The sequence below is a fragment of the Megasphaera stantonii genome (genome assembly GCF_003367905.1).
GTDB classification, from domain to species: domain Bacteria; phylum Bacillota; class Negativicutes; order Veillonellales; family Megasphaeraceae; genus Megasphaera; species Megasphaera stantonii.
In genome coordinates, this window is record NZ_CP029462.1 from 230,686 (window position 1) to 288,356 (window position 57,671).

The 57,671-nt window shown below is 48.4% G+C and carries 55 protein-coding genes and 1 pseudogene (2 of these 56 only partly in view); 30 read left to right on the forward strand and 26 right to left on the reverse strand.

Annotated features, from left to right (window positions below):
- Together DKB62_RS01070 and DKB62_RS01075 are read right to left on the reverse strand one after the other, a co-directional pair.
- A protein-coding gene (locus DKB62_RS01070) for an ATP-binding protein (RefSeq protein ID WP_157949711.1) crosses the window boundary here: on the reverse strand, window positions 1-1,239 show its 5' portion. Its footprint begins 192 nt before the window's first position; only the first 1,239 of its 1,431 coding nucleotides appear in the window; the start codon lies at window positions 1,237-1,239; the stop codon falls past the left edge of the window.
- A gap of 538 nt (window positions 1,240-1,777) precedes the next feature.
- Window positions 1,778-5,494 carry an S-layer family protein gene (locus tag DKB62_RS01075; RefSeq protein WP_162860275.1) on the reverse strand — a complete coding sequence of 1,239 codons (3,717 nt, stop codon included), beginning with the start codon at window positions 5,492-5,494 and terminating at the stop codon, window positions 1,778-1,780.
- A 582-nt stretch (window positions 5,495-6,076) separates the two neighbouring features.
- On the opposite strand from DKB62_RS01075, the gene tet(W) reads away from it, so the two are divergent.
- The 11 genes from tet(W) (at window position 6,077) to DKB62_RS01150 (ending at window position 16,147) form a co-directional block, all read left to right on the forward strand.
- Window positions 6,077-7,996 carry a tetracycline resistance ribosomal protection protein Tet(W) gene (gene tet(W), locus DKB62_RS01085; RefSeq protein WP_002586627.1) on the forward strand — a complete coding sequence of 640 codons (1,920 nt, stop codon included), beginning with the start codon at window positions 6,077-6,079 and terminating at the stop codon, window positions 7,994-7,996.
- 172 nt (window positions 7,997-8,168) lie between these two features.
- Window positions 8,169-8,813 carry a class I SAM-dependent methyltransferase gene (locus tag DKB62_RS01090; protein ID WP_456318597.1) on the forward strand — a complete coding sequence of 215 codons (645 nt, stop codon included), beginning with the start codon at window positions 8,169-8,171 and terminating at the stop codon, window positions 8,811-8,813.
- A gap of 171 nt (window positions 8,814-8,984) precedes the next feature.
- Window positions 8,985-9,407, forward strand: coding sequence for a sigma-70 RNA polymerase sigma factor region 4 domain-containing protein (locus tag DKB62_RS01100; protein WP_002586616.1), 423 nt, complete (start codon window positions 8,985-8,987; stop codon window positions 9,405-9,407).
- Window positions 9,400-9,612: a helix-turn-helix domain-containing protein gene (locus DKB62_RS01105; protein ID WP_002586615.1), complete on the forward strand. Its 213-nt coding sequence runs from the start codon at window positions 9,400-9,402 to the stop codon at window positions 9,610-9,612. The genes DKB62_RS01100 and DKB62_RS01105 overlap by 8 nt, the downstream gene beginning before the upstream one ends.
- 521 nt (window positions 9,613-10,133) lie before the next feature.
- Window positions 10,134-10,532 (forward strand): plasmid mobilization protein, encoded by a 399-nt coding sequence (locus tag DKB62_RS01115; protein WP_107195600.1) that lies wholly within the window; start codon window positions 10,134-10,136, stop codon window positions 10,530-10,532.
- Window positions 10,495-12,129, forward strand: coding sequence for a relaxase/mobilization nuclease domain-containing protein (locus tag DKB62_RS01120; protein WP_476738579.1), 1,635 nt, complete (start codon window positions 10,495-10,497; stop codon window positions 12,127-12,129). Before DKB62_RS01115 ends, DKB62_RS01120 begins: the two co-directional genes overlap by 38 nt.
- Window positions 12,119-12,505 carry a cysteine-rich VLP domain-containing protein gene (locus tag DKB62_RS01125; RefSeq protein ID WP_002592656.1) on the forward strand — a complete coding sequence of 129 codons (387 nt, stop codon included), beginning with the start codon at window positions 12,119-12,121 and terminating at the stop codon, window positions 12,503-12,505. Before DKB62_RS01120 ends, DKB62_RS01125 begins: the two co-directional genes overlap by 11 nt.
- Window positions 12,506-12,617: 112 nt before the next feature.
- Entirely contained in the window at window positions 12,618-13,376 is a 759-nt protein-coding gene (locus tag DKB62_RS01135) for a phage replisome organizer N-terminal domain-containing protein (RefSeq protein ID WP_087284433.1), read from the forward strand.
- Window positions 13,373-14,215, forward strand: coding sequence for an ATP-binding protein (locus tag DKB62_RS01140; RefSeq protein WP_107195598.1), 843 nt, complete (start codon window positions 13,373-13,375; stop codon window positions 14,213-14,215). The genes DKB62_RS01135 and DKB62_RS01140 overlap by 4 nt, the downstream gene beginning before the upstream one ends.
- 15 nt (window positions 14,216-14,230) lie before the next feature.
- Window positions 14,231-14,419 carry a transposon-encoded TnpW family protein gene (locus tag DKB62_RS01145; RefSeq protein WP_002571011.1) on the forward strand — a complete coding sequence of 63 codons (189 nt, stop codon included), beginning with the start codon at window positions 14,231-14,233 and terminating at the stop codon, window positions 14,417-14,419.
- A 111-nt stretch (window positions 14,420-14,530) separates the two neighbouring features.
- A complete protein-coding gene (locus tag DKB62_RS01150) occupies window positions 14,531-16,147 on the forward strand; it encodes a recombinase family protein (RefSeq protein ID WP_107195597.1) in 1,617 nt (538 codons plus the stop codon).
- Window positions 16,148-16,202: 55 nt separating this feature from the next.
- Here DKB62_RS01150 and DKB62_RS01155 read toward each other — a convergent pair whose 3' ends face one another.
- The 11 genes from DKB62_RS01155 to DKB62_RS01200 all read right to left on the reverse strand — a co-directional run bounded on the left by DKB62_RS01155 (window position 16,203) and on the right by DKB62_RS01200 (window position 27,122).
- Window positions 16,203-17,561 carry a filamentous hemagglutinin N-terminal domain-containing protein gene (locus DKB62_RS01155; RefSeq protein ID WP_107195596.1) on the reverse strand — a complete coding sequence of 453 codons (1,359 nt, stop codon included), beginning with the start codon at window positions 17,559-17,561 and terminating at the stop codon, window positions 16,203-16,205.
- Between the two features lie 173 nt (window positions 17,562-17,734).
- Window positions 17,735-19,423 (reverse strand): ShlB/FhaC/HecB family hemolysin secretion/activation protein, encoded by a 1,689-nt coding sequence (locus DKB62_RS01160; RefSeq protein ID WP_107195595.1) that lies wholly within the window; start codon window positions 19,421-19,423, stop codon window positions 17,735-17,737.
- 212 nt (window positions 19,424-19,635) lie between these two features.
- Window positions 19,636-20,493, reverse strand: coding sequence for a helix-turn-helix domain-containing protein (locus DKB62_RS01165; protein WP_107195594.1), 858 nt, complete (start codon window positions 20,491-20,493; stop codon window positions 19,636-19,638).
- 177 nt (window positions 20,494-20,670) lie between these two features.
- Window positions 20,671-20,892, reverse strand: a complete 222-nt coding sequence (locus DKB62_RS12465) for a hypothetical protein (protein ID WP_157949657.1) — start codon at window positions 20,890-20,892, stop codon at window positions 20,671-20,673.
- Window positions 20,893-20,969: 77 nt separating this feature from the next.
- Entirely contained in the window at window positions 20,970-21,215 is a 246-nt protein-coding gene (locus tag DKB62_RS01170) for a hypothetical protein (protein WP_107195592.1), read from the reverse strand.
- Between the two features lie 73 nt (window positions 21,216-21,288).
- On the reverse strand, window positions 21,289-22,203 hold the full coding sequence (locus DKB62_RS01175) for a metallophosphoesterase family protein (protein ID WP_107195591.1): 915 nt from the start codon (window positions 22,201-22,203) through the stop codon (window positions 21,289-21,291).
- Window positions 22,204-22,229: 26 nt separating this feature from the next.
- Entirely contained in the window at window positions 22,230-23,147 is a 918-nt protein-coding gene (locus tag DKB62_RS01180) for a BsuBI/PstI family type II restriction endonuclease (RefSeq protein WP_107195590.1), read from the reverse strand.
- Complete coding sequence (locus tag DKB62_RS01185) at window positions 23,144-24,631, reverse strand: Eco57I restriction-modification methylase domain-containing protein (protein WP_232818751.1); 1,488 nt, start codon at window positions 24,629-24,631, stop codon at window positions 23,144-23,146. Before DKB62_RS01185 ends, DKB62_RS01180 begins: the two co-directional genes overlap by 4 nt.
- 63 nt (window positions 24,632-24,694) lie before the next feature.
- Window positions 24,695-24,916: a helix-turn-helix domain-containing protein gene (locus DKB62_RS01190; RefSeq protein WP_107195589.1), complete on the reverse strand. Its 222-nt coding sequence runs from the start codon at window positions 24,914-24,916 to the stop codon at window positions 24,695-24,697.
- Entirely contained in the window at window positions 24,903-25,127 is a 225-nt protein-coding gene (locus DKB62_RS01195; protein WP_157949656.1) for a hypothetical protein, read from the reverse strand. The genes DKB62_RS01190 and DKB62_RS01195 overlap by 14 nt, the downstream gene beginning before the upstream one ends.
- A gap of 9 nt (window positions 25,128-25,136) precedes the next feature.
- Complete coding sequence (locus tag DKB62_RS01200) at window positions 25,137-27,122, reverse strand: MobA/MobL family protein (protein ID WP_232818750.1); 1,986 nt, start codon at window positions 27,120-27,122, stop codon at window positions 25,137-25,139.
- A 439-nt stretch (window positions 27,123-27,561) separates the two neighbouring features.
- On the opposite strand from DKB62_RS01200, the gene DKB62_RS01205 reads away from it, so the two are divergent.
- From DKB62_RS01205 to DKB62_RS01275, 16 genes and pseudogenes are all read left to right on the forward strand, one after another.
- The gene (locus tag DKB62_RS01205) at window positions 27,562-28,320 is read left to right on the forward strand and encodes a VirB8 family type IV secretion system protein (protein ID WP_232818749.1); all 759 of its coding nucleotides are present in this window, start codon (window positions 27,562-27,564) and stop codon (window positions 28,318-28,320) included.
- Complete coding sequence (locus tag DKB62_RS01210; RefSeq protein WP_107195586.1) at window positions 28,310-29,131, forward strand: TrbG/VirB9 family P-type conjugative transfer protein; 822 nt, start codon at window positions 28,310-28,312, stop codon at window positions 29,129-29,131. Before DKB62_RS01205 ends, DKB62_RS01210 begins: the two co-directional genes overlap by 11 nt.
- Window positions 29,131-30,492 (forward strand): TraB/TrbI/VirB10 family type IV secretion system protein, encoded by a 1,362-nt coding sequence (locus DKB62_RS01215; RefSeq protein WP_107195585.1) that lies wholly within the window; start codon window positions 29,131-29,133, stop codon window positions 30,490-30,492. The genes DKB62_RS01210 and DKB62_RS01215 overlap by 1 nt, the downstream gene beginning before the upstream one ends.
- Window positions 30,485-32,932 (forward strand): type IV secretory system conjugative DNA transfer family protein, encoded by a 2,448-nt coding sequence (locus DKB62_RS01220; protein ID WP_107195584.1) that lies wholly within the window; start codon window positions 30,485-30,487, stop codon window positions 32,930-32,932. The genes DKB62_RS01215 and DKB62_RS01220 overlap by 8 nt, the downstream gene beginning before the upstream one ends.
- Window positions 32,832-33,227 carry a hypothetical protein gene (locus DKB62_RS01225; RefSeq protein WP_157949655.1) on the forward strand — a complete coding sequence of 132 codons (396 nt, stop codon included), beginning with the start codon at window positions 32,832-32,834 and terminating at the stop codon, window positions 33,225-33,227. Before DKB62_RS01220 ends, DKB62_RS01225 begins: the two co-directional genes overlap by 101 nt.
- A 9-nt stretch (window positions 33,228-33,236) precedes the next feature.
- The gene (locus tag DKB62_RS01230) at window positions 33,237-34,235 is read left to right on the forward strand and encodes an ATPase, T2SS/T4P/T4SS family (RefSeq protein WP_107195601.1); all 999 of its coding nucleotides are present in this window, start codon (window positions 33,237-33,239) and stop codon (window positions 34,233-34,235) included.
- A 95-nt stretch (window positions 34,236-34,330) separates the two neighbouring features.
- Window positions 34,331-34,732: a TrbC/VirB2 family protein gene (locus DKB62_RS01235; RefSeq protein WP_107195582.1), complete on the forward strand. Its 402-nt coding sequence runs from the start codon at window positions 34,331-34,333 to the stop codon at window positions 34,730-34,732.
- A gap of 3 nt (window positions 34,733-34,735) precedes the next feature.
- The gene (locus DKB62_RS01240; RefSeq protein WP_107195581.1) at window positions 34,736-35,002 is read left to right on the forward strand and encodes a VirB3 family type IV secretion system protein; all 267 of its coding nucleotides are present in this window, start codon (window positions 34,736-34,738) and stop codon (window positions 35,000-35,002) included.
- 42 nt (window positions 35,003-35,044) lie between these two features.
- On the forward strand, window positions 35,045-37,594 hold the full coding sequence (locus tag DKB62_RS01245; RefSeq protein WP_107195580.1) for a TraG/VirB4 family ATPase: 2,550 nt from the start codon (window positions 35,045-35,047) through the stop codon (window positions 37,592-37,594).
- A 71-nt stretch (window positions 37,595-37,665) separates the two neighbouring features.
- Window positions 37,666-37,794: pseudogene (locus DKB62_RS12935) on the forward strand (ESPR domain-containing protein); the annotation flags it as partial.
- A gap of 270 nt (window positions 37,795-38,064) precedes the next feature.
- On the forward strand, window positions 38,065-42,480 hold the full coding sequence (locus DKB62_RS01250; protein WP_240320124.1) for an S-layer homology domain-containing protein: 4,416 nt from the start codon (window positions 38,065-38,067) through the stop codon (window positions 42,478-42,480).
- Between the two features lie 240 nt (window positions 42,481-42,720).
- A complete protein-coding gene (locus DKB62_RS01255) occupies window positions 42,721-43,521 on the forward strand; it encodes a hypothetical protein (protein ID WP_107195995.1) in 801 nt (266 codons plus the stop codon).
- Window positions 43,522-43,533: 12 nt separating this feature from the next.
- Window positions 43,534-44,679: a P-type conjugative transfer protein TrbL gene (gene trbL, locus DKB62_RS01260; RefSeq protein ID WP_107195994.1), complete on the forward strand. Its 1,146-nt coding sequence runs from the start codon at window positions 43,534-43,536 to the stop codon at window positions 44,677-44,679.
- 109 nt (window positions 44,680-44,788) lie between these two features.
- Window positions 44,789-46,492 (forward strand): transglycosylase SLT domain-containing protein, encoded by a 1,704-nt coding sequence (locus DKB62_RS01265; protein ID WP_107195993.1) that lies wholly within the window; start codon window positions 44,789-44,791, stop codon window positions 46,490-46,492.
- 25 nt (window positions 46,493-46,517) lie between these two features.
- On the forward strand, window positions 46,518-46,988 hold the full coding sequence (locus DKB62_RS01270; protein WP_162860277.1) for a S26 family signal peptidase: 471 nt from the start codon (window positions 46,518-46,520) through the stop codon (window positions 46,986-46,988).
- Between the two features lie 11 nt (window positions 46,989-46,999).
- The gene (locus DKB62_RS01275; protein WP_107195991.1) at window positions 47,000-47,776 is read left to right on the forward strand and encodes a hypothetical protein; all 777 of its coding nucleotides are present in this window, start codon (window positions 47,000-47,002) and stop codon (window positions 47,774-47,776) included.
- Window positions 47,777-47,814: 38 nt separating this feature from the next.
- On the opposite strand, the gene DKB62_RS01280 is transcribed toward DKB62_RS01275, so the two are convergent.
- The 4 genes from DKB62_RS01280 to DKB62_RS01295 are packed head-to-tail and all read right to left on the reverse strand — an operon-like array spanning window position 47,815 to window position 49,637.
- Window positions 47,815-48,285: a hypothetical protein gene (locus DKB62_RS01280; RefSeq protein WP_107195990.1), complete on the reverse strand. Its 471-nt coding sequence runs from the start codon at window positions 48,283-48,285 to the stop codon at window positions 47,815-47,817.
- A gap of 17 nt (window positions 48,286-48,302) precedes the next feature.
- Complete coding sequence (locus tag DKB62_RS01285) at window positions 48,303-48,542, reverse strand: hypothetical protein (protein WP_107195989.1); 240 nt, start codon at window positions 48,540-48,542, stop codon at window positions 48,303-48,305.
- A gap of 1 nt (window position 48,543) precedes the next feature.
- Window positions 48,544-49,248, reverse strand: a complete 705-nt coding sequence (locus DKB62_RS01290) for a division plane positioning ATPase MipZ (protein WP_107195988.1) — start codon at window positions 49,246-49,248, stop codon at window positions 48,544-48,546.
- Between the two features lie 14 nt (window positions 49,249-49,262).
- Complete coding sequence (locus tag DKB62_RS01295) at window positions 49,263-49,637, reverse strand: helix-turn-helix domain-containing protein (RefSeq protein ID WP_107195987.1); 375 nt, start codon at window positions 49,635-49,637, stop codon at window positions 49,263-49,265.
- A gap of 103 nt (window positions 49,638-49,740) precedes the next feature.
- On the opposite strand from DKB62_RS01295, the gene DKB62_RS01300 reads away from it, so the two are divergent.
- From DKB62_RS01300 to DKB62_RS01310, 3 genes are all read left to right on the forward strand, one after another.
- Window positions 49,741-51,885 (forward strand): DNA topoisomerase 3, encoded by a 2,145-nt coding sequence (locus tag DKB62_RS01300; RefSeq protein WP_107195986.1) that lies wholly within the window; start codon window positions 49,741-49,743, stop codon window positions 51,883-51,885.
- Between the two features lie 100 nt (window positions 51,886-51,985).
- On the forward strand, window positions 51,986-52,762 hold the full coding sequence (locus DKB62_RS01305) for a hypothetical protein (RefSeq protein WP_107195985.1): 777 nt from the start codon (window positions 51,986-51,988) through the stop codon (window positions 52,760-52,762).
- A gap of 13 nt (window positions 52,763-52,775) precedes the next feature.
- A complete protein-coding gene (locus DKB62_RS01310; protein WP_107195984.1) occupies window positions 52,776-52,994 on the forward strand; it encodes a hypothetical protein in 219 nt (72 codons plus the stop codon).
- Window positions 52,995-53,076: 82 nt separating this feature from the next.
- Here the strand turns inward: DKB62_RS01310 and DKB62_RS01315 are convergent, their stop codons facing one another.
- The 9 genes from DKB62_RS01315 to DKB62_RS01355 form a co-directional block, all read right to left on the reverse strand.
- Entirely contained in the window at window positions 53,077-53,964 is an 888-nt protein-coding gene (locus tag DKB62_RS01315) for an Rpn family recombination-promoting nuclease/putative transposase (RefSeq protein ID WP_107195983.1), read from the reverse strand.
- Window positions 53,965-54,016: 52 nt separating this feature from the next.
- Window positions 54,017-54,394, reverse strand: a complete 378-nt coding sequence (locus DKB62_RS01320; protein WP_107195982.1) for a DUF3846 domain-containing protein — start codon at window positions 54,392-54,394, stop codon at window positions 54,017-54,019.
- Window positions 54,395-54,411: 17 nt separating this feature from the next.
- Entirely contained in the window at window positions 54,412-54,654 is a 243-nt protein-coding gene (locus DKB62_RS01325) for a hypothetical protein (RefSeq protein WP_107195981.1), read from the reverse strand.
- Window positions 54,655-54,880: 226 nt separating this feature from the next.
- Window positions 54,881-55,159 carry a type II toxin-antitoxin system YafQ family toxin gene (locus DKB62_RS01330; protein WP_107195980.1) on the reverse strand — a complete coding sequence of 93 codons (279 nt, stop codon included), beginning with the start codon at window positions 55,157-55,159 and terminating at the stop codon, window positions 54,881-54,883.
- Window positions 55,152-55,430, reverse strand: a complete 279-nt coding sequence (locus tag DKB62_RS01335) for a type II toxin-antitoxin system RelB/DinJ family antitoxin (RefSeq protein WP_107195979.1) — start codon at window positions 55,428-55,430, stop codon at window positions 55,152-55,154. Before DKB62_RS01335 ends, DKB62_RS01330 begins: the two co-directional genes overlap by 8 nt.
- A gap of 88 nt (window positions 55,431-55,518) precedes the next feature.
- A complete protein-coding gene (gene radC / locus DKB62_RS01340) occupies window positions 55,519-56,163 on the reverse strand; it encodes a RadC family protein (protein ID WP_107195978.1) in 645 nt (214 codons plus the stop codon).
- Window positions 56,164-56,399: 236 nt separating this feature from the next.
- Complete coding sequence (locus DKB62_RS01345; protein WP_107195977.1) at window positions 56,400-56,912, reverse strand: hypothetical protein; 513 nt, start codon at window positions 56,910-56,912, stop codon at window positions 56,400-56,402.
- Complete coding sequence (locus DKB62_RS01350) at window positions 56,909-57,238, reverse strand: single-stranded DNA-binding protein (protein WP_107195976.1); 330 nt, start codon at window positions 57,236-57,238, stop codon at window positions 56,909-56,911. The genes DKB62_RS01345 and DKB62_RS01350 overlap by 4 nt, the downstream gene beginning before the upstream one ends.
- Before the next feature lie 226 nt (window positions 57,239-57,464).
- Window positions 57,465-57,671 carry the 3' portion of a Txe/YoeB family addiction module toxin gene (locus tag DKB62_RS01355; RefSeq protein ID WP_107195975.1) on the reverse strand. The gene runs 60 nt beyond the window's last position, so only the last 207 of its 267 coding nucleotides appear in the window; its start codon lies beyond the right edge, outside the window; it ends in the stop codon at window positions 57,465-57,467.

A 57,671-nucleotide genomic window follows, 5' to 3' on the forward strand; every position in this document is an offset into this window, starting at 1 on the left:
AAATACAAATCCACCTTTATTTTGACGAAACTTTACAGGAGCAAAGGCTTCTATTCTATCTTTAGACCCAATTAAATTATCAATAGAAACACTTTTTGCTGCCAGTGAATAAACACGTTCACTGTCATTACGTCCTTTCCAACGATTAGTATAATCAGTGAACATTTTTAATCCCTGGCGCATTCTATCTTTTACCGCAGCGTAGATATTGGAAGACGTATCAATACCACGTTTAGTAGTCGTCATTGGAAGTTTTTTCGGATTATTACTTTCAAAAATCACAATTCCACGAATTCCGATGAACTGAGTATGATATTGCGGAACTCCAGCTTCACCCCAACCAGTGAGATGGCTTTTATCGTTATATAAAACAACGCGATCATTACAAACAATCGTCCAACCTGCATCAGAAGACGAACGCTTTAGATTGTTTTCATCGTCGATATCTTCAGGAGAAGGTGGCGGAGCATAAAAACCAATGGCAAGGCTAACATGAACATCGTCAAACGTTTGTTGATACAAAAAAGGATTGATTGAAGTTGCATTATTGGCATCTAAAAGCAACTTAATAGGCAAAGGTGCTATGTGTTGACCATTAATTTCAATTTCAAAGCCTTTTTGTATAATAAAACTATAGCTTTGCTGAATGGATTTGATGAGACTATTTACAAAAACATCTAATTTATCTTTCGTTCCCCATGTTTCTACTATTCCCGGATTGATATTTGATATATAGATTTTTGTTCCACCATCTACAAGCAAGTCGGTATTCTCAAGATTTTCCATAGGGAAATCCCATTCATTTTCATCATTTGCCCAATTTTCAGGGATAGTAACTTTATATAAGGATTTATCATTTCGAGTAAACACAACCGCAGATTTTCCAATTTTAAAAATCGCTCGTTTCATTCCTATGCCATAAATACCGACCGTAGGCAGTTCTTCAGCCTCTTTTGCAGAAGATCGTCCCATTCTAAATGCATATTTTTCTGCTACATCTTTTGGGATTCCCCCGCAATTATCTTCAATAATGAAAGAGTCTTTGCTGATGGAAATGTGGGAAAAAAAACCTGCATAATAATTTGAGGTTGTTGTTTTATCAATGCCTTTCTTTTGTCGCACTACACCGTCAAGGCAATTGTCTAACAAGTCTAGAATGGCATCGCTCAGCTCAATATCTCTTGTAAGCATTCCAACAAAAAATTCTTTTGTTGGTGCACCTTGTGCTTTAGCAGCCATAAATATCACACCTTTCAAATTGCATAGGGTCATAGGGTTCATTTTGATTTTAGATACATTTATTATACTTCTCACTAAAGTATTCATCAAGAGCGACTGCCTTTTTCCAACGATAAAATAAAATGTGAGTGCCACCATTGGACAACAACACTCAATGATGGCGCTCACATTTGTCTAAAGGCGAAGTTCCGGCTTTTTTTCTATGCCTCAAATCTACAATGCAAGTGCAATACTCAACAAAAAATGACACATATGTTTCTGATATAATAGTGTATACCCAAGTAATCTATATTTTGGCGAAAACCTATGATGCGCTACTATCATACACTATCAGAACAAGAAAAACTACTTCTTTATTCGCGCTAAAGCCTATTCTATCTCGCAAATCCGTTATCGCCTCTTCACAATATGTACACTAATCAAAGAACTGCGCAGAATACGGTAAACGGCAAATAGCTCCCAGTAACCGCACATAAACAGTATTGACATCGTCACAATGCATGCAAACCACACAAGTGCTTAGCGGGCAAAAAGTTATTTATTTACGTCCGTCTATTTCCTTGCGCTGGTCTTCACTGCCGGCAGCGATTGTGATAGTCCCTTCGCTTACCAGCGTCCCGCCGGCATAGGTAACCGTATCGTTCTGGTATTCCTGCTTAAACGAGCTGGAACCGATACCGACATGAATACCGACAAAACCGATGCCGCCCTGTTCCATGGCATGAATCTGGTCGTTCAGCGTCTTGCCGCCTTCATAGGCTTCTAAGGCCTGCAAGGTCTTATTATCCCTTGTCTGAGCCGTGCGAATCGTGCTACGCACGCCTTCCGCAGCTTCAATCACCGGGCTGCTCAGGCTGATGGTAAGCCCCGACATGGATTCTTCATGGGTCTGCCGTTCATGGGCTTCGTTCTTCTTGCCGTCAAGGATAATATCCTGGGCGGCAATATCTATGCCTGTCTTACCGATAATATCCGTCGTCGTCAGGTGCGCCGTATCGCCGGCGGCAATCGTCACGCTGCCTTCGGAAGAGCCAATGGTCGTCCCGATCTGCGTCTTGAACTCCCCTTCATAGTTATCCTTCATCTTCTGCGTACCAATCATGATGCCAAGACCTGCGCCCAATACGCCGGAGGATTTGACCTTCGTATAGGCTGTTGCCTTATCATACTGCATATCTGATGTCGTTGTCACATGGCGCCCTGCCGCAACGGTCACGTCATTCTGCCCGGCAACGGCAGCTGCCGTCATATTCACATCCTGCATCGCGCCCAGCTGTACCTCTTTACCGGTAATCGTCGTGCCAAGGACTGTCTGATGATCGTCATGGGTGCGAATGGTCGTCGTCGAACTAGACAACAGCCCCGATTCCTTATGCTTCAGGCCAAAATCGTCCACGGCAATTTCACGGCCCGTCGTGAGGTTAATATCCCGTCCGGCTGCCATGGCAACCGTGCCGTCATCACTGTTGATATACGCCGCCCGCGCGTTGATATCCTGGCCAGCCTTTATAGCAACGCCGCCTTTGGCGTCAATCGACGTGCCGACTTCCGTCTGCCACTGCGTCCGCAGGTAATTATCGCTGTTAAGGGTCATGTCTTTTTTCGCCGACAAGGTCTGCGTCGTCAGGTTTACGTCATTTCCAGCATGCAAGATCACCGCACCATTATCTCCCAACGCCTGTAAGGTCGCCCCGGCAAGGTTGATATCATGGCCGGCTTCGACGAGCAGCACGCCGTCCTTATCCGTCACGGCAATCCCCGCCGTGCGGTTCAGCACATCCTGATTGGCAAAATGCGTTACCGTAGTATCCATGACGACATCATGCTGTGCCGACAGCTGCACGGAATCGGCCGCCGTCATCAGGCCGCCCTGGTAGATATCCGATTCGCTTTGGATTCCAATGGCGCCGCCCTGTATACGGCCAGTGTTCTGTACCAGCCCTGCCTGAATTTGGACAGCCTTTCCCTGCAGCACGCCGCTGTTTTCCACAGCTTCTTTCGTATCGATCACGAGATTCTTGGCGCTCATCAGGCTGCCGTCGGCAGATAACGTCATATCGCTGTTAGCCCGCAGATAGACACGGGGATAGACGACCTCCTGCGGCTCGCCGTTTACCATGACCGTTTTTGTTTCCAGCCATACCATATCGCTGGTAAGGGCTGCGACTTGTTCCGGCGATAGGGATACGCCCGGCACGAGGCCCGTTTCTTTGGCATAGGCAATCCCTGCATCCATCAGGACCTTATACTCTTCCATATCGCTGCTGTAACCGTCCAGATACCGCTGTCCCGTCTGGTTTAAAATCTGGTCGCGGATGAGCTGTTGTTCGTAAAACCCATCGCCTAAGCGTTTCGGTACCCGTTCCGGGTCCCACTTCATTTGCTCGTACATATAATCCGACGAAAGGAAATTATGTTTGCTCGTAAAAGCCGGATCGGTTTCAATGAGGTATTTTGCCGTCGTATCCGGATTCAGGTTATACAGGGAACTCGTCAGATTCCGTGACGCATCCTGCCACTGACTGGGTGTCACCGTACTGCCCGACGTATCAATAGTAAATGGGTCCAGGAACTTATTGGCGTCATCCCGGGCTGCCTGTGTAATATCCTGCCCGGCAGGGGCATTATCTGAATGGTCTTCAAAGGAAGATACGTTCATCGGCGACGTATTGCCGGCTTCTACTTGCGGCGTCATAAATACTTCGGAGTTATACCCACGCCGCCGCGCTTTATGCGGACGAGGTCTTCTATAGGTATAGCTTCCCTGTGTCGTCCCAAACGTTACGGTCAGCTCCTGATTTTCTTTAGCCACATTCGCGATTTTACCAGTCGCCGTCATCGTATTTCCGGCAGCCATCTGGCTGTTTTCGTTGCGAAGGTCGCCGTTAATCGCCATATCTGCGCCGCTGCGGATGACACCGGCGTTTGTCGACTGGACGACATTTTCCGAAGTCTGAGAATGGGTACGAATGATCGTGTAATCATTAATTTTTTGCCTGTCGGCAATGCCCAACGCCGCATTATGTTTTTCAGCTTCGGCGTTGTGCCTCGTGATTTTAGTTTGTAACTGTTCCAGAAGCGCGTTAAAACGGGTATCCCAGTCCGTCTGAGCCACGCCAGCTTCTTCCGGCCGGGCGGACGTCATCGGCGCCAGCCCGAACGTTTGAAAAATCGGGTCAGCCCAATCGTAGTTTGCAATTTTAGATCCTACCGGATAAGCCGGATCTGCCGTATTGTCCGGTCCCGGTTCTTCAACGATATCATAAGCAGGCTCGTAAATTTCCATCGCCCCCGGATGATGGTACGCGCCGTAGCCGCTGCTTAAATTCGAAAATTCGCTGCGAACAAAGGCCTGTCCCTGTTCCGAATGTCCAGCCTGGTCTATGCGTATCTTTTCCGGATTCTTAATCCAGTCCCCGCCGACGCGCTTTGCGGAAAAGGCGTCGTTTTCATTGGACACCTGGGAAGCCGTCAGGGTAAGGTTGCCCATGCTGTCAATAGTCGCACCACGGTTCGTGATCGTATCGCCTGCCGTAAGCTTCATATCACCGCCGCTGTACAGCAGCGCACCGGAACTGTTGAAGACAGATTTCGCCCCGGTAACCGTAAGATTGTTCCTGGCCGCTATCGTTCCGGATTTATGAGTCGCCATGTCTTTTTGAATGCCCTGCACGACGGCCAGCTGGTCGTCATAGGCTTTAGACGCAGCAGCAATCGCATCTTTATATTGCTGTTCCTGGGACGCATTCGTGTACTTTGTGACGTCGACACGATAGGCGTTGTCCAATGCCTGTTCCTTTTCCGCCAAGACGGCCATCGCCGCAGCTAATTGTTCTTCTAATTCTGTATTTTGCCGGTTTTCTATAGTATCCGCCGTAATGGCAATATCGTCGCCGTACATGCGGCCATTCTCATGGTTCTTTACATGAGATGATGCAATAGAAGTTGTCGCGTTGGCCGAAATAAGGCCTGTATTATCGACGTCGCCCGTCGTAATCACTACGTCATTACCATTCAGCGTCCCTGTCTCTTTATTGGTAACGGCTGCAGCAGCATGGATCGTCAAGGTCTTTCCACTTTCTATATCACGGATATTGATCAGGCTGCCGTTCGTCGTAAGGGTAATACTTCCATCAGCTTTTATGGTTCCAAAGCCATCTGCGCTGGATTCGTTGGTCAAATGCTCATGTACGGTAAGGAAGCAAGCAACCGAAAACAAGAGATAGACCGCCAGCACTACACTATTCCGAACCAAAGACCAAAAGATAAGCATTGTGGGAAAATCTAAACTTTTGGATTTTCCTACAATGCCAACTACGGCGGAATCCCTCCCACTCCTTATATCTTTCTGTATACATTGAATTTGTATTTAGTAAAATGCAGACAACACCACGGATCGGCTTTTGGTTGGACAATTCCAACCAAACACCACAGCAGACAGCAGAAAACATTCTGAACGCTAGGAAGCCGGTATGATTGTTACATATAAGGGGAAGAAAAATTTCTTTTAGGTACTTGCTTTCCTAAAACTGATGTGATACAATGATTTAATCCAGAAAAGGAGTAAAAAATATGCGGCAAGGTATTCTTAAATAAAACTATAATCAAATAGTGGGAACAAAGGATTATGATAGCTCCTTTTGTAGGGGCTTAGTTTTTTGTACCCAATTTAAGAATACTTTTGCCTTATCAATTTTGACATATCCCCAAAAACAGCAATCACAAACAGGTGTATGCTGTATATGTGTATGTCCGCAACTTATAATCCCCAGTGGTAAAAGTATTTTACTGCTGGGGATTTTTATGCCCTTTGGGGCTGTAAAGGGAGGACAATCACATGAAAATAATCAATATTGGAATTCTTGCCCATGTAGACGCTGGAAAGACGACCTTGACGGAGAGCCTGCTATATGCCAGCGGAGCCATTTCAGAACCGGGGAGCGTCGAAAAAGGGACAACGAGGACGGACACCATGTTTTTGGAGCGGCAGCGTGGGATTACCATTCAAGCGGCAGTCACTTCCTTCCAGTGGCACAGATGTAAAGTTAACATTGTGGATACGCCCGGCCACATGGATTTTTTGGCGGAGGTGTACCGCTCTTTGGCTGTTTTAGATGGGGCCATCTTGGTGATCTCCGCTAAAGATGGCGTGCAGGCCCAGACCCGTATTCTGTTCCATGCCCTGCGGAAAATGAACATTCCCACCGTTATCTTTATCAACAAGATCGACCAGGCTGGCGTTGATTTGCAGAGCGTGGTTCAGTCTGTTCGGGATAAGCTCTCCGCCGATATTATCATCAAGCAGACGGTGTCGCTGTCCCCGGAAATAGTCCTGGAGGAAAATACCGACATAGAAGCATGGGATGCGGTCATCGAAAATAACGATGAATTATTGGAAAAGTATATCGCAGGAGAACCAATCAGCCGGGAAAAACTTGCGCGGGAGGAACAGCAGCGGGTTCAAGACGCCTCCCTGTTCCCAGTCTATCATGGCAGCGCCAAAAATGGCCTTGGCATTCAACCGTTGATGGATGCGGTGACAGGGCTGTTCCAACCGATTGGGGAACAGGGGGGCGCCGCCCTATGCGGCAGCGTTTTCAAGGTTGAGTACACCGATTGCGGCCAGCGGCGTGTCTATCTACGGTTATACAGCGGAACGCTGCGCCTGCGGGATACGGTGGCCCTGGCCGGGAGAGAAAAGCTGAAAATCACAGAGATGCGTATTCCATCCAAAGGGGAAATTGTTCGGACAGACACCGCTTATCAGGGTGAAATTGTTATCCTTCCCAGCGACAGCGTGAGGTTAAACGATGTATTAGGGGACCAAACCCGGCTCCCTCGTAAAAGGTGGCGCGAGGACCCCCTCCCCATGCTGCGGACGACGATTGCGCCGAAAACGGCAGCGCAAAGAGAACGGCTGCTGGACGCTCTTACGCAACTTGCGGATACTGACCCGCTTTTGCGTTGCGAAGTGGATTCCATCACCCATGAGATCATTCTTTCTTTTTTGGGCCGGGTGCAGTTGGAGGTTGTTTCCGCTTTGCTGTCGGAAAAATACAAGCTTGAAACAGTGGTAAAGGAACCCTCCGTCATTTATATGGAGCGGCCGCTCAAAGCAGCCAGCCACACCATCCATATCGAGGTGCCGCCCAACCCGTTTTGGGCATCCATAGGACTGTCTGTTACACCACTCTCGCTTGGCTCCGGTGTACAATACGAGAGCCGGGTTTCGCTGGGATACTTGAACCAGAGTTTTCAAAACGCTGTCAGGGATGGTATCCGTTACGGGCTGGAGCAGGGCTTGTTCGGCTGGAACGTAACGGACTGTAAGATTTGCTTTGAATACGGGCTTTATTACAGTCCGGTCAGCACGCCGGCGGACTTCCGCTCATTGGCCCCGATTGTATTGGAACAGGCATTGAAGGAATCGGGGACGCAGCTGCTGGAACCTTATCTCTCCTTCATCCTCTATGCGCCCCAGGAATACCTTTCCAGGGCTTATCATGATGCACCGAAATACTGTGCCACCATCGAAACGGCCCAGGTAAAAAAGGATGAAGTTGTCTTTACTGGCGAGATTCCCGCCCGCTGTATACAGGCATACCGTACTGATCTGGCCTTTTACACCAACGGGCGGAGCGTATGCCTTACAGAGCTGAAAGGATATCAGGCCGCTGTCGGTCAGCCGGTCATCCAGCCCCGCCGTCCAAACAGCCGCCTGGACAAGGTGCGCCATATGTTTCAGAAGGTAATGTAAAGATACATAATCGTCAAGACGGCAACAATCAGAAGTTATGGAGGGTAACAATGGAATATAGTAAGGAAGATTTAATGGAAGCAAAAAAGCAAATTTGGGGAGTGGGAGAGAACATGGGAACAGAGGAAAGTAAAAAATCTGGGAGGAGAACGCACAATTTTGGGATAATGCAATGGGTGACGAATCTAATGAATTTCACAGAGAGGTAGTGCGTCCCAAAGTAACGGAACTTCTATCTCCTAATCCTGCGGATTACATTTTGGATATTGCGTGTGGCAATGGAAATTATTCTTCGTATCTTGCACAAAGAGGCGCTTCGGTTGTCGCTTTTGATTACAGCAAAAAAATGATAGAATTGGCTAAAAGACGGCAATCACAATATGCAAAACAAATTGAATTTTGTGTGGCGGATGCGACCGATAGAAAAAGTATATTAGAATTAAAAAGAAATCGAGCCTTTACGAAAGCAGTTTCTAATATGGCAATTATGGATATTACGGATATTGAACCACTTCTTATGGCTGTTTATGAACTGTTGCAGGAAAGCGGAATTTTTGTCTTTGCAACGCAACACCCTTGTTTTGTCACGTTGACTGAAAAATATATGACACCGCACAGTTACTATGATATAGCGATTGAAGGGCAACCGAAAGAGCAGATTTATTATCATCGTTCCATACAAGATATTTTTAACCTTTGTTTTAGAGCTGGATTTGTCATTGATGGATTTTATGAAGAATGTTTTAAAACCAACAAAGAAATTCCTATGGTAATGATAGTAAGGCTTAAGAAGGTAAAACGTGATAGCTTAAAATAAATTCAAGTTTGTCGGGTAAATAGCAAACCCAGCCGAGCCAGTCAACGGTCAAGATGAACGGCGCATATGCGCAGCCGTTGACAGCCCCGCCCGCCTTTGCTGGTAGGCAATCAAGGGGCGACAGCAAGAAGTGCCACCGCCCCGCACTATTATTCAGAAAGGGGAATTTCCATGACCGACCAGATAGCCTATCAAGAATATATCCAGCGCAGGTACAACGCCTTTTGCAAGACTGTTATCCGCTGTGCCGCCTTGGACAAGATTTTGAAGCTTAAACGGCAATGGGAACGGCAAGTTTCCCTTGACTATCTGATGAACGAGAAGTTTGTCCAGTTTGCCGCGTCGGAGCCGGACGAGGAATACCCATTTACCGTCTGCGGTCAGACCGTCCTGCTCTGCAACGCCGCCCTTGCCGACGCGATCTCTGTTTTGCCGGAGCAGACGCGGGAAGAAATCCTGCGCTATTACTTTCTGCGCCAGCCGCAGCGCGTGATCGGCGCGTGTATTGGCCGGTCACGCAGCACAGCGGGGCGGCATATCCAGCTTGCCTTGCAGCGGCTACGCGAAGAAATGGGGGTGAGCCGGTATGAGTAGACTTCTCCCCTATGAAACAATCCTCAAAGCCCGTGAGGGCGACCCAGAAGCCGTGAACGCTGTCCTGCTCCACTACGCCGGATATATCCGCTATTTCTCAAAAGTGAACGGGCAGGTCAACGCCGAGGTGGAGGACTATGTAAAGCAGCGGTTAATTGACTGTCAATTCAAGTTCCGGCTTGACGAACCACCGGACAAGTCATAAAAACTGAATACCAGCCGCCACCGACGCGGCCAGCGAAAGCAGTAAGTCTTGAAAAAGATTTACTGCTTTTTTTGTTGTCCGGCTCCGCTCCCGGCCATTTTGCCCCCTGCCGGTTGTAGTAGTAAGCGAGGAGGGAATTTTTCTGCCCTGGTGTTTGGCATTTGGAGCATTTACCCGTAGTAGAGGGCAAAGAGAAAGGATTTCTCCAACACCGGGTAGAAACCACTGCGTCCGGTGTCATTTTAGCGAAAGCGGGCAGGAATGCCCTTTACAGGATTAGTAGTAGCAGAAAAAGAGAAACAAACTTTTGTGGTTGCAGTTTTCCAAAAAAGTGGCGGACGGAAGTGAGAGAAAGTTTGCAGTCACGGAGAGCAAGTTTCTACCACGGTGCCAAAATCCGCAATTCTGCGGTTTTGCCCCTCGCGGGAAACTTGTTGGGGAGTGCCTTCCCCAAACCCTGCTTTGCGGCTTGCGCCGCTTATCCCCGCCGCGCTCATGCGGCAAGAAAGGAGGTCACGACCATGCGAAAGAAATACAACACACCCCACCGCAGCCGCGTTGTGAAAACCCGGCTGTCCGAAGATGAATACGCCGACTTCACAGCGCGGCTTGCGCCCTATGGTATCAGCCAGTCGGAATTTCTCCGGCAGGCGATACGGCGCACCACCATACGCCCCGTTATCCATGTGTCAGCGGTCAATGACGAACTGCTCTCCGCTGTCGGGAAGCTGACCGCCGAGTACGGCAGGATCGGCGGCAACCTCAATCAGATTGCCCGGTATCTGAATGAGTACGGCACACCCTATAACGCCCTCTCCGGCGAGGTACGCGCCGCCATAGCCGACCTTGCCGCCCTCAAGTATGAAGTCTTACAGAAAGTAGGTGACGCAGTTGGCAACACTCAAGCATATCAACTCTAAAAATGCCGACTACGGAGCCGCCGAACAATACCTGCTTTTCGAGCATGACGAGTTTACCATGAAGCCCGTCCTTGATGAAACCGGCAGGCTTATCCCCCGCGAGGACTACCGGCTGTCCACGCTGAACTGCGGCGGGGAGGATTTTGCCGTTGCCTGTATGCGAGCAAATCTCCGCTATGAGAAGAACCAGCGGCGGGAAGATGTGAAAAGCCACCACTATATCATCAGCTTTGACCCACGGGACGGCCCGGACAACGGCTTGACCGTAGACCGGGCGCAGGAGTTGGGCGAGAAGTTTTGCGCCGAGCATTTCCCCGGCCACCAAGCCCTTGTATGCACCCACCCGGACGGGCATAACCACAGCGGAAATATCCATGTGCATATCGTCATTAACAGCCTGCGGATTGAGGAAGTGCCGTTCCTGCCCTACATGGACAGGCCAGCCGACACGAAAGCCGGTTGCAAGCACCGCTGTACCGACGCGGCCTTGCGCTACTTCAAGTCCGAAGTCATGGAGATGTGCCACCGGGAGGGGCTTTACCAAATCGACCTCTTGAACGGCAGCAAGAACCGCGTCACAGACCGGGAGTATTGGGCGCAGAAAAAGGGACAGGCCGCACTGGACAGGCAGAACGCCCCCATGATTGCAGGCGGTATCACGCCCCGGCAGACCAAGTTTGAAACGAACAAGGAGAAGCTGCGGCAGACCATACGCGCCGCGCTGTCTGCGGCGACCTCATTCGAGGACTTTTCCTCTCTGCTGCTGCGGGAGGGCGTGGCCGTCAAGGAGAGCCGGGGGCGGCTATCCTATCTCACGCCGGACAGGACAAAGCCCATTACCGCCCGAAAGCTGGGTGACGACTTTGACCGCGCCGCTGTCTTTGCCGTTTTGGAGCAGAACGCCGCCAGAGCCGCAGAAAAGCCCGCAGCCATACCCGAATACCCCCGGCATGGGAAAACCGGCATACAGCCCACAAAAGTCCCACAAACCGCCCCGAAACAGGACGGTGTGCAGCGGCTTGTGGACATTGAGCAGAAAATGGCCGAGGGCAAAGGCCGGGGCTATGAACGCTGGGCGACCATGCACAACCTCAAACAAATGGCCGCGACGCTGAATGTGTATCAGGAATACGGCTTCACTTCCCCGGAGCAGTTAGAAGCCGCCGTTGATACCGCCTATCAGGAAATGCGCCAGACCAGCGGCAAGTTGAAAACGCTGGAAACAAAGCTACAAGGGAAAAAGGAGTTGCAGCAACAGGTACTTGCCTATGCCAAGACCAAGCCCGCCCGCGACGGGCTGAAAGCGCAGAAATCCGAGAAAGCCCGCGCCGCCTACCGGCAGGCAAATGAGAGCGATTTTATCATAGCCGAAGCCGCCGCCCGGTATTTCAAGGCGCATGGCATTACCAAGCTGCCCGCCCGGAAAGCGTTGCAGGCCGAGATCGAGCAGCTTATCTCCGAGAAAGACGGCCTGTATAACACCTATCACGAACAGAAACAGCGGTTCAAGGAGTTGCAGACCGTCAAGCGGAACATCGACCAGATTTTGCGCCGGGAGGAACCGCACCGCAGAAAGGAGCAGAGCCATGAACGATAAACTGCCCCGCATGGACTACCGCCAGCACCGGCGGGCGCGGCGGCTGGTGCATGAGTGCTGTAACTACGACGGGGGAAACTGCCTGCTGTTAGACGACGGGGAGCCTTGCGTGTGCGTCCAGAGCATTTCCCTTTCCCTCATGTGCCGCTGGTTCCGTGTGGCGGTCCTGCCCCTTGACGGGGAGCTGGCCGCAGCCCTCTTGTACCGGGGAAGCCGGAAACGGTGTGCGGTCTGCGGCGCGGCATTTGTCCCCAAATCCAACCGGGGAAAATACTGCCCCGACTGCGCCGGACGCATGAAGAAAATCAAAGCCGCCGAGAGAAAGCGGAAACAAAGGCAGAGATGTCACGCTTTAGAGCCTTTCAAACCCGCATAAATTAAGGCTTTTTTCGTGGGTGTCAAAGGGTGTGCGATACATTTATCCTTTTCCCCCGGAAACGGCGTTCTAAATGCGTACAAACGCCCCAAATCCACCCAAAGGAGGAACCATGTCAGACAACCGAAAATACTACTACCTCAAGCTGAAAGAGAATTACTTTGACGAGGACGCTATCGTGCTGCTGGAAAGTATGCAGGACGGCATCCTCTATTCCAACATTCTCTTGAAACTGTACCTGAAATCGCTGAAAAACGGCGGGAAGTTGCAGCTTGATGAAAATATTCCCTACACCGCGCAGATGATTGCCACCATTACCCGCCAGCAAGTTGGCACCGTAGAGCGAGCCTTGCAGATTTTTATGAAGCTGGGGCTTGTGGAGCCGTTACAGAACGGCGCGTTGTATATGAGCAACATTGAACTGCTTATCGGCCAATCCTCTACCGAGGGGGAGCGGAAACGGCGGGCAAGGCTGGCTTTGCAGGAGCAGAAAGCCTTGCCAAAGGCCGGGGCGGACAAATGTCCACCATATCAAGCGGACATTTGTCCACCAGAGATAGAGATAGAGAAAGAGATAGAGATAGAAAAAGAGAGAGAGCGAGAGTTAGATACGGGACAGCCTGCCCGCGCCGCCTATGGCCGATATGAAAATGTCTTTCTTTCGCAATCAGAACTGGACGGGCTGAAAGCAGACCTGCCCGACAAATGGAACTATTACATTGACCGGCTATCCTGCCATATCGCGTCCAGCGGCAAGCGATACCGCAGCCATGCCGCCACAATCTACAAATGGGCGCAGGAGGACGCAGCCAGGAAATCCCCGAAAAAGGGCATACCAGACTACTCATGCAAGGAGGGCGAGAGTTTATGAAGAACGAAATCAACGCTGTTTTGGAGAATATGACGGCTGCCACCCCGGAGCCGGAGGACTACACCGGCGAGGATGGTTTACTGTACTGCGGCAAGTGCCATAAGCCGAAAGAAGCCTATTTTGCGCCGGATAAGGCCGCTATCTTTGGCCGTGACCGCCACCCGGCAGAGTGCGACTGCCAGAGAGCCGCCCGCGAGGAACGGGAGGCCGCCGAGAAGCGGCGCAGGCACCTTGACACCGTGGAAGAACTGAAACGCCGGGGCTTTACCGACCCCACCATGCGGGACTGGACTTTTGAGAACGACAACGGCAGGAACCCGCAGGCCGGGATTGCCCGCCGGTATGTGGAACACTGGGAGGATATGCGAACCGACAATATCGGCTGCCTGTTCTGGGGCGGCGTGGGAACCGGGAAAAGCTACCTTGCGGGCTGTATCGCAAACGCCCTCATGGAGAAAGAAATCCCCGTCCACATGACAAACTTTGCCCTTATCCTCAACGACCTTGCCGCCAGCTTTGAGAACCGCAACGAGTACATTTCCCACCTTTGCCGCTATCCGCTGCTTATCCTTGACGACTTCGGCATGGAGCGCGGGACAGAATACGGGCTGGAACAGGTTTTCAATGTGATTGACAGCCGTTACCGCAGCGGCAAGCCGCTGATCGTCACGACCAACCTCACGCTGGACGACCTGCGAAACCCGGAGGACACCGCCCATTCCCGGATTTATGACCGCCTGCTTTCCATGTGCGTCCCGGTACGCTTTACCGGCGAGAATTTCCGGCAGGAAACCGCACAGCGGAAAATGGAGAGCATGAAGAAACTGATTGCCGACTGAAAGGAGTATTTGCCTATGACAGATAACAAGCAGCACGACACCCGCACCGCCCGCCGCCCCGACTGCGTGACGGAAATCCGCATGGGCAATTCCGTCCTTGTCGTGTCCGGCTATTTCAAGAAAGACACCACGACCACCGCCGCCGACAAAATGGCGCGGGTACTGGAAGCGGAAGCCGCTGCTACACAAAAACCGGCGATTTGACAAGCTGTAAAGAAGCGGATTTGACACTTTTGCCGCTATACAACCAGCCCTGTTCCGTGGTACAATGAAACCACGGAATAGTGGGGCTGGCTGTCGGAAACAGAGGATTTTATGTTAAGACAAGCCACCCAAAACCTCATTACCGCCCTTTATCCGAGATTGTCCCATGAGGACGAATTGCAAGGTGAGAGTAATTCCATATCGAACCAGAAAAGGATTTTGGAAACCTACGCCAAGCAGAACGGCTTTACCAATCTGCGCTGGTACACCGACGACGGCTTTTCCGGAGCAAACTTCCAGCGCCCCGGTTTTCAAGCCATGCTTGCAGACATTGAGGCCGGGAAAGTGGGTACGGTCATCGTCAAGGACATGAGCCGGTTAGGGCGAAACTACTTGCAGGTAGGGTTTTACACGGAAATGCTGTTCCCTCAAAAGGGAGTGCGTTTTATCGCTGTCAACGATAATGTGGACAGCGCAAACGGCGGCATGGACAACGATTTTACCCCTCTGCGAAATCTGTTCAACGAATGGCTGGTGAGAGATACGAGCAAGAAAATCAAAGCAGTAAAACGAGCAAAAGGCATGAGTGGAAAGCCTGTTACCAGCAAGCCGGTATATGGCTATCTCATGGACGAGGACGAGAACTATCTCGTTGACGAGGAAACCGCGCCGGTTGTCCAGCAGATATACCAGCTTTGCCTTGCCGGGAATGGCCCGACCAAGATTGCCCGTATGCTTACGGAGCAGCAAATCCCCACGCCGGGGACGCTGGAATACCGCAGGACGGGCAGCACACGCCGCTACCACCCCGGCTATGAGTGCAAATGGGCGACGAACACCGTCGTTCATATCCTCGAAAACCGGGAGTACACCGGCTGTCTGGTAAACTTCAAGACGGAGAAGCCCTCTTACAAGGTCAAACACAGTGTAGAGAACCCCGTGGAGAAGCAGGCCATTTTCCCGAACCACCATGAGCCGATTATCGACACGGAAACATGGGAGCGCGTGCAGGAGTTACGCAAGCAGCGCAAACGCCCGAACCGCTATGATGAAGTGGGGCTGTTCTCCGGTATGCTGTTCTGCGCCGACTGCGGCCATGTGATGTATCAGCAGCGGTATCAGAACAAGAACCGCAAGCAGGACTGTTACATCTGCGGCAGCTACAAGAAGCGCACCCGCGACTGTACGGCACACTTTATCCGCACCGACCTGTTGACCGCCGGTGTCCTCTCCAATCTCCGGCAAGTGACGGAATACGCCGCCAGGCATGAGAGCCGCTTTGTGAAGCTGCTTATCCAGCAGAACGAGATCGGCGGCAAGAGAAAGACCGCCGCAGCCACCAAGCAGCTTGAACAGGCGCAGGAGCGCATTGCCGAAGTGAACCGCATTATCAAGCGGCTGTATGAGGACAATGTGAACGGCAAAATCAGCGACGAGCGTTTCATGGAACTGTCGGCAGACTATGAGCAGGAACAGCGGGAACTGAAAGACCGCGCCGCCGCTTTGCAGGCCGAACTGGACAAGTCGCAGGCCGCCACCGTCAACGCGGAAAAGTTTATGGGGATTGTCCGAAAGCACCTTGCCTTTGAGGAACTTACCCCCACCCTCTTGCGGGAAATGATTGAAAAAATCGTTGTGCATGAGTGCAGCTATGACGAGAACGGCACCCGCAGGCAGGACATTGAGATTTATTACAGCTTTGTCGGCAAGATTGATTTGCCGGAATAACCGTCCGACCTATCCGACACAATGGCCAAGTGCCGGATAGGAACGGCAAAATTTTTTACACTTCTATTACTTCTTTATCGCACATCAGTAAAGAATCACGGGTTGTAACCGACATATCGCTGCCGCTGGCAATAATCCCTGTCAATGGCATGGAACCGGCATCTATTGCCAGATTCCCTACGGCGGTCACCTTGCCTGTATCAGTAATCAACTCATTAGTGACAATAAGGCTGGCATTGGCCTGGGACGAGAACTCACCGCTTTTACTGGATATGCGATCCGCCGCAACCGTCAAATCTCCATCGCTGACAATTTGAGCCTTGTCATTGGTAATCACAGGCGCATGGAGTGTCAGCGTTCCTGTTTTCTCGATCCTGCCGTCCCTGCTGACACCGGCGCCCACTACTGCCGTATTGGTAAGCCCTTGTTCGGCGTGAATGACGGCATGGCCGCCGCTGGCAAGGGTTTGTTCATTTAAAACGTTCCCTGTTGTATGCACAGAAAGCGTATCATCACTGTACATGGCCCCGGTCTTGGTAATATGCAGGCTGCCGTCGTTATCGAGGGCTAAGGCCTGAGTAGCCGACACCGTACCGGCTACGTTTACACCCAAACCCTTTTCCGTGCCAACTAACGTAATCTTATTGGCATACATACCTCCGATAGCCGCCACATCCAAGGCAACAGCAGGCTGTTCTCCTTGACCTGCAATAGCTGTAGCTTTTAAATCGGCATAGTTCACATCATTCGCCCCGGTAATCACGTTGGCCTGATTTGCCCATACGCCGGCATTCACTTCTACGGCACGGGCCAGAATATCCACGCTGTCCGTTTGCGAGGCATCCAGACCGTTGCCATTGATAGATACGGTTCCGCCGGTAATATGCAGGCGGGACAGGTTGTTGCTACTGTCATACACCGGCTTGCCCGTTGTCAGCATGGCCTGGGCCGTATTGATAAACCCGCCGCCGTTCACAGAAATGCCGTTCGGGTTGGCGATCACGACGCTGGCCCGGGCGCCTGCGACTTCCAAAAAGCCGTTCAGCGCTGTTGGATTCGTACTGGTAACTTCATTGACAATAATCTTGGCCTGGCCTCGGGCAATATTGGGGTTCCCTTGGATATAGCCTGCCAGCTGGGTGTTGACGACCGTATGGGAGTTATTTAAAATCGCTCCTTCTTTCGGCACATTAAAATTGCTGTACTGGTTAATGGACACGCCGCCGGCAGAAGGTCCGGCAATCTGTACGAGAGGAATGCCGTTAGCCGTCTGCTGTACTAAAGGCTTTCGGGACGCCGGTGCGTTCGTATCAGGCAAAATCGGTGCGGCTACTGCCAATGCAGATTCCATACCAAATAAACCTAACACCAGCCATGCTGTTACTCGCTTTGCAAGTTTCTTCCTGTATTTCATATGCGTTTCCTCCTCTTTATTTTACCATGAGTCCACCCAAATTATATCCATCAGCTTGTTAGACAGAACCGAGACATCGTGTGTACCCCTCCATCATTCGAAGATGCTTCTTATGATAAAACGGTAAAAGATAACTGGCGCGTGACGCAACGTCAGGTTACCCCCCTCCATGATTAGAAGCGCCAGCTGAATGTAAAACCGCTGGTCACATGCTCGGTATGATAGCCATCGGGCTTGTAAATAGGTAGCCCGGCAAATACGTCATATGACAACCCCGAAGAAAAGCTGCCTCGCATGCCCAGCACAGCACCGGCTATATTTTTTCCAACCAGATCCTCCGTGCTCGGGCCATATACCTTGCCGACATCGATACCGATATAAATATCGCTGTGAAGCTTTGGAACAGAAGATGCCAGCTCATTGCGCAGGTACCAGCCGCTTTCACTCATAAGGGTATATTCGCCGTCAAAACCGCGCACCGTGTAGCGGTTGCCCATGGAAATCATATCTACGCCGTACAGCTTGTCGCCGGCCATGGTCCACTGCCCATGAAAGGACGCCGTATATATGGCCGGCCGGTGTCCCATTGTGAAGGGACGTTGGTAATCGAAGTCAAACAGCCACATATGATACCGCGTTTTTGGCCCGTCGGCATAGTCATTTTCCGGCATGGCGCCGAACCAGCCAAGGCCCATGCGATGACCTACGCGGCCATACACGGTATAATTCTGTCCGTATAACACCTTAGATATCCCAACTTCCAGCGCCGTCGTATGCAGCGTCTGAATGGGGATTTCCACATCATTGATGAAATTATGAGAGTTTCGTTTGCGAAGGCTCACGTCGAAACTGGCCTTGCTTCGCTGATCCCGGCTCATGAGGTGTTCCCAGGTCAACGTCGTTACATCTGTTTCGCCGCCGCTGATGAAGTCATAGGGAATACTATGCACGGTCTGGTGGTACTTATATCGGTAGTATGAAATGGAGAAGGATTCCCGTCCATAGGGAATCCGATAATATATACTCTGGCTCCGCGTTCCCCGTTCATACCCATCCATAGCTCCATCACCATTAAATCCGACCTGCAGCAAATCATTGGCATAAAACGGACTGTCTATAGCTATATTAGCGTTTAACTGTAAGCGTCCAGTGCTGGAAAGACCAGAATCGTCTACAGAAAGTAATCCGTGAAACGGCTTCGTCCGTGTAACGGTGAGCTCTATATCGCTCATACCAGCTTTCGCGGCGGGAAGAAGACGCATTGATACAGTCTGTGAGGATACCCCCTGCATTTGTTCAATCCCTTGTTCCAGTTGACGGACATTCAATATATCTCCCTCACGGCAGGGAAACGCAGTGCGCCAAGTTATGTCATAGCTGTCCTTACTGTAAATAAATTTATGAATCCGTCCAGGCTGTACAACTAGGCTCAGCATGCCATGTTCCAGTTTCTGCTCCGGGATGATTACACGGCTGGTCGCATATCCCCTATCCAATAACATCTGGTTGAGGGAACGCGCAACTTCGTTAATTGTAGCCAAATTCATCTCACGGTGTTCATAGTCGGCAACTTTTTCATAAAGAAAAAGAAACTCCGGTTCCATACCTTCCAGCCGTATCTGGCGGATATAAAAAGATGGGCCTCCGGGAGCAGGCGGCATGGCCGTTTCAAGCGCTGGGATACCTTCGATTTCCACCCTTCCCGGGCGCTGCAGCCGCTCGCTGCGCGCTTCATCAGCAAGTCGTGCTTGCTCCAACTGTTCCTGCTGCGTCATCGGGGATACAGAAGCAGCCTGCGCTGCCACACTCCCTAACAAAACCATACTACAAACCAATGCTATCTGGCGCTTCGTTTTGCTCATCCGCAATCATCTCCTAATGAAATTGTATCCGTTCAATTAAAAGGGGTACCCCCCTCCTGTTAGTTTCATTATACGCCTGACAAGTTTAAATGTTCAATCATTTTTTTGTAGTTTTTTAGTCAAGTATTGTGATCGGGCATTTCTTATCAAAAACATTGGTCCTATATATATTAATTGGCACATATATGCTAATGAGAACATACTTAGTAATTTTATGTTTTCAATAGACTATCAATATCTATATTCAAATACTGTGTCAAGTCAATGACTATCGACAATCTTAAAAAGGTTTTTCCCTGCTCCATTTTATAAATGGCATCTCTCCCATACCCAATAGCATCTGCTAATTGTTGTACGGACAGTCCCTTTTTTATTCGCAATTTCTTTATATTACTTGCAGCAGCCTTATTTACTTTCATCCATTCTTCTTTGGGTATTGGATTTAAATGTTGACTATTCCAATCAAAGGGGTTGAAGTCTTCTTCTTTAAATCGATGGTAAATGAAATCATCCATGGTCATGTTAAACAATCGTGATACAGCATATGCAATAGGGAACGACATGTGATACCGACCATTTTCAAGCGCCCACATATAGCTATTGCTTAATCCAAGCAAAGCAGCTGTTTCATTTTGGTTCAGACAATAATAGTAACGCAGAGTCATTAAGTTATGACGTATGGTTTCATATACTTGCCCGTGCTTTTCCTTTAGTTGTCTAATTTTCATTAAGGCTTCTACCCAAATTTGATTTTCCTCTTCCCCCCATTCATGTTCTACTAATAGGCCAATAGGAATATAAAACATCTGTGAAAACAGCCATACACACCGAAGACTGGCATAATACCTCCCATTTTCCATGGCATTGACATATTTAGGATTTAGCCCCAATAAATCAGCGCAATGTTTCTGGCTCATTCCATACATGTTCCGTATCAGTACAAGGTTTTGCCTTATCCGTTCCTGTACTTCCATCCATCGCAACTCAGTTACATCAGGTTTCTTCTCTGCTAAATAAAAATCTCTTGCCGCCTTATTCGCTGTTTTAATAAAAGTCTTTTTTGCATTCATTCTGATTCCTCCTGCCTTTGGCGTTTTTTAGGACGGCAAGGCCGTATCATATACAAAACAGCCAGGCAAGGGCGGCTATAGCCGTACTATTTACCCTTTCCTGGCTGTCTTTGTATATGATAGTATTTTTTTCCCTAAAAAATACGATTAGGCCTCTTACCTAATCGTATTTTCTCACTATGTAAGATGTATCACTCGCACCGTCAAATGGTCAGTAGTATCTGCAATTTCATCTATATTTTCTGCTGTAATGACATGACTATATTCACTTATATTGGCTAATAACTCCGCCTTATCTGCAAATACATGATAGTTTGCAAACCCTTCTGATTCTGCATATGTTGTTAAAGCAGATCCTATAGTATCATTGGGAGCAAAGATAGCTGCATTTTTCAACACATATCCCTCCAATTATTATTTTTAGGACGTTTTCTATGAATATTTTCTACTTAACCATTGCCATAACTATAGCATGATTACCATACTTGGTCAACGCAGCTGCTGTTGTTTAACTCTACAACCAAAGCATGATCTGGGATATGTATTTCATGAGATTCCGGCAAACTGTATCCAATAACGCCGCAGTTTAATTCATAATTCAAAAACAAGAAGCTGCAATAGGACTTTGCCGGCTTATCCATGATATCCAATACATGTGCTCCGTCCAAAACTTCTTTCCGCTCCTGAGGGTTCAGCATTCCCCATACTGTATTGACTGCCATAGTTTTAAACTCCTTTTTCTTTTACTATAGCATCCAAACCAGTAAGAAAAATGAGAGCCGGATTAAAATACAATTAAAATAATGGCAGATGATAAGCATCACATAGCAGCTTTAATGTTTCATGGCTTACAGTACCCCGTCGCACGTAAATATTGATTTCACTTCTAAGATACCGGCGTTCCATATCTGGTATTTCCTGTTTACCAGCATTTCGCTCCCTGTATTCTGCTAAATATCGCTGCAGCCCTTCCGGCAATAAATTTTCTACAAACGAGATAGCCAATGGAGAAGCAGCTTCACCAGTTAAATTTACAATATCTGTATATAACCATATATCTTTCCTATCTTTGCCATATTTATTGATGTGCAGATGCCCAAAAAACCAACGCTTGTAGGTCAATTTTTCCTCCAACGCGTCAAGCATATGCGATACAGGACATCCGTCATAAGCATGCAGGGAATCAGCCGTATTTTTCCACTTCGACGGAGCGGTATGGGTTATGACATAATCAACGGCCCAACCAACTTTCTTTAGATTTTCGGTAGCGTGTTTATACTCATCAATCGTTGGTATTTCCTGCGGCCACCACGATATCCCCTGTATCCGACGAGCTTGATCAACGCTTTTAGCTCCTCCCAGGCAAAAAAAGGTGCTGCCGTCTATCGTAAAAATTTCTCCGCGCATGAGGTGGTATATGTTATTCCGAATCTGGTGTACCTTGCCGCCCTGCCATTCCATGACTGGATAAGACGTAAGCAAATCAAAGTTTTCATGATTTCCATCGACAAATAAGGTGGTAAATGGCTGTTCACTCAACCACTGCAGCCATCGTTCAGTTTCCTGTGCATGCCGACCTCCCCAAATAAGGCCGAAATCCCCACAAATGATAATATAATCTTGAGCTCCAATAGCCAGCCCTCGTTCCCGAAGGCTGGCTGGTTCTAACCGGGAAGGATTTCCATGAATATCGCCTGTTATGTAAATCATAATACCATCCTTACACTTTTTAAGTATTATCTTGGACCTAAAAATCTGTCGCCATTCAGATGAATCATATGCTCTGGCTCATCGGCCGTCCAAACCTCCGTTTCGTAGGCAAGAACATCTGAGAACTTTTTATACGTTTTCCGATCTAAAAATGCAGTTACAAAAATCTTACCCGCTTGGACATGTTTAGTCATTTCTTCTATTTCCTGTATCCGCTTAGGTTCCATAGGACCGACAGACGTAACTGCCTCTACAAAGAATAACCAGTTACGGTCTTCTTGATAGAGAATGACATCAGGCATTTTGTCATGAAGAGTGATTTCAAATCCCAATTCGCGCAATTTAGCTTCATTTTTCACTAAATCTTTATTCGTCGTATCGCCAACATACAGACAAATACAATTCGGTGCATACCGGGGCGCAAATTCTTCCAGGATAGCTTTTTGCAGCTGATTGTGCTTCCCTGGAGAAAAGGTAAAATCACTATTATTTATACGTACCGGCATTTTTCGCATGGTACGTTTAGATGCATAGAGGGAAATGAGTGTTTGATGATTTTTAAAAAATTTATTCAACTTCTTTTCCCAATCATCAGACCTATAACTGCGAATCAAGCCAAGCATCTCTTCCGTAAGGCGGTACCTATAATTGGGACTGTTTGTTGCCTTTCCATTGTCTTCAATAAACGCAGCATTTCGAAAATGATGTAAGGCATGTTTACGAAAAGTTTCCCGCGTATTTTCAGCATATTCCATACCATAAAAATCATTGGAAAATCTAATCATATCGTGTATCCGAATCCATTGATTCGTTGCACTTTGCCAGTTATCATTGTCGTGAATCCCTGCCATAGCTAGTAATACGCAGCAACACACGATATTCTGCTGTTTTACCGGAACATGTAAAGACGATAAAATTTCCTGTGCTTCTTCCAATTTACTCATATGTAACTCCTCAAAATATGGTTGCAAGACGCTTCAGACAAATCCTGTACAGTCATGAGCTTTTTACCCATGGATTCAATTATATCAATCGTCGGTACTGGCATAGAATTTATTTCCGTAGAATTAACCTGCGTAGATCCGTTTAAAATTCGGTAATAGCAGTCATATAGTGTCGAATTAAACAACACATACAGCCCACAGACCAGGCATTCAGATAACGCTTTCACACCATCAATAAAATTAAGTTTATTTTGCGTACTAATTTGAGCATACTGCGGATATTTTTTCGATAAGTAGATACCGCACTGTAACCTTCTCCGTTCCTCTTTAGCGGTAAATCGCTTTACAAACAAGTAATTTTTATTTTCCTGAAGCAAGCCTCTTTGCTCCGTCACAATATATTCATGTTCTTTTCCCGCAGGGAAGATAACCTCCCCATTTTTAATATGTTGCGAGTAAAACAAGGGAACAGCATGCTCTTCTGCCTCATTTCGTAATGCATCCCGATTTCTAAAATCTACCGTAAGGCCGGTTTTCATTTTAAGCCCTATATCTGGCAACGTTTGATTCCATTTATGCAACGCATTTAATGTATCGACGTCTTTTGAATTGGTTACAAGATATACATAATCTTCCTTGCCATGAACAACGGTAGTGTAAGGTGCTTTGAATAGGGTTTTATCATTAAAATCATGATTACTCTTTGATGTCGTAATCACGATTTCATGAGATGGCAGTGAATTCTTTTTTGCTTTAATGATGATAGTTTCCTGAAGTACATTTTCTTTTTCAAACACTTTATCCCGGCTAATAAATAAGTGAATATGCTCTAATGATGCTTCTTTTAAAAATTTTTGTCTAAACTTTCTAAAATAAGCGCCTGAAGTCCAAGAACGCGGGATGATATATACCATTTCCCCATCATGTTTTAAATTGAACAGGCTCATAGAAGCGAATAAAAAATATAAATTAGGAGCTCCATAACATACATCCGGCATAGCAACAGCTTCCGGGGCATCCTTGCTAATTTTTTTATAGGGAGGATTACCAATGATAAAATCAAATTTCCGTCCGGCCACTCCATCACTTAAGGTAGCATTGTATGCTTCTCGCTGGCTTACAATGTAATTATCATTTACGATTTCGTATGTAAAATGTTTCTGATATCGAGAAGAAACCCATGCCAGATTATGTTGCAGTAGCTCAGCTACAGTTACATCATTTTCGTAGCAAACTAAATGAATATCTGTAACAGATTGAATCTCATTCAGTCTTTCAAGCAGCGCCACGGATAAAATACCAGAGCCGGCTCCCGGGTCAAGAATATAAACTTCTGGCATATTTTCAGGTATACGAAATAGCGATGCCATAAATATAGCCGATTCCTTGCTGGTAAAAAACTGACCATATTTTTTTCGCTCTTCTTTCGGCATTCTATTAATATATTCTGCCGTTTGGTCAACAACATAGTCAAGCATATTCATAAAAGCAACTCCTGTAATTTTATCTTTTTATTATACCATACGCCTAGCTGTTTGCCAGATACCCTATTTGAGATTCCGCAGCCTAATCCCCAGAAAATAATCTGTGCTGACCTTATAATATTTTGCAAGAACAATTAACTTTTCAATGGGTATCATCCGCTTGCCTGACTCGTACAATGCATAGCTTGCCTGTGAACAATTCAGAACCGCTGCGATGTGTTCTTGTGAATACTTTCGTTTTAGCCGGCATCGCTTTAATCGCTGCCCAATTTCATTTTTTAACATGCGGCAAGCCCCCAAGCGCGGCAATACATAAAACGGCTTCGTAAAAACCTCTGGCTTCCATCGAGATCAACGCGGCCGGCGCATTGATTTGTACATAGTCATGACGATTCAGCCAGTGGCTCAGATACTCTTCTGTCAGACGACTATGCCCCAGTGTTCGTATAATGCTTTTTTCTTCCTCTGTCAGTCTAATTTTACACGGTTCCATCATATCACCTCTCTATAAACTCCAACCCTTATACATTTCTTCTTCTACCCGTTCGGCTTCGTTTTTCTTTTGGTGCGGATCGCTGTCATCCCACCATGCATGGTACCGGGCTTTCGTATCATCCACAGCTTTCTGCAGCATGTGATTCAGCTTATCCGTAAACTCTGCATGGCGCTTTAGATGCACATTCCGTGCAGCCTTGCCTCCGGGCTCCATAACCGCCTCATTCTGACGGATACCATACATACGTACTTTTCCGTCTGTTTTTTCTACGTCGGTTATATCAAAGCCCTGCAGATGATCCGATGGCTGCACCGTTACCATGTACAAGCGCGCCTGCCCTTTGTTCATCGTATCACCTACCATAACGGCGCCTGCCCGCTCTATCTTTCCCGGCTCCAATTTGAGGTCGTCAATGACGGCATACGCTCGGCCTTTATGCGCACAAATATGGCAATCTTTAACGGCCTTGCGCCCCTCAATTTGCGAACTGCGCAGTACCACGTTATGCAGGCTGTCACAATAATATAAGTGATCCATCGGGACATTCTTCTTTAGCTCTTCTGCCTTGCCGGCAAAGAGCTTTTTCTGTTTCCGGGCCATCATAACCTGGCGATATATTTTTTTCCCCTGAGCCAGCACTTGCTCATTGGTTTGCTTAAACTCTGCGACAACCTTCTCAATCGCCTCCCTATTGGCTTGTATCTCTCCCTTATATCGCTGGATATCTGCTTCTGCAGCCTGTTTCCGGCGTATCAGCTGAGCATATTGCGTTCGCAGTTCTTCATTGACGTTGCGATCACGGGCCAGCTTGTAATATTCGTCCGCAACGGGCTGAATCTGCTCTTCCAAACGCTTGTGTTGTCTAACCGTATTCCAGTACCCCTTGCCAATGACCTTTTCAATCGCCATGGGCCACATATTGTCTTTGGCAACCATCTGCTTCTGCAGCTGCTTGTACTCGGCAAGATACCGGGCTTCTTTTTGGGCAAACGCCTCCTTCTTTTCCAGCAGCGCATCATATACGTCAGCAGCCGTCACCGTAACCGGCTGGGCTTCCAATTCTTCCGCAGCCTGTTCATCCAACGATTCGGCAATGAGAGCTTCCCGTTCACGGATTTCTTCCCGGCGGATACGTTCCTGCTCCCGCCGGATTTCAGCGATGACCTTGCGCAGTACAGCGTCGGTGGCAAACATGACAATCTTCTGCTCGGCAACCGACTCCGGCTGATCCGTCTCGTCCATTTCATCGGCTGTACAAGTCGGGTCATCACACTGGGACTCTATTTCCCGTTCCCGCTCGCGGATTTTTTCCAAAGTCTTTGGATTCCGGTACGCATCCCCCAAATGGGGCGCCGGTATCCGGTCCAGGAGGGCTGCTTCGTCATGGCGGCCCTGCTCTATCAAATCGTCGCGCTGCGCCTGAAGGGATTTTTCCGAAACCGAAATCTCCATACCGGCAGCCTTGAATCTCGCATTTACCATGTCAGCCCACAGTTTACGCATAGCACGTGTTCCCTGAACAGACTGATAGTACCGGTCCGCGCGGTATCCGGCACACGGATGCCCTTGCTGATCCAGATAATAATGCTTAAAATACATGTCCGGTCCCAGCGACCGGTCTACTTCAATCGTTTTTTCACAGAACATGATGTGCACATGAATATTACGGTGGTCTTTATCGAAGGCCGCCGTTTTATCATGCACGGCATAGGAAAAGGCATGACGTTTACCTATACCGGTCTTATCTAAAAATTCTTCCACCAAGGCGATATTGTCAGCAAGGGACAGCTCTTCCTGTAGTGCTAAGCGGATTTCCCGGTATGCACGGCCGTTTGCCTGGCGTTTTTCCTCAGCCGTTTGCCAGAACTGGCCGGCATGAGCTGCCCAGTCCGGCATATTCCCGCTGCGAGAAAATACCAAGTCTTCTTCACGGCCCTTCATGTTGGCATAGCTGCCTTCCCGGCAAATATATTCGTAGTGCGCTACTGTATTCACTTTTGTACCATCCGCGCGCGTTGCGTGGGGTGTATTCGAAAAATAATAAAGCGCCATGTTTTCCTACCCTGGTTTTACCAAAAATTTTTTAAAAAATTTTATATTTCTGTTTTTCAGGCCAAACTTGGCCTACGCCGCAGGCGTCCCGCACAGCGTGTTCTTTCCGCTTGCCGGAAAGCGCATAGCTAAATGTCAGGGACATTTGCGTAAATGCGCATCCCCTTGTTTTTAAAGATTTCCTCTGCTTGTTATTATACCATTTCCGCTCTCATTTTTGTACTATTTTTTATTACTAGATTTCCAAAATATTTTATTAGCATCTGTAATAAAACAGCTTATTCAAGCTATTTATAAGCATTTATTGCTATTTACTTTGTAGTATTTTCATGATATTTTTAACACAACGAATCAATAAAACCTATGAAAAGGAGGCTTATATATGAACCCACTCCGACGCCGCCCGGACCACAGTGCCCCGCCGGACGGAAACGCCGCTGACATCTTTGAAAAAGGGCCGATGAAACCCTACAGCGACGATCTTCTAAATTTCAAACAACAGCGCGATACGGCATTTTGGCTTATGAAAGCCTGTATTGTCATTATTGGCATCTGTGTCATCGTTACTGTCCTTATTGCCACCACGTATAACTACAAGACGTATGTCGTCCGCGTAGATAACGCCACCGGTCAGGTAGAAACCGGCGGAGAGCTGAAAGCCACAAACTACTCCCCACGGGAAGCCGAAATCAAATATTTCCTCACGAACTTCGTCGCCGATACCCGGACGGTCCCTCTCGATCCGGTCCAATACAAAAATAACGTAGACCGGGCCGCCCACTATCTCACCACACAGTCAGCCAACAAGCTGGCAGATATGCTGAAAAACGACGATCCGCGGGCAAAGCTGGGCAAAATGACCGTGCAGCCTACGATCCGCAGTATCCAGCTGCAGCCCGGCTCCAAGGGAACGTATCAGGTGCGTTGGTCTGAAGAAGAGTATTCCCTCTCCGGTTCCTCGACGCATCGGATTAATAACTACGTTGCGCTGTTTGCCGTAACTGTCGATCCGCCGACCAAAGAAGCCGAGCTCCTGATTAATCCGCTTGGATTGAAAATCAAGGATCTCACCATGTCCATAGAATCGACATCTAAAGCGCCGACACCAGCACTGCAGGGAGGAACCAGCAATGAAACTTAAACAAACCGCCCTCCTGGTTGCACTGACCTGCTGTATATCCACAGCTTTTGCCGCTGACGAAGCCAAGTCTACATACGATACCAGCGACGGCAGCTGTTCGGCCGCCAAAGTGGTATACGAGTATAAGCCGGACAGTTTGTTCCGTGTCAACGTGCAAATGGGTTATGTCACAGATATAGCTTTAAAACCGGGCGAGACCATTACGTACCTTGGCGCCGGCGATACTAAGCGCTGGCTTATCGACCAGTCTTCCGTCGGCTCGACATCCCATATCTATATCAAGCCGTTGGCAAAAGGTATCTCTACAAATATGATCATCAACACCAACCAGCGCACGTACCGCCTGTATCTCGTATCCGTGACATCCAACTATACGCCGATCGTGGAGTTCTCTTTCCCGGACGAAGCTTTCCAAAAAATGATGGCGCGTCCTCTGCCATGGAAGAGCAAAGAAGAAAAGCTATTCTATGACATCTATATGGAAAAGAAAGACGGCGCCTATGCCTTAAAAAAGCTGAACCGAAAATACAAGGTCAAAAAGCACGGAAAATTGGAAAAGACATTGTATCCTGCCGAAATTTTTGACGACGGTACGAGGACATACATCCTCATGCCTCAGTCCAATAAATACGATTTACCGGTGTTATACAACGTCGATTACGAGAACAAAATGACCCTCGTAAACTATCGCATCAAAAACGGATATATCATCGCCGACAGGGTGTTCCGCAAAGCCCGCCTTTGCTATACCCCGAAAACATACCTGGACATCCTGCCGTCTGACGTGCTGTACGGAGGTGCAGAAAACTGATGGATATAAAATATTTCATCTCAGATTTACTAGAAAACCTAAAAAAACGCTTTAGGAAAACGAGTTCGGAAGAAAGCGACTGGAACACGGACTATGAAACGTCGTTTTATCAGCAGGACTATCCTAATGGCAAACAAGATATACCTACTGGCGCCCGTCCCCAGAATCCGGCAGACGGAGAGCTCTATATACCGGACGATGAAGAAGACGAAGGAAGCCGTGCCGATCGGCTGCGCAAAAAACATATCCTGACAGCCGGCGGCATCGTGGCCTTTATCGCCGCGGCCTCTATGGCCTATACCACGCTGGTACCGGATACGCCGGATGCATCGAAACAGCAGCAGCCGCAGGAAACTACCGTATCGGCCCGGGCAGGCAACAAAGACTTGCCCAGCAAGTACAGCGACATCGCCAAATATCAGAACAATCAAAAACCAAAAGGAAAAGAATCCAAGGGAGGGAATGCAGCTGCAAAATCCCATGCGGCGCCAACGGAAAGCCAGCCCGTTGCCGTACGGCGCAGCCGTGCAGCCAGCAGTTCATCTTCCTCGTCGGCTCCGTCTGTAGCAGCTGCCCGTCAGCCAAGTATTTCGGCCGAACAGAAAGCCGCCCAGCGGGCAGCCGCCGAAGCACAGAAAGCCGAAGAAGAAGCCATGAACAGCTCTATCGCATTTAAAGTTGCCGCGGCGGTGACCAATGCCGTCGCCGGTACCGCTACTGTACAGGCCGCGGAACCGCAGCCAAACGAAAATTTATTTTACGACGCCGGGGATGAATCGAACGGCCAGTATGCCCTGCAGGCTGGCTCCGTTATCCCGGCCACACTGCAGACCGGCGTATCCAGCGACATGCCAGGCGGCGACGTCGTGGCCCTGGTACGTCAGAACATTTATGACAGCCTGACGGGCACGCATCTGTTAATCCCCCAGGGCAGTAAAATCATTGGTACGTATGGTCAGGCCGGAGCACGCGGCAACAAGCGAATCGGCGTCGTTTTTGAACGCATCATTTTGCCTGATGGTTCCAGTCTGGAACTCCCCGATCAGAAAGCCATAGACGGTACAGGTACGCCGGGGCTGATTGACAAATATACCACCCACTCGTCCACCCTATTTAAGACCGCATTTATGACGGCCCTTCTCGGCGCCGCCGCCCAGTCGGCGACAGGCAATACCAGCGGCGATGACAACCGAAGTCCGGGCCAGGAAGCCGTGGCCGGCGCCGTAGCCGAAGTCATGGAAACGGCCAGCGACCTCATCGACCGTGACGCCAATATTGCGCCGACAATCACCATTTCTCCTGGCTATCAATTTAACATTTTTATCAATCAAGATTTATTGATTGGTGAGTACAGTGAGTAGAATTGCACTCTTTTTCTTCTGCTTTCTGCCTGCCGTCGGCGGCAGCTGGATGGGGACGCAGAAATTTGCACAGTTGATTCAGTATGATACGCAGTTTCTCGGAACTCCGTTGCTGCAGTTTGGCACAACAACGCTGTATGCGCCATGGAAATTGCTTACGTGGTACGGCATGTACCGTGCCTATGTTCCCGGTCTTTTTAAAGACGTCATGCTGTATCCCATCGGCGGCTTGATTTTGTCCTTCGTCCTACTCGTTATCTTTCGCCCGCAAAAGCAGCTTACCAGTCACGGCAGCGCTCATTGGGGCGCATACAAAGACCTGGTAAAAATGGGCCTCATTTCCGGCTCCGGCGTTGTCGTAGGCCTCTACGACAACAGCCTAATCCGGAATGCTACGGCCTTGCTCCGATACCTGGAAAACAAGAAAAACGAGTCCGAGAGCTACGGTGAAATGACCTTTGACAAGCAGCTTGAAAAAGAACGGGCCCGTCACGCACAGTCCCTGGCTAAGCTCACCTTTCAAAAAGACATGGCAGCCCCAGGAAGCAAACCGTCTGTGGCCTTGGAAAAGGAAATAGAAAAACACCGTAATTGGCTGGAAAACCCGCCAGCATATAAGCCGAAAAAATGTTCGTCGGCGTACCTTTGGAAACGCTTGTATGATGCAGCCTTTGGGATTTATACCAAACTCCCGCACTTTTACTTGAGGGATAACCAAAGCCGGCACGTTTTACTCGTCGCCCCAACCCGATCCGGGAAAGGCGTCGGCGTTATCGTCCCAACCTTACTAGGAGGCTGGAAAGAATCGGTCATCGTCAACGACATCAAATCGGAAAACTGGGGGATCACAGCAGGATACCGGAAAAGAATGGGCCAGAAAGTCATTAAATTCGAGCCAACCTGCGCAGACGGTTCCAGCGCCCGCTGGAACCCGCTGGACGAGATCCGGATCGGCACGCCTGAAGAAGTATCGACAGCCCAGAACATCGCAAATGTCATCGCAAATTACGAAGGCAAAGAAAATGCCGACCACTGGATTGCCAACGCCGCCAACGTTATCTCTATAGTCATCCTCCACTTAAAGTATGCCCACTGCACAGATAAGCTCCATTACCCCAATCCACCGAACCTGTACACCGTTGCCAGTTTCCTCAAAGCAGCGGCCGCTCCTACGGTACTTGAAGACGGCACCATCGACGATGCAGAATACAGCGTGCAGGATTTTGTCACGGCCATACAGGCGCTTCAAAACTATGAGCATGTGCCGAGAGAAGGCATCGACATCGAGGAATGGGATATGAAACAGCAAGCTTACGTCACCCGGCACTTTACGCCGGACGACCTGCACCACATGTACCCGGACGATTTTATTGGTCCCTCAGAAGCGCCGTACACCCATCCTATCATCAACCGCGGGTTTATCGAAATTGCAAAAAAACCGGACAACGAGCTGGGCAGTATCATTTCCACGGCCAATACAGCCCTCAAAGAGTATTTGGACCCGGTGCTTACGATGAATACACGGTGCAGCGATTTCTGCATCGACGATCTGATGAAACATCCCAGACCCGTATCACTGTACCTTATTACTCCTCCAAGCGACCTCCTGCGTATGTCCCCTATTTTCCGGCTCTTTTTTGAACTGATGGTAGGACGCCACACGAAGGAAATTGCGGAGTACAAAAACGGCAGGGCTGCCAAACCGGCATACCTGCATAAATGCCTGCTCCTGATGGATGAATTTAACAGCCTGGGCAACCTCAAGCGTTTTGTCTCAGCTTTTGCGTTTACGGCGGGGTTCGGAATGAAAGGTTTTCTCGTCATGCAAGGCCTGGATCAGCTATTTAAAACATACGGAAAGGATAACGAGATCCCTATGAACACTAGCCTTCAGATCTTCTTTTCCCCAAACGAAGACAAAACGGCCGCGTACTTGGAAAAAAATCTCGGCAACCAGACCATCATTGCCGAATCCATTTCCGATACGGGGCAATGGTTTAGGAAAAACATTTCACGGAGCGAGATTTCCCGTCCCCTTATGACGGCCGAAGAAACGCGGCGCCTGGGTGACAACGAAATCATTTTTGCCCAGAATAACCCGCCCATTTTAACGCAAAAAATCCGTTACTACGAGCAGGATTTCTTTACCCGCAAACTGGCGGACGCTCCCTACGTCAGCGACGTGCTCCGTACCGGCGGCAGAGCCGAGACCATCAATGCCAACCCGCGACGGGAAGAGCGTCTTGCACAGCGCCGCCAGAAGCTCAAAGAAACATACGGACTAATCCAAGAGAAAGAAGGTGAAACCTATGGTCTCTCATGTCAAACTCCAACAGCTCATGAGGAAACAGGAACTGCTGAACGAACGGCGGCGGAAACAGGAAGCAAAACTCCGGGAATCCATCAAAGCGACCAGCAGCGAGCTGAGGGACATCAGTAAGCAAATCGAGGAAGAAAAATATGCGGTCTTGATCCGGCTGCTCCGGGAAACGGGCTTACCGCTGGATAACACACCGCTTATTATCGGCATCGCTCTGGAAGCAAAAGACATGATGGATTCTACCGATGAATCTGTAAGGACTGCCGCCATCAATAAATACACAGACCGCTATCTGGCGTTCCAGGAAGCCCGGCAATCGGTACAGCCCGCGCCGCAATGCGTACCGGCAGAAGCCTCCGAACCGGCAAATCCTCCAGCGGACAGCCCGACATTGTACTACGAGGAGATGGGCTAATTGGCAGATATGATCAACAGCTCTCTGCAATCCTTGTGGGGCAATGGGATATCAGAGCTGATGGAACGCAAAGACATTACCGAAATCTATGTCAACGACGACGGCTATATCCGGTATCAGTCCTACAAAGAGGGAAAGGTTAAAACGAACATATACCTGTCATCCGACAAGATCCAGGCTATTATCGAAATACTTGCCGGTCAGGTAGGTAAAGTCGTCAACGAAGACATTCCCAGTATTTCTACCGAAATCCGGGGATACGGGGCCCGGTTCCAGGGCGAGATCCCTCCGATTGTCCGCAATCCCCAGTTCAACATCCGTAAAAAGGCCGACAGGATTTTTACTCTTGCTGAATACGTCGCAAACGGCACCCTCAGTCCCTATTACAAGGACTATATCGAAAAAGCCATTGCCGACCGCAAGAATATCCTGATCGTCGGCGGCACCGGTACCGGCAAGACGACCTTTCTCAACGCCATCTTGGAAGCCATAGCCCGGATCTCTCCGTACCATCGCATCATCTCACTCGAAGACCTGCCGGAGCTGCAGTGCCCGGCTGATGACTACTCCCCTATGTTTACCAAACAGGAGACAAATAGCCAGGGCATCAAATACAACATGACCCGATTGCTGGCAGACTGCATGCGAAGGTCTCCTGATAGAATCATCGTCGGCGAAGTCCGGGATGGCGCCGCGTATACCATGCTTAAAGCCTGGAACACAGGACATGAAGGCGGCGTTTGCACAGTCCATGCCAACTCTGCCGAACTTGCCCTTACCCGTATCCGCAGTTTGGCCCGGGAAGATCCAGACGCAGCCGGCGACATCAATGACCTGATTGGCGAAGCCATCGACGTCGTTATCAGCATCGTCCATACCGACCTCGGCGGCGGCCAGAAAGGCCGCGTCGTCAACGATATTATCGAAGTCAAAACCTATGACGACGTAAGACAAGAATTTGTTCTCCGTCACGTACCAAATAATACTGCGCTGAAAAGTGCTATATAGTGCTATTTCGTGCTTATTTGTATCAGAACGTATCGTTTTAGCACAAATTATGCTTTTACATCATATCCAACTTGTTCTTAAAGGAGGTTTTCTCAATGCACACCAACAACACCCTGCACGCATTCATTGTAAAGCAGAAAGCTGCCATGCAGCGCCGCTATCTGTACAAGGTAGCCGGCCTGTCTTTATTCCTTTCTACGAGTCCTATCTTTACCTTTGCCAGCGATGTCGGCATTACCGATACAGCCGACGTTGATTCCTGGCCTTGGACAAAGTTTTTAAACTCCCTTGCCGATCAGCTTACCGGCCCCCTGCCTACGACACTTGGCATCATGGGGATCGCGGCCGCCGCTATCGCCATGTTTGCCGGACACGGTGGAGCGGGTACACAAAAATTTATCATGCTTGTCTTTGCTATCTCCATCTGCTTATTTGCACCGAACTTCGTAGAAATTATTACGGACAGCGCCGGCGGCGCCACCATTTACGGGGTATAAGCCATGGCAACAGAAGAAATCCCCGAAGGCTACGAAGCGCCGTTACACAGAAGTCTTACAAAGCCCCTGTATTGGGGCGGCGTCCCCCGTAATATTCTGCTGCTTGAGGTACTCATCGGCGTCCTGGGAGGCATCATTTTAAAGACCTTTATCGTCCCCGTCTTGGCCGTCGGCGTACATTTTATCTTTAGGTACCTTGGTACGCAAGATCCATATTTCTTAGACGTGTTCTGGCGCGGCAAGGATTACGAAAGTTATTACGAACCCTAACTCATCAAATCATAGCAAATTACTACATCAGGAGGTGATATCTTGTTTGGATTTGCAAAAAAGGCAGCCGCCGCTAAGAAAGCTCTCGAAAAGCACGAAGCAGCGTATACCAATAAAAATGGGGTCTTTACCCAGCGGTCGCAGCTTGAGAGCCTGATACCCTGGGTTGCCATCGATCCGGACGGGAAAGACGACATCAATCTCGTTTATAACCATGATTATGCATTGTTCACGGTCTTTAAGTTCCGCGGCCCCGATATGGACAGTGCTACCAAGACGGAACTCATGCAGTTTAACTACCAGTTAAACAATGTCATGAAATCCCTGCCGACCGGATACGTGCTGTATTTCGACGCCCACCGGCATTTTGCGACAGACTATGACTCGTCGGATATGCCGACGCCCCTCACGCAGCTGATGGACGACGAACGGCGCGATTACTACGCCAGCAAAGTCCATTTTGATACAGACTACTATTTCGTCGTTTATCAGGCGCCGCCAAACTTCATGGCCCGGAAGTTTTTAGATTTCTTTGTTGAAAAGAGGAAAAATACCGCAAAGTTTCAAGCGAATGGGCGTCTGTATTTCGAGTACATCGACAAGTTCCGAGACCGGGCCATGCAGATCAGCAATATGCTGGCTCTCATTTTTAACCGCAACATGGAACAACTCAACTGCCAGGAAACCTTGACCTACCTGCATTCACTTGTCTCTGACCGGCGGTTTGCGGTAAAGCCGAATCCCATGCGGTTTATTAAAAACTACATTACAGACGCCGGATTTATCGGCGGCCGCAATCCCCAGCTCGGCAGCAAGCATATGAAAATCATCACGATTTTAAATTTCCCGCCAGTCACGACACCCGGCGTCTTTGACGCACTGAACGCCCTCAATATAGAGTACCGCTGGGTCAGCCGGTTCATCTGCTTGTCCCGCACGGACGGCATGGAAGAACTGTCCCATTACGTCAAACTGTGGGGACAGCAGGTGAAAGGCTTTTTTACCTATATCAGGGAAGCCATCACCCAGACAGAGCTGCAGGGCGCTATCGACGAGTCAGCTGTAGACAATAAAGAGGACGCCATGGCAGCCCAGCGCGAACTCGGCGCAGACTTCGTGAGCTATGGCTATTACACCATGACGCTCATCGTCATGGACACGGATAAACAGGCCTGCGCAGACAAAGCCAATCGCCTGTTGGAAACGTTGAACAGCCTGGGGTACACAGGATTTATCGAAACGGAAAACTCCGTCGAAGCCTGGCGCGGGACCCTGCCCGGCTGCTACAAGTGCAACATCCGGCGGCCTATCGTCAGCAGCTTAAATTTTTGTCATATGGCCCCGACCACAGCCGTGTGGTCTGGAGACAAAAATAACGAACACCTAAAGGGGCCTGTCCTGCTCTACACCGATTCCAGCGGCTACACGCCGTTCCGGCTCAGCCTCCACGACGGAGACGTAGGGCACACGCTTATCGTCGGGCCATCCGGTTCCGGCAAATCCGTATTATTAAATACTCTCGAAGCACATTTCCAGAAATATGCCAACTCCAACGTATTTATCTTTGACAAGGCTGCATCGAGCCGCGCCCTCACCTATGCCGTTGGCGGTCACTTTTATAATTTGGCCGCAGAAGGTATGCAGGACTTATCCTTTCAGCCGCTCGCGCATATTGACGATGAAAAGGAAATGAAATGGGCCAAAGAATGGATTATGGCCTATCTCGTCCAGAAAAACGTCACGGTAACGCCTCAGGAAGAGATTTACGTTTGGAACGCCCTAAAAAGCCTTCACGTCATGCCCCAGGAACAGCGAACACTGACAGTATTCACGGAATTTGTGCAATCCCACGAAATCCGGCAAGCGCTGCAGGCACTCACCGCAAAAGGAAGCTACGGAAAGCTCTTTGACAACAACAAAGAATTTTCCGGTACTGGCAGCTGGCAGGTATATGAAATGGAAACCCTCATGCAAACTCCGGGCATTGTGGCGCCGACGCTCGACTACTTGTTTCACCGAATCGAAACCCGTATCAGTAAGGCTTCCGGCCCAAGCCTGATCGTCCTAGACGAATGCTGGCTGTTTTTAGACAACCCGATCTTCCAGGCCAAACTCAAAGAATATTTTAAGGACATGAGAAAAAAATATACGTCCATATGGATTGCAACGCAGCAGCTGTCCGATATTGCCAGTAAACCGGCTCTCATGGATACGGTTAATGACCAGTGCAAACACAAGATATTTTTACCCAATGGCAACGCGACGAGCGATGCCAATAAGGACTTATATCGTATTTTCGGCTGCAATACCCGCCAAACGGAAATCATCTCCAAGATGACGCCTAAGCAGGATTACTACTATAGCGACCGGGATAAGGGCAACCGTCTGTTCCGCCTGGCCTTGCAGCCCTCTGAACTCCCTTTTGTAACAGCTACGAGCAAAACCGACCAAATCAAAATGGATCAGATTATTATGGCCGGCAAGCAAGATGACTTTGTCTATGAGTGGCTGAGTTATAAAAACGCCGATGAGGAATGGGAAAAATACCAAGCATACCAAAAACGATACACATCCCCTTCCCCATCCCACTAAGGAAGGTGATATGCACAGATTTATTTTCTTCTTAATGTTTATCCAATCTCAAAGAAAGGATGATATCGTTTATGAATAAGATTTATAAGGTTATTTACTCAAAAGCAAGAAATTGTTATGTAGTCGTGTCTGAGTTTGCTAAAACGCAGGGAAAATCAAAGCATTATTCATTTCGAAGCAAAAAACAATTAAGCGGTTTAATTCTTGCCAGCTTATTCGCAAATATTTTTACAGTTATGCCTATTCAAGCAGCTGTATATAATCCAGAAAATTCAGGTTCCATTCCTCAATATCATTGGGATCGATTTCAAAGTTCGTTAAATCGTGCTGATATAATTAATAATCTTCCTGATTTATCTAGAGAATTTTATATAACATTATCTACCTCCGAAGATGATCACTCTTATTTGTACTATACACCGACAGATAAAGTAGTAAATGGAACAACACTAAAAGGTGGAGCCTTATATTTGTATCGTTATGATTATACCTATACAAGCGGTGGGGATAGCGGTGGTACATCATCAACACAGTACACCCTTGAAAAAATCTCAGATAGTGCTCAAAGTTTCTTTAACGGTGGTGGATCATCTGGAACGATTGAAGGAGATCAAAGTGTTAGTGGCAACCAGACGGTTGATGGCTCACAGACTGTTACCGGTGGCCAGACTGTCACAGGCGGCCAGGATGTTACGGGCGATCAGACGGTCACAGGTGACTCTACGATTAATGGCGATCAGCATGTCACCGGCTCCACCACGACCGACGGTGACCAGAACGTTGGCGGTAACCAAGATGTTACAGGTGATTCCCACGTTGGCGGCAATCAGACCGTCGACGGCTCGCAAACTGTAACTGGCGGCCAGACGGTAACCGGTGGTCAGGATGTCACGGGCGATCAGACGGTTACGGGCGACTCTACCATCAACGGCGATCAGCATGTCACCGGCTCCACCACGACCGACGGTGACCAGAACGTCGGTGGCAGCCAGGATGTAACAGGTGACAGCCATGTCGGCGGCAATCAGACTGTCGATGGCTCGCAGACTGTAACTGGCGGTCAGACCGTTACCGGTGGTCAAGATGTCACGGGCGATCAGACGGTTACGGGCGACTCTACCATCAACGGCGATCAGCATGTCACCGGCTCCACCACGACCGACGGTGACCAGAACGTCGGTGGCAGCCAGGATGTAACAGGTGACAGCCATGTCGGCGGCAATCAGACTGTCGATGGCTCGCAGACTGTAACTGGCGGTCAGACCGTTACCGGTGGTCAAGATGTCACGGGCGATCAGACGGTTACGGGCGACTCTACCATCAACGGCGATCAGCATGTCACCGGCTCCACCACGACCGACGGTGATCAAAATGTTGGCGGCAGCCAGGACGTTACAGGTGACAGCCATGTCGGCGGCGATCAGACCGTTGACGGTAATCAAGATATTGGTGGCAATTTGACTGTAGAAGGAAATAGCACTACTAATGGCAACTCCACTATCCATGGAAATGAAACGATTGACGGGAATTTAACAACGAATGGGAATTCTACCACGCATGGAAATTCTACTGTCGATGGTAACGAAAATATCATGGGAGATAGTCATATTTGGGGTTCCCAAACCATTGATAAAGACCAGACGGTCGGTGGAGATCAAGATGTCGAAGGTGATTCGTCTATTCAAGGAAATCAAGAAGTCGGCGGCAACCAGGATGTCGTCGGAGACTCCCATATCCAAGGCAACCAGACTGTTGATAAGAACCAGACGGTCGGCGGTAATCAGGATGTTGTCGGTGATTCCCACATCCAGGGCAGCCAGACGGTCGATCAGAATCAGACCATCGGCGGTAATCAGGATGTCATCGGAGATTCTCACATCCAGGGCAGCCAGACCGTAGACCAGAATCAGACGGTTGGCGGTAACCAGGATGTCGTCGGTGACTCCCATATCCAGGGCAGCCAGACCGTAGACCAGAATCAGACCATCGGCGGTAATCAGGATGTTGTCGGTGATTCCCACATCCAGGGCAGCCAGACGGTCGATCAGAATCAGACCATCGGCGGTAATCAGGATGTCGTTGGTGATTCCCACATCCAAGGGAACCAGACCGTAGACCAGAATCAGACGGTTGGCGGTAACCAGGATGTCGTTGGTGATTCCCACATCCAAGGGAACCAGACCGTAGACCAGAATCAGACGGTTGGCGGTAACCAGGATGTCGTCGGAGACTCCCATATCCAGGGCAGCCAGACCGTAGACCAGAATCAGACCATCGGCGGTAATCAGGATGTTGTCGGTGATTCCCACATCCAGGGCAGCCAGACGGTCGATCAGAATCAGACCATCGGCGGTAATCAGGATGTCATCGGAGATTCTCACATCCAAGGCAACCAGACCGTAGACCAGAATCAGACCATCGGCGGTAATCAGGATGTCGTCGGAGACTCCCACATCCAAGGGAACCAGACCGTAGACCAGAATCAGACGGTTGGCGGTAACCAGGATGTCGTCGGTGACTCCCATATCCAGGGCAGCCAGACCGTAGACCAGAATCAGACCATCGGCGGTAATCAGGATGTTGTCGGTGACTCCCACATCCAAGGCAGTCAGACGGTCGATCAGAACCAGACCATCGGCGGCAATCAGGACATTATTGGTGATTCCCACATCCAAGGCAACCAGACGGTCGATCAGAACCAGACCATCGGCGGCAATCAGGATGTCGTCGGAGATTCCCACATCCAAGGGAACCAGACCGTAGACCAGAATCAGACGGTTGGCGGTAACCAGGATGTCGTCGGTGACTCCCATATCCAGGGCAGCCAGACCGTAGACCAGAATCAGACCATCGGCGGTAATCAGGATGTTGTCGGTGATTCCCACATCCAGGGCAGCCAGACGGTCGATCAGAATCAGACGATTGGTGGTAATCAGGATGTCGTCGGAGATTCCCACATTCAGGGCAACCAGACGGTCGATCAGAACCAGACCATCGGCGGCAATCAGGATGTTGTCGGTGACTCCCACATCCAAGGCAGTCAGACGGTCGATCAGAACCAGACCATCGGCGGCAATCAGGATGTCGTCGGAGATTCCCACATCCAAGGCAGCCAGACAGTCGATAAAGATCTTTCGGTAGGCGGCAACAGCCACATTAACGGAAATCAGGAAATTGATGGATGGCAGACGGTTCATGGTAATCAGGTAGTCAATGGGGATCAGGCCGTTGATGGACACTTGACAGTCAATGGCGGCGCGACTATCAGCGGCGACACCGTAATGAACGGCAACCAAGTTGTCAATGGAGACAGCACCATTACTGGCAATAGTTACGTAACCGGCAATCAGTCTGTCACGGGTAACAGCCATATCAGCGGCAGCCAGACCGTGGACGGGCAGCTGACCGTAAACGGCGGTGAAGTTATTAATGGAGATTCCACAATCAACGGAAATCAGACCGTCACCGGCGATTTCCAAGCATCCGGAAACGCTACAATCGGCGGTAATCTGGTAACCAGCGGTAACGCGGACATTTACGGCGACCAAACGGTATCCGGCAATTCTACTATTGGCGGAAATCAAACGGTAAACGGCCACTTCACTGCGAATAACGGAGAAAAGATTTATGGCAGTTCGGAAATCATCGGCGATTCCCATATCGCTGGAAGCCAGACCATCGACGGCAACCAAACTGTCGCAGGCAACAGCCATGTTCAGGGCAGCCAGGTCATTGATAAAAACCTTACCGTCAACGGCGATGGATATGTCAAAGGCAACCAGACAGTCGACGGCGATCAGCTGGTTCAAGGCAACGCTGCCGTTCAGGGCAGCATAGCCGTTGGCAAAGACCTTATTGTTAAAGGCAATGCCGAAGTTGATGGAAATCAGCTTGTCAAAGGCGATTCCGCTATCCAGGGCAGCCAAGCTATCGGCAAAGACCTCATTGTTCATGGTACGTCATACGTCCATGACACAAACGTTGACGGCAAGCTTAATGTATCCGGCTCCACCTCTCTTGGCGGAACCTTGGAAGTTACCGGCCCTGTACTTATGCACAGTGATGTTGCAGTCGGCGGGAACCATTATGTCGCAGGAAGCCAGGAAGTCCTCGGAAACGGCATATATCATGGCAGCGTAGCGGTAGGCAAAGACGTTATGGTCGGCGGCAGCGTAGTAGCTAACGGTAACGTAAGCGGTAATAATCTGTACGCTGCAAACGATGTCTTTATCGGCGGACAAAGCCTCAGCAGCCGGTTTGGCTCTCTTGACAGCCGCATTAGCAAAGTCGGCGCAGGTGCAGCCGCATTGGCAGGCCTCCATCCGCTCGATTACGACCCGCTCAATAAGTGGGACTTCGCAGCAGGCTACGGCCATTACAGCGGCGCTGACGCCGTAGCAATCGGCGCTTACTATCGGCCGAACGAAAATACGATGTTTAGTCTGGCCGGTACGGTTGGAAGCGACGAAGACATGCTGAATGCAGGACTTAGCATTAAATTCGGTCCCGGCACGGCAGGAAAATCCCGCGCAGAGCTGACAAAACAAGTTGCAGAAATGCAGGAACAAAACGCCAAACTCGCGCAGGAAGTACAGACGATGAAACAAGCGCTGTATGCACTGGTCGGTATGGTCGACATGACGAAAGTCAAGGAAATGCCGGATGTACCGCAGGATCACTGGGCGAAGGATGCTGTGGATCATCTAGCCGGCAATGGGGTCATTGAAGGATATCCTGATGGAACCTTTAAAGGTGACAAGACCATGACGCGCTATGAAATCGCAGAAATGCTGTACAAAGCCTTGCAAAAAGGCGCTCAGGTAGATCCTCAAATGCTCAAAGAATACGCACCGGAGCTGGAAGCGCTTCAAGGCCAGCACAAATAGTGCCGGTTCATGCTTATGTGTATCAAATCATGCTGAATAGGCACAATTAAATACATTAAATATCTTTGGATATGAAGAAAGGCCGCTGCAAATGCGGCGGCCTCCTCCATATTCATTTAAACTTCTTGTGCCATACAGTCTTCCAAAAAGACTATTGCGATATATTTTTAACGGCTGTGGAGCACAGCGGCTAAAAATGTACCGCAACGGCGGTCTATGTCTAGGAAAGGAGCTTGTACTATGGAAAACTTGTCTAAACGAGCTTTACGCATTGGGATTATTGCTGGCAGCATGTGTATATGCACAGCTGCCTATGCAGCGATCCCGGTTATCGACGACCAAAACATCCTGCAGCAGCTGAAAACTTACGAAGAAACAGTAAAAGTCGTCACCAATACAAAGGAACAAATCAGCCTGCAGCTCAAAGAGCTGGAAAAACTTCCCTCCCATATTCTCAATGGATATAAGCAGACATTGGAAAACGGCCGGGAAAAAATTGCAAGTATCCTAAAAGAAGAAGGCACACTGCTCAGAGCAGACGCTGCCGAACAAGTGGATGTCACGCAGTATATCCAGAGCCATATCCCTGGTATTGTCGGCAACGATCTGCCCCAAACCTTGCAGTCCGCACGTTCCGCCAGGGCCGTAACGCTGGCAACACTCATGAATAACAACGAACAGACACTCAAATCCTTGCAGCAATTAATGAAGGAATTAGATGACGTCAACGATGCCCTAGAACAAGCCATGGAAGACAGCGCCAACGCGACCGGCGCCATGCAGGCCCAGCAGGCAGCGAATCAGATAGCGGCCTTACAGGCCCGTGCCCAACAGATCCGGATCACCATTCAAGGGCTGCAGGGGCAGCAGCAAGCTTTAAAACTGCAAGCGGAAGCCCAGGAAAAGAAAAATCAGCTTGACATGCAGGAAGCCCAGGGAAAAGCGGAAAAAGAAGTTATCGCCGAAATGCAGCGTAACACTGTAGAATACGCACCCGTTTCCAATCCATGGAAAACATATGGCAACCTTAAATTCTTCTAGCGAGGTGGCACAATGGACTTTTCAAATACCACAATATTCAACGATATTCTCGTCTTTTTCGAGCGAGCCAGTGTGACGGGCATGTTAAACCTTCAGCCCCATGCCAAATACTTGGTCGGCGTATTGGCGATTATTGACCTGTGCACGACTTGGACCTTATACGAAGGCGAACTTCGCATGAGCCAAATGGTCAGCAAAATTATGAAGCTTGGCGCATTTTTATTTATCATCATGAACTGGGCCGAAATCAACTACGCGATTATGGCCTCTTTCCAATATGCCGGCCTCACTGCCGCCAATATACCTACCGATTCCGTTATACAGCCTTCCAATATCATTGATAACGGCTTCAAAGTAGTTTCAAATCTCATGGACGGCTTGTCCAGCGTTGGCATGTTTAACTTTGGTAAAGCTCTCATGTACCTGATTACGATCGGCCTTGTTCTTGTCAGTTTTTTCTTCATGGCAGTTCAAATTCTCATTACAAAGATAGAATTTAACGTATTCGCCAGCCTAGCTGTTATTCTACTCCCCTTCGGTGCTGTCAGATACACCAATTTTCTCTGTCAGCGCTGCATATCTGCCGTCTTTGCCTTTGGTGTCAAGCTGATGGTCATGTACTTTATGATCGGCCTCATCCAGTCTATGGCCGGTACTGTAGAAGCCATCCCGGAAGATGCCGTAACCTTTGCGGACATGTTAAAACAGGCCGTCGGCTATGTTGTTCTCGGGTTCCTGACATGGAAAATCCCCAATCTTGCTGCCATGATGATCCAGGGCACGCCGGCCCTGGACGTTTCGCCAGCTGCCTTAAAGCAGTACAGCCAGCAAGCCGCCGGCATGCCCCGCAGCGCTGCCAGCAAAGCATTCAGCGCTTACGGCAACCATCGGGCTACCTTAAACACGGCCCGGATACGGGCAGGCGTCATCCCTGGTACAGTCGGCGGTACGCAAATCGAGCCCAAAGGCCGGTCCGTAGGCATGGAATACATGCGCGAATTGTTCCGGCAAAATATGGCAAACTCTATGGTCGGCAAATCCATCCTCCGCGGCGCCAACAATTCCTTGTATCGCTCTGAAGACTGGGTAAACTGGAAAACGGGCAAATATAAAGAGGATAAGCAGTCGAACCGCAACGATTACAAGGACCAGAACTGAGGTGTTGTATGTGAAACGTATCCTCGGTTTGCTTTTTATATTTACTATATGTTGGTCCGCAGCTTTTGCTTACCCGCCCGTCAGCTCCGGAACCGTTACCGGCCCTTGGATGGAAGACCGCGGTAGCTATAGCCATCATGGCCTCGACGTCGGTATCCCCGAAGGAACGCCCATACGAGCTCCCTTTGACGGTTATGCCGAAGGGGCTCCCGGCAGCGATTATGTGTACTGGGTATTAGTTACCAGTAAAAACGGCGATGCATGGCTGTTCGGGGACTGCGCCTTTGAATCGGAAAACTGCGCCCGCGGCGAAGTTAAGGCCGGCGACATCATCGGCTACGTAGGCGGCGCCTACGACGGCCCATATGGCTATTCCAGCGGCGCGCATATACACTTTGAATATCATCCCTTTGGCTATAATAACGGTATGGTAGATCCAACGCCATATCTGCAAGCATTAGGTGTAAGCCTCGACGGCTACGTTGGCGGCGACGGGGATTTTTCCGGCGGCCTGTACGGAAAAGACGATAAAGGCGTCCCCTGGGGCGTCGAAGGGATGTATGAAATCGGCAACGACTTTAACAAAGTCATCAAAGATTTTTCCACGGCTGCCAATAAAGCGTTTACCTACCTGCAGCAGTCCATCTTCGCCTACCTGGCAGCTCTTTGCATCATTGACTTGGCGCTGCCTATTCTCATCGGCGGTATGGTCATTTCCCGCCAGCAGCTTATTACTAAAATCATGAAATATGCCGGCCTAATGGGTATCCTCTTATGCTGGCAGCAGTTTACGGACAATATCGTCTTGAATTTTATTACATCCGTCGCCGGCACATATAACGGCGGCCTCGATGAAATCTCGGCCAATATGTCGCAGCCCCAGCTTCTCCTGCAGCACGGCATCCGCATGATAGCGCCGGGCCTCAACAAAGCGGCAAGCTTCACGACCTATGAATTTGTCAATAATATTTCTACTGTTCTGACTTTGTACGTCTTTACGTTTTTAGTGATGGGCGCGTTTATCTTTCTCGCCCTGTACGTCACCATGGTCTATATCGAGTTTTACGTCTCAGCCTCTCTCTGCACAGTCACCGTCCCATTTGCAGCCTGGCGCATGACCCAGTTCTTGCCCGAAGGCAGCGTTGGCCATATGATTTCCTGCGGCCTCAAACTACTGTTGCTGTCTATCATGATTGGCTTTTGTGTGACATGCATTAAAGACGCGCAACCCCAGGAAATTTTCCAGGCAACGACAACGCAGGGCGTAACCAGCGGTACCGGCCAGACGATCGGCCCGGCAGATCTCGTCGCCATGGCCGACGAAAAGGCAGATAAGTATGGTATCCCGAAAAATCTGTTTGAGGCCATTATCCAAACGGAAAGCAGCTGGAACCCGCAGGCCGTCAGCCTGGTCGGCGCCCAAGGCTTAGGACAGCTCATGCCGGACACGGCGGCAGAACTCGGCTGCAGCGATCCCTTTGACCCAGAACAAAACTTAGAAGCTTCTGCAAAGTACGTCAAGCAGCTCTATGACATGTTTGGCGATTGGGATCTAGTTCTGGCGGCTTACAACGGCGGTCCCGGAGCCATTTCACCGGGAAGCCCTCTTCCAGACTGGGCTACGGACTATATCAACCACGTAAAATCCAATCTGAATGGTACCTATGTCTCACACAGCCCAATCACGGCAGACCAGCTTACTAAATATATCCGGTTATGCCTGGCTATTTTCGGATTAATCTTTTTGACATGGAAAGTGCCGCGATCTATTATGCAGCACTTGGGAGGACCAATTGAATTACCACGTTCTTAAACACCTTTCTAAAGCTCAAATTTGTGTGGCTGCCGTCTTTGTGGCGACGGCAGCCATGCTAGCGGCCAATACCTTTTTTGGTCCTATCTTTTATACTAACAGGACGGCATCGGCGCCGCGCGGCATCTACCTTGCCGTACCCGGCCAGTTAAGCTACGGCGATTATGCTATCGTCGCGTCGCCGGCATCGATACCGGATATCCATATACAGCAAGGCGATTTGCTGCTAAAAAAAGCGGCTGCCTTTCCAGGCGATACGTATGAAATGACAGCCAGCCGCCTGGCCGTAAATGGCCGCGTCTATCCCGTGTATCACCTGCCGTACCTGCCGACGCAGCCTGCGGGCAGTTATGCCGTTCCGGAAGGCACTATCTTATTTCTCAACGACCCGGTCATTTCACTGGATTCGAGATATTTCGGGCCAATTCCCCAGGCTAATATAAAAAAGAAAGTCGTGTTGCTCGTCAATTACGATGCAATCCATTCATATTTTTAGGAAGTGATGTCATGAAACGCAAACTTGCAGTCCTGCTCAGCGCAACCCTCATCATTACCTTATCAGCCGGCCTGGTATCTGCCGATGCGAGGCGTATCCTCCGTCCAGGCGACCATGTCATCGACGTAAAGAGGCTGGCGGACAGCGTGAAAGAAACAGCCCAACGGGCCCAGGAATATCAGAACCAACTGGATAAGTACAAGGATATGCTGATCCTGTATTCAGGCCTGCCGGAACTCAATCAAAAAGTAAACGAAGCTGTGCAAGCCATGCAGACGCAGCTCTCCGGAGCCAGCTTAGTCCTTAAGCAAAACCTGTCTCTTGACGACAGTATCCTGCGAAAACGCCCCACGGCTAATGAAACCTATCAGCCAACCCATATACGGGAATACCAGCAGAGCCTGCTCAACGAGCAGCAGCTTGCAAACAAAGAAGCCCTAACAGTGTATCAACGCACATTACAGCAGGCCCAGGACCGGGAAGAAGCCATAGCAAACATTGCCGCCGCCGATACAGACGGCATCGTCGGAACTAGGCAAAAAACAGCCGCCATGGCAGCGCTCCAATCCCTGCATGAAACAGACGAAGCCCGTGCCGCCGGCGCCGCACTTATCAACCAGATCGAAGCAGACGAAGCGCAGTACGCAGAAATGAGACGGCAGCAGGAAGAAACCAAGCTGGGGCAATTTTATCTGTATGATCCCTATAACCCGTCAGACTACGACGAGGACCATGCGCCCCAGACAGATAATTTCGGATTCCTGTCTACCCGGGACACGGGAACATAAAAAAAATCGTCCATGCACGGCGCATGGACGATTGCCTATTATTGATCTTTGAACTTAGATACATCCTTCCAGGGATTCGACGGCGGCCCAGCCGGTACAGCCTGTTTCAGCATGTTGGCAATGGATTTCCGTTCCGCGATTCCCTGCTGCCACTGCTTTTCCCGCTGTTCCACAGCCGTCTTGATAGATTCCAGCTGCGGCGCCAAGGACGAATCGCTTTCGGCGTATTCTTCCATTTCCTTCAGCTTGGCGTTAACTTGATCCATAATTTCTTGATTCTTCTGCTCTGCCGCTGAAATAGCCTCATCCTGCTTCTGCAGGTCTTCGGCATTGTACGTAAAGTCCTTATTCGTCCGGACCTTAACGTTTTCTGCTTTTACAGCTACCGCCTGCTTCATGAGCTGCATGACTTCGGCATGGGCTTTATCGAATTTCTCTTTTTCCCCACATCCGCCCAGAATCAGCATACACAATACAAGCAATCCCACTAATACGCTTCTTTTTTTCATTTTCTCCACCTCTCTAACTAAGAAATCAACCTGCGCACGGCCAGCCGGACAGCCTCGGCTGAGGAAATCCCTTCTTTGTCACAATATGACATAAATTTATCATACTGTTCCTTATTTAAATAGGTCACTACCCGATACTTTTGTTTCCGGGACTCTTCTTTCCCCATATGCTCCGTCTTGGCCGTTGACCCATGCACAGGATCGCCATCGGCAAAAAAATCAGTAATCTTCTTTCTCTTCGGCAAGTCTTCAAACATATTATCCCTCCCAATCCGATGTTATTTCATGTACTAATGAGTTGATTTCTTCTGCGCTGCGCTGATATTTCCGTTTTAGTTTAGCGCTCTTGCTTTCTTCCAGGAGTTCACTCACCGATCGGCCTTGTTCATACGCTGTCTTAAATGCAATCCGGCTGCCAATAATCGTCTGACACAGTTTAAAATGGTTAGGTTTGCCATGGATATACGCCTGCATATCCCCTATCCGTTTCGTGCTCCGCGTATCGGCATTATTAATCACAACATGACTGACAAGATGCAGATCCGCGATTTCCTCTGCTTTTTCAAGAATTTCTTCAAACATCTGCAGCCCGTAGATTTCCACAGCCGACGGCGCGCATGGCGTCAATATGTAGTCCGCAAAAAACAGGGCTTTTCGGTTCAGCGGGCTGTCAAAACCGCCCACATCCACAACCAGATGTCCCGGTTTTTGTTTGAACCAGGCAAACAATTCCGGCAAATGCGCTTCCGGTACTGGTTGCTGATAGTCAAACTGGCACTGGCTTTCTGCTATAGAATAACACGATATCGCCGGCAATCCTTCCCGTATCCGCTTGCAGTTAAAAATAATGCTTGAATGCTGCTTATCTAAATCCAGCAGCTCCGCGCCCAGCTCGACCGCAAGATTTGTCGCGAGCGTGGATTTGCCAGTACCGCCTTTTTGATGTGCTACGGTTAGTATCATATTCCATCCCTCACTTATTTATGAGTACTATCAAATGCTTCCAGCCAGCCACGGATGAAGCTCACTTCATCATCTGTCATGGCATCCAATTTGTCTCTTATAAACGCCAGGTCCGCCTGCCGCTTTTTCAATGACTTCAGATTATCTGAAGACTTGCCGCTATAAATCCAGTCGATGGAAAATCCCATATCCGCTAAGGTCTTCATTACTCGGACCGATGGCTGCCGAGTTCCCCGCTCAATGGCAGATAAATAGGATTGACTGATTCCTAATTTCTCGGCAAACGTGATCTGGTCGTCCCCATAACTTAACCGAACCGCTTTAAACCGCTTGCCGATTTCTGTTTCTGTTGATGTCAGCATCAATTCCCGTTTCTTGTCACTATCCATAATTCCACCTGTGTTAAATTCAATGTTGATTTTATACTATTTGTAATATTTTTACCTATATTTTATCACAAAGCATCTATAAAGAAAAGGGGGTTTTATAAAAATGTACACAGTATATATTGCAGAAAAACCAGATATTGCCCGAGCTATCGCAGCCCATATTTGGCCCGACGCCACGTATCAAAAAAACAAGTATGATATTACAAACGGCGACACGGTTATCTGCTGGTGCCACGGCCACATCTTGCGTCCTAAAGAGCCAGAAGAATACGATACAGCTTACAAGTCCTGGTCAGAATACCAAATCTTTCCGCCACAATGGGGGATTGTCCCGATGGCCAACGAAAAGGAACTCCTTACTGCCATCGCATCGTATCTCAAAAAAGCGGACATCGTGATCCACGCCGGCGACCCAGACCGGGAAGGACAGCTCCTAGTCGATGAGGTCCTGAGATATTGTAGCTACAAAGGCCCGGTTAAACGCCTGTTAATCAACGCAAAAGACGACGTCAGCATGCAGCGGGCCTTCGCTTCCATGGAAGACAATAAAAAATATGAGCCACTATATGAATCGGCTCTAGCCCGCCAGCAAGCAGACTGGCTGGTCGGCATGAACCTGACCCGCGCCTATACGACCAATGCACGAAAATATGGTTATGATACGGTCTGGCGAATCGGGCGGGTACAGATCCCAACACTGGCTCTTGTCGTTCGCCGGGAACGGGAAATCAATGCATTCAAGAGCAAAACATATTACGAGCTGCTAGGCACATTTGCAAAAGACAATATCCCATTCAAAGCAAAACTCGTACCAGATGAGGACTTGCCTATAGACGAAGAAAACCGTGTTCTCGACGAACATGTCTTAAAAGCAGTCAAGGAAAAAGTCAGCCAGGCAAATGCAACGGTAGAAACGGTAGAAGAAAAAGAAGGGACAAAGCAGCCGCCACTCCCTCATTCGCTCGACACGCTGCAGGTCCTGGCAAATAAAAAATTGGGTCTGTCACCGGGAGAAACCCTGGCAACAGTCCAAGCCCTTTATGAAAAAAAATACGTTACCTATCCCCGGTCGGACTGCAACTACATCCCATCATCGCAAAAAGATGATGCCCAGCGCATCTTGGTCATGCTGCAGAACTACGGCTTGCCGGCAGCCATCACCGCCAATCCAGCCATTACTTCCAAAGCTTTTAATGACGCTAAAGTCACGGCTCACCATGCTATCATACCGACAGGCGTTGAACCGCAGGATTTGAATGACAAAGAACTTAAAATTTATCAGCTGATCGCCGAATATTACTGCTACCAATTTTATGATCCCTACCGGTTCAAAAAGGTCTCATTTACGATAAAAGCTGCCGACTGCTTGTTTAAGGGTTCCGGCACACTGCCCATTACATTGGGATTTATGCAAATATACGGAGAAAAGGAAAAGCCAGAAGACAATGCTGTCCTGCCAACACTCAAACCAGGTGATGAAGTAACTGCGGACTATGCCATCGCGCAAAAAAAGACAACGCCTCCAAAACGGTTCACGGAAGGCACGCTTCTTGCAGCGATGACCAACATCTGGCGGTTCATCGCATCGGATAACCCAAACCGAGAAAAACTCAAAGAAGTGAAAGGCATCGGCACACCGGCAACCCGCGATCAAATCATTGCCAAGTTAGAAGCTACAAATGGAAAAGGCCATAAATTAGAACCGTACATCACCAAAAAGGGAAAATCTACAGAATTAATCCCGACGCCTATTGGCTGCGCGCTCATCGATACGATCGACCAGAGCCTTACCTATCCGGACACCACAGCAGTCATGGAGTACGAGCTGTCAAATATCGCATCCGGCAAGATATCCCGAGACGCCTATATTACAACAGTCATCGACCTGGTAAACCGAAACGTCACGCACGCTGAAACGGTGGTATACCCGGCGCCGCCAGGCAAAAAAATCTTTGCCTGCCCCATTTGCAAAACCGGGCAGCTCCTTCGCAAATATTCCGCCAAGCATACCATGCACTTCTGGATATGCAGCAATAAAGACTGCATATCGCCGGTCACCAAGCAGACCGTCTTTTACGAAGACCATGACGGCGAGCCAGTCCTGGCCTTCTGCCCTCACGACAATGCCCCTCTGTCCCGCTGGAAAGGGAAGTACGGGCATTTTTGGAAATGCAGGGTCTGCAATAGCACATATAACGATGCTAACGGTAAACCGGATTTCACTAAAAAGAAAAAATCAGCTAAATAACTAAAAAATATATTAAATCATGCCATATCGTGCCTATCTGTCACAAATAAGCACGATATGGCATAAATTAGCATATAAAATAAAAGAAAGGACATCCGTCATGAACGAATCCACAGGATACACAGAAAACAGGGAAGACGAAGATCCAGCTGTTTCTGCATTCGATAAACAACACGACAACGACATGCTGCCCAACGTACCTGAAGATGAGGATAGCCAAACGGAGACAGTACCGGACGCTACAAACTTGCCGGCTCATCCTATCCGCTCACCCTCCCCCACTTTCCCTCCGGAAGATACTCCAGACGATACACTATACAATGACATATTCCGGGAACAACGGCAGCCAGAGGAACAAAAGCTTCCAGATCCTCTTATAGGAGAAGCTGAACATCAGGCTGCACCTGAAAAATTGCCATGGGACAGCCCGCAGTTACTGGACTCTATACAACAACTGGAAAAACTGTGTGCAAATTTACAGGATAGCCTGACAGCGTATCAAGCATTTACAACGACTTTAAACGAGACAGACGCAATCCTCGCCGAAACGCTGCATACCCTGTCAGCAGAAACCCAGGCCATGACAACCAACCGGCAGGCTTACGAAAAAATCATGACAGAAATGAGCAGGACGGCTCATTGGTTGGAACACACCAATAAACGGTATACGGAAATGATGGCTGCTATGCCGATACAGGCCGAAAAAGCCTATACCGGCATGATCCAAAAGCACGCTGCCAACTACCAAAATCTGATGATAAAATTAGGCAAACTCATTGAAACCAAGGTGTTAAAACCACCGAAAGCAACCAATTACTATGCTATTGCCGGCATACTGATTGCACAGACCATAGCTTTGTATGTGTTACTAAAATAGGAGGTGCTATGTATTGGAAACGCTCACTCCGGAAGACTACAAGCTCCGCATAGAGCATTTACAGCAAATTAAAACCGCAATGCCCGAAATCTGGCAGATGATTACCCAATCGCGCTGTTGCCCATCTTACATTGGCTTGACAGACTACTGCCGCTTTGAAGCCGGCTATCAGTGTGAAACATGCTGGCTTGCCAATCTGCCAAAAGATCCCGAAATAGTTCCCGAAGCATAGCGGTATTATGGCATGTTTATTATGGCTGTTTTGCGCGCAAAGAAAAGGACTTCCGCTTAGTTTTGCGGGAGTCCTTTTTCTTTTATACTTGCGTTTCAGCAATTTCTTGTATCTTTTCCATGGATAATTTTGTAATCCGTGCAATCATATCATAGGGCAGACCTTCTCGCAATAATCCTAATACGATTTCCTCCTGCGCAATTCGAGCTTTTTCTTGTTCTTTACGGAGTTTTTCTTGGGCGATTCGAGCTTCTTCCTGTGCAACCCTGATATTCTCCATCATGGAAATGTAATCCCGACGGGCTTTTTCCTGTATTTCATACTTTCTGCGCAATTTTTCGTCTTGCGTAAAATACATCTCGCTTTTCATCGCTTCTTTAATAGCTGGTTCGCTCATCGCCAACACCTCCCGTTCCTCATCGCTGCATTGGTTAGAAAAATAGGCAATCCACTGTTCCGATTTCTTCAGGTTCCGTATATCGCCAATGCGGATTTTCTCCAATTCGATAAAATGCATTTCCAAGTCATCCAATAGTCGGTCATTCGTCTCGTCATTGCAAATATGATAGGAATGATGGCAGGACGTATATTCAGGAAACGCATTGAAATCCATCAGGTTAATGGAAATCGCCTGCATCAGTTTATTATATGGCTCGCCTTCATGCAGTTCTCCACTGTACATTTTTGACCAGTAATACAACGAACGTCTCGCCATATCCGGGTCTTTGCATACCTGCACTTCAATATTAACCTGCGTGCCGTCATTCATCCTTGCCCGTATATCCAGAACAGAAACTTTTCCATCCTGCTCAATCGGGGTTAATTCTTTATCCAGAAAATCTAAATCCGTAAATACATTATCTTCGGTTCGATTCAAAATACTGTTGATAAAGCTGAGAGTAAGCGTCTTTCGTTTCACGTCGCCCAATAAATATTTAAAGAATACGTCGTTCAGCCGGTTTAACTTCATGTCATCTTACCTCCCTATATGTATTGTACCACGCTTTCTCTACAAAAGACCATCAAATATCTATATAATACCGTATAAATTCTTCTCCTTGTTCGTCCCCTTTTGGCTTTCTGCAGTTATTAAGCCAATCCAATACATATTGTATCTGCCCGTCAGTAAGGCTTATCTGCGTCCCTTCCTCATAATCAACTCCCGTAAATAACACGTCGCCAAAAATCAAATCGGTATAGCCGTTTTGTGCGATATAGAAATTAGGCTCACTTCCATTTAGCTTTCCTTCTTCATTGACAATCATGTCAATGCCATTGGCGACGGATACGATTTCAATCCTTCCTTTTACAATCCGCTGAGCCGTCTTCAAATCATCTTCTATAATCGTAACGATTGGATTTCTACCAATTTTTTTGATAACTACTTTAATTTTTCCCATACATATGCCCCCAATCACTACAATCCCATGGTCAACGCTTTATACGTCACCTTTGCAATGCAGTATAGCAAAAATCCCCCGTTGATAATCAGGATAGCTTTTAATATGTTCTTATCCTGCCGTCTGATTCTCTCCATCATTTTTTTATGCCGTCGTTTTCGCATAGCCTGCCGCAGTTCCTTCCGTTCTAAATCTATGGAGTGAAGCAACGCCGCAACCTCATAGCCGTTATTGTTTGTGTAATCATAAATACGTTTCATAGAGACCATCTCCTTGTCATATTCTAAGGCATTGCCTTCGGTGGCATAAAAAAAATACATTCTTCCGCCGATGCAAGGACGGCGCAGCCGCACCGTTTATCCTTGTATCGTCGGAAGAATGTATTATGATCTAGCCGCGAAGGCACTTTATTTATGTCTTTTTATTATGACTGTTTTGGCGATTTTTTCACAAAAAAAATGCTCCACGACTATGTATGGAGCATTTTCAGAATACATCACTATGGCTTCCAGTTCGCAATAAATCAAGAATTAATTCATCTTTTTGAATCGCATAAATCAACAGCCAATCTGGCTGTATATGACATTCTCTAACAGAATCCTTACCCATATAATGAATCAGCTCATGGTCATGATTCTTCGCAGGCAGGGGTTCTTCGTTCTGTAACTTGGTAATGACCTCCATCAGTAAATCCTTATTTAATCCCCTCTTTATAGCCCTTTTATAATCCTTCTTAAATTTCGTGTGGTATCTAAGCTTAAGCATCCAAATCCCTCATCAGCTCATCTACAGTATCAAATGAGTTTGACATATTTATCCCCTCATGCGCTTCTTTTATAATGCTCAATAACTCATCTGACAATGGATGTGAATTAGTCCGCAAGGTAGGTTTAAACGGTAATCCCTGTTCCCGAACAGCTTGCGATAAGAAAATTGTTATAGCAGAAGATAACGTAAGACCCATGGCAGCAAACAGTTTTTGGGAGTCTTTTTTTAAGGATTCATCAATTTTAATTGTTGCGCTTACAGTTGCCATATATATCACCTCTTGTGGATATTATATCATATAATACGTCTATAGTACATATAAAATATGTACTATAGACGTATTATAGCTTTATATATTATATGTATCCTAACTCACATAAACTTGTAAAGGTACCGTCACCAATAATAATATGATCTAAAACAGGTATTTCCATGACTTGGCCAGCTTGGAAAATTTTTTGCGTTACGCTAATATCGTCACGGCTAGGCGCCGGATCGCCACTCGGGTGATTGTGTACTAAGATAACCGCAGCGGCATTGTACTGTAAGGCCATTTTAAATACTTCGCGGGACTTTGCTAAACTCGCATTAATTGTCCCCTTAGTCAGTGTCTTGACCGTAATCAGTTGATTTTTACAAGTCAGCAGGGCTGCTCTAAATTCTTCTTGTGTCAAACACCGCATGTCTTCCATGACATAATCTGCTACTGCACGGGGCGTACTAAAGTCCGGGGCATATAATTTTACCCGTTCCTTGTGCAGTCTCCTTCCCAGTTCTACGGCAGCGTATAATATTTCGGCATTGCGCTTGCCAATACCGTCAATCTTGTTCAAATCCAGTACATCCATTTCACTCAAATCGTATATATTTTTATGCGGCAAGCTGTCCATTACATTTTGCGCCACTTGATTAGTATTGACTCCGCCTAACAATACAGAAAGAAGTTCCCTATTGCTTAACGTTTCCGCTCCATACAGCGCCATTCTTTCCCGTACTTTCATTGGCCATCTTCTCCCTTCATGGATTTATGTTCTGGCATGTGCCTTCGCGCTTTTTTCTAAACGCCGCTTTTTCTGCTGGGCAAGGCCGGCAACGCCGTATATTTAGCCTTGCCCAGCAGGAAGAGCGGCGTTACCCTGCCAATGGAAGGCCTGCAAATTAATTCTATGTATTAGGGCTGTTTTATGCTGATTCGGCACGAAACGTGCTTAAAAAGCATATTTCGTGCCGAATATGGTTAGTCCCTCATGAGGTCTTCCCAGTAAATAGACCTTGTCGTATCCGAAAAGCCGTAAATCATTCTTTCAATTTCCGCTCTCATTTGCCGTACTTTTTGAGTTTTTTCTTCTACGTTTAGCAAATCATATTTCAGCCTTTCAATTTCCTCCTGCAAATTATTTTTACGTTTCTGTATCATTTGAATCCACCCGTCGCTTACAATACGGAATGATTTTTCCTTTCGTATCAGCAAGTTATCCCTCTCAGGGTCAGCGGATGAACTTAAGTATTTAGCATGATGAAGATATATGCTTTCAGCAACGATAATAGCATAGGTTGTCTTGTCATATTGTATGAAGACTTTTCGATTTTTCCTCGTATATGCGTTTATCGAGCATATAGCCTCAAAAAATTTTTTATTGCAGACTTTACCATTAAAAGCTTTGATAGCTTCCGCTATTTTGTCATATACAGGCAATATATCTTCATAAAAATCAATCATATTTTGCAGAATTTGTTCTTTTTCCGTCATGCCTGTCCCTTTCCTTTCTTTTCACAAAAATCAAAATCATTTAACAAAATACGCCAGTATGACTTATCCTTGCCGTCATCGCCAGTAAACTTTACATGCTCCATGTTGCCTTTTACATTGATTCGGCTACCTTTCCCGAAATGGTCAGCAATAATCTCCGCCTTTTTCCCGTATGCCACTATTCTGAAGTACTGCGTTTTTCTTTCCTTTGAAAAAAAATCATAATAATTTTCGGCAATCGTAAACATCGCCATGGTCTTTTGTTTTGCCGTAATGCGTACATCGACTTCTTTAGTTAGATTCCCCAAAACTTCAATATGATTCATACTATCAGCTCCTTTAATATATACCCAGGCATTGCCTTCGTTGGACCAAAAAAAATACATCCAGCGGCAAGTGCAAGGACGGCTTTGCCGTACAGTTTATCCTTGCACTTGCCGCTGGATGTATTATGATCCAATCGCGAAGGCGCTTTATTTGTGTCTATGTATTAGGACTGTTTTCGAGTCAAAAAAGGCGGCCTGTAAAAAGCCGCCTATATGGCAATCATCTTTAAATCCGTTCATAATGTGTCCACATGCTAATAATTTTAATTACTTTCTCATTCTCATAAACTTCATACACCAAGCGGTGTTGCAAATTAATTCTTCGTGAAAATAATCCTTGCAAATTTCCTATCAGTTTTTCGTAAGAAGGCGGGGTTTGATACGGGTTTTCTCGAATTAAGTCAATTAGTAGTTTGGCTTTGCTGTCCAGATG

What these genes read in the sequence shown, in the direction of transcription:
- DKB62_RS01285 (WP_107195989.1), bottom strand. Translation starts at nt 48,542, where the DNA reads ATGTTTGAAGACTTGCCGAAGAGAAAGAAGATTACTGATTTTTTTGCC.
- DKB62_RS01170 (WP_107195592.1), bottom strand. Translation starts at nt 21,215, where the DNA reads ATGGCAGTCAATACAGTATGGGGAATGCTGAACCCTCAGGAGCGGAAA.
- DKB62_RS01295 (WP_107195987.1), bottom strand. Translation starts at nt 49,637, where the DNA reads ATGGATAGTGACAAGAAACGGGAATTGATGCTGACATCAACAGAAACA.
- DKB62_RS01205 (WP_232818749.1), top strand. Translation starts at nt 27,562, where the DNA reads ATGAACCCACTCCGACGCCGCCCGGACCACAGTGCCCCGCCGGACGGA.
- DKB62_RS01165 (WP_107195594.1), bottom strand. Translation starts at nt 20,493, where the DNA reads ATGAATGCAAAAAAGACTTTTATTAAAACAGCGAATAAGGCGGCAAGA.
- DKB62_RS01150 (WP_107195597.1), top strand. Translation starts at nt 14,531, where the DNA reads ATGTTAAGACAAGCCACCCAAAACCTCATTACCGCCCTTTATCCGAGA.
- DKB62_RS01105 (WP_002586615.1), top strand. Translation starts at nt 9,400, where the DNA reads ATGAGTAGACTTCTCCCCTATGAAACAATCCTCAAAGCCCGTGAGGGC.
- DKB62_RS01100 (WP_002586616.1), top strand. Translation starts at nt 8,985, where the DNA reads ATGACCGACCAGATAGCCTATCAAGAATATATCCAGCGCAGGTACAAC.
- radC (WP_107195978.1), bottom strand. Translation starts at nt 56,163, where the DNA reads ATGAAAGTACGGGAAAGAATGGCGCTGTATGGAGCGGAAACGTTAAGC.
- DKB62_RS01330 (WP_107195980.1), bottom strand. Translation starts at nt 55,159, where the DNA reads ATGCTTAAGCTTAGATACCACACGAAATTTAAGAAGGATTATAAAAGG.
- DKB62_RS01140 (WP_107195598.1), top strand. Translation starts at nt 13,373, where the DNA reads ATGAAGAACGAAATCAACGCTGTTTTGGAGAATATGACGGCTGCCACC.
- DKB62_RS01255 (WP_107195995.1), top strand. Translation starts at nt 42,721, where the DNA reads ATGGAAAACTTGTCTAAACGAGCTTTACGCATTGGGATTATTGCTGGC.
- DKB62_RS01275 (WP_107195991.1), top strand. Translation starts at nt 47,000, where the DNA reads ATGAAACGCAAACTTGCAGTCCTGCTCAGCGCAACCCTCATCATTACC.
- DKB62_RS01115 (WP_107195600.1), top strand. Translation starts at nt 10,134, where the DNA reads ATGCGAAAGAAATACAACACACCCCACCGCAGCCGCGTTGTGAAAACC.
- DKB62_RS01145 (WP_002571011.1), top strand. Translation starts at nt 14,231, where the DNA reads ATGACAGATAACAAGCAGCACGACACCCGCACCGCCCGCCGCCCCGAC.
- DKB62_RS01235 (WP_107195582.1), top strand. Translation starts at nt 34,331, where the DNA reads ATGCACACCAACAACACCCTGCACGCATTCATTGTAAAGCAGAAAGCT.
- DKB62_RS01190 (WP_107195589.1), bottom strand. Translation starts at nt 24,916, where the DNA reads ATGTTAAAAAATGAAATTGGGCAGCGATTAAAGCGATGCCGGCTAAAA.
- DKB62_RS01315 (WP_107195983.1), bottom strand. Translation starts at nt 53,964, where the DNA reads ATGAAGTTAAACCGGCTGAACGACGTATTCTTTAAATATTTATTGGGC.
- DKB62_RS01155 (WP_107195596.1), bottom strand. Translation starts at nt 17,561, where the DNA reads ATGAAATACAGGAAGAAACTTGCAAAGCGAGTAACAGCATGGCTGGTG.
- DKB62_RS01320 (WP_107195982.1), bottom strand. Translation starts at nt 54,394, where the DNA reads ATGGGAAAAATTAAAGTAGTTATCAAAAAAATTGGTAGAAATCCAATC.
- DKB62_RS01225 (WP_157949655.1), top strand. Translation starts at nt 32,832, where the DNA reads ATGAGGAAACAGGAACTGCTGAACGAACGGCGGCGGAAACAGGAAGCA.
- DKB62_RS01180 (WP_107195590.1), bottom strand. Translation starts at nt 23,147, where the DNA reads ATGAGTAAATTGGAAGAAGCACAGGAAATTTTATCGTCTTTACATGTT.
- trbL (WP_107195994.1), top strand. Translation starts at nt 43,534, where the DNA reads ATGGACTTTTCAAATACCACAATATTCAACGATATTCTCGTCTTTTTC.
- DKB62_RS01290 (WP_107195988.1), bottom strand. Translation starts at nt 49,248, where the DNA reads ATGATACTAACCGTAGCACATCAAAAAGGCGGTACTGGCAAATCCACG.
- DKB62_RS01335 (WP_107195979.1), bottom strand. Translation starts at nt 55,430, where the DNA reads ATGGCAACTGTAAGCGCAACAATTAAAATTGATGAATCCTTAAAAAAA.
- DKB62_RS01350 (WP_107195976.1), bottom strand. Translation starts at nt 57,238, where the DNA reads ATGAATCATATTGAAGTTTTGGGGAATCTAACTAAAGAAGTCGATGTA.
- DKB62_RS01185 (WP_232818751.1), bottom strand. Translation starts at nt 24,631, where the DNA reads ATGAATATGCTTGACTATGTTGTTGACCAAACGGCAGAATATATTAAT.
- DKB62_RS01305 (WP_107195985.1), top strand. Translation starts at nt 51,986, where the DNA reads ATGAACGAATCCACAGGATACACAGAAAACAGGGAAGACGAAGATCCA.
- DKB62_RS01090 (WP_456318597.1), top strand. Translation starts at nt 8,169, where the DNA reads ATGGGTGACGAATCTAATGAATTTCACAGAGAGGTAGTGCGTCCCAAA.
- DKB62_RS01345 (WP_107195977.1), bottom strand. Translation starts at nt 56,912, where the DNA reads ATGACGGAAAAAGAACAAATTCTGCAAAATATGATTGATTTTTATGAA.
- DKB62_RS01210 (WP_107195586.1), top strand. Translation starts at nt 28,310, where the DNA reads ATGAAACTTAAACAAACCGCCCTCCTGGTTGCACTGACCTGCTGTATA.
- DKB62_RS01135 (WP_087284433.1), top strand. Translation starts at nt 12,618, where the DNA reads ATGTCAGACAACCGAAAATACTACTACCTCAAGCTGAAAGAGAATTAC.
- DKB62_RS01265 (WP_107195993.1), top strand. Translation starts at nt 44,789, where the DNA reads ATGGAAGACCGCGGTAGCTATAGCCATCATGGCCTCGACGTCGGTATC.
- DKB62_RS01195 (WP_157949656.1), bottom strand. Translation starts at nt 25,127, where the DNA reads ATGATGGAACCGTGTAAAATTAGACTGACAGAGGAAGAAAAAAGCATT.
- DKB62_RS01325 (WP_107195981.1), bottom strand. Translation starts at nt 54,654, where the DNA reads ATGAAACGTATTTATGATTACACAAACAATAACGGCTATGAGGTTGCG.
- DKB62_RS01160 (WP_107195595.1), bottom strand. Translation starts at nt 19,423, where the DNA reads ATGAGCAAAACGAAGCGCCAGATAGCATTGGTTTGTAGTATGGTTTTG.
- DKB62_RS01175 (WP_107195591.1), bottom strand. Translation starts at nt 22,203, where the DNA reads ATGATTTACATAACAGGCGATATTCATGGAAATCCTTCCCGGTTAGAA.
- DKB62_RS01215 (WP_107195585.1), top strand. Translation starts at nt 29,131, where the DNA reads ATGGATATAAAATATTTCATCTCAGATTTACTAGAAAACCTAAAAAAA.
- DKB62_RS01280 (WP_107195990.1), bottom strand. Translation starts at nt 48,285, where the DNA reads ATGAAAAAAAGAAGCGTATTAGTGGGATTGCTTGTATTGTGTATGCTG.
- DKB62_RS01230 (WP_107195601.1), top strand. Translation starts at nt 33,237, where the DNA reads ATGATCAACAGCTCTCTGCAATCCTTGTGGGGCAATGGGATATCAGAG.
- DKB62_RS01240 (WP_107195581.1), top strand. Translation starts at nt 34,736, where the DNA reads ATGGCAACAGAAGAAATCCCCGAAGGCTACGAAGCGCCGTTACACAGA.
- DKB62_RS01125 (WP_002592656.1), top strand. Translation starts at nt 12,119, where the DNA reads ATGAACGATAAACTGCCCCGCATGGACTACCGCCAGCACCGGCGGGCG.
- DKB62_RS01300 (WP_107195986.1), top strand. Translation starts at nt 49,741, where the DNA reads ATGTACACAGTATATATTGCAGAAAAACCAGATATTGCCCGAGCTATC.